This is a genomic window from Leucobacter chromiireducens subsp. chromiireducens (genome assembly GCF_016758255.1).
In the GTDB taxonomy this organism is placed as follows: domain Bacteria; phylum Actinomycetota; class Actinomycetes; order Actinomycetales; family Microbacteriaceae; genus Leucobacter; species Leucobacter chromiireducens.
Genome location: NZ_QYAD01000001.1, coordinates 455,283 through 512,255, shown reverse-complemented (window position 1 = coordinate 512,255; position 56,973 = coordinate 455,283). Strand labels below are relative to the sequence as shown.

Genomic DNA, 56,973 nt, shown 5'->3' with positions numbered 1-56,973 from the left:
AAGCCGTACTGCAACACCCACAATGGTCGCTCAACCCGCGACGCAGGGTTGGCGAATCAGTTCGTGAGCCGCTGACTGTCGCGCCAGAACGAACCAGCCGCTCTCAACAGCAGGCGAGAGTTGAAGCCATTCTCGAGCGAGTCGGGCTCAGCGCCGATATGGCGGACCGCTATCCGCATGAGCTCTCCGGCGGACAGCGGCAACGCGTGTCCGTCGCGCGCGCGCTCATTACCGAACCACGGTTCATCGTCTTCGACGAGGCAGTGAGCGCCCTCGATGTGTCAGTCCAATTGCAGATCCTCGCGCTCATCCGCGAGCTGCAGGAACAACACCAGTTCGGGGCACTCTTCATTTCGCACGATCTGAGTGCTGTGCGCCGCGTCGCACACCGAATCGCTGTGCTCTATCGCGGAGAAATCGTCGAGACCGGCGAAACCGAGCATTTCTTCACTTCACCTCAACATCCGTATTCACAACGACTCTTGGAGACACTATGACCACCGAGAACACCACACACACCGCGTCGTCAGTAGCGCGAGCCTCGATCGTTGCCGCGGGCCAAGGTCCCGTCGCGGACCCGGCGCCGCGTCTGGCCGGGGAACATCCGGATGCTGGTCCGTCAAACCTCGATTTCCCTGGCATCACCCCCGTCACGAGCGTGGGGCGGGCGACGCTCGAGTTTGACTTCCCTGGTGTGCGCATCGGCTCCGCTCACTACGAAGAAGGCCCGACTGGTGCAACAGTGATTCACGTGCCGAAAGGTGCGCGCACGGCAGTCGACGCGCGCGGCGGGGCAGTTGGCCTCTCCGGCGGCTACGACTTCAACCATGCAATCTGCCTCGCAGGAGGGTCGATTCACGGGCTCGAGGCCGGATCTGGTGTGAACAACGCGCTGCTGCGGGAACACGGCAACAACACCGGATTCCTCGAACTGCAGCTTGTGTCCTCCGCGATCATCTACGACTTCTCCGCCCGTTCGAACTCTGTCTATCCCGACGCAGCGCTCGGGGTCGCAGCACTCGCTGCGGCTGAAGAGGGCCGCTTCCAGCAGGGTCGCGCGGGCGCAGGCATGACGGCATCGGCGGGCAAAGTCGATTACGCGCGCACAGAGTTGACCGGCCAGGGCGCCGCGTTCCGCCAGATCGGTGAGGTGAAGATTCTTGCGGTCGTCGTGCCCAACCCTGTCGGCGTCATTGTCGACCGTGACGGCTCCGTGATCCGCGGAAACTACGACTCGGCTACAGGCACTCGAAGCCATTCTTTCTACGACTACGAGCGCGCATTCGCCGCTGGAATTGCGCCTGAGACGCAGTCAGGCAACACGACCATCAGCGCGATTGTCACGAATGTGAAGCTCAACGAGACTGAGCTCAACCAGTTCGCCAAACAGGTCCACAGTTCCATGCACCGCGGAATCCAGCCGTTCCACACGGACATGGACGGTGACACGCTATTCGCTCTCACCACTGATGAGATCGAGCTTCCCGTGAGCAAGGCGAGTGAAGCTGGCCGGCTCTCGGTCACGAGCACTGCGCTCGGCGCCCTCGCCTCCGAGGTGATGTGGGACGCGCTCCTCGAGGCAGCACACTAGCCGCGAATCTCCTCCAGTCGCGGACTCAGTAGCTCCGCGGCATGCCGCCCGGGGGCGGGAATCATCGCCCCCCGGGTTTCTTTCCCGACCCCTTCCGTCGAAAGCTACAGCCATGCATTCCTTCCCCAGTTACCCAGCGCCAACGCCAGCCGACGCCGTCGCTTTCGTACGCGACCACCCCTTCGCCATTCTGGCGACCTCACTTCCGGGCGCCGCCCCCATCGCAACGCATACCCCGGTCGTCTTTCCACCAGGCGTCGTAGCCGGCGACTCGCTCGTCGGCGTTCGTCTCTGGGGCCACATTGGTCGAGCGAATCCACACTGGCAGTACTTCGCAGAGCACCCTGAGATGCTCCTCATCTTCAGCACCTCACACGCCTATGTGTCGCCCTCAAGCTACGAATTCACGCCCGCAGTGCCGACTCTCGACTACGCGACCGTGCACCTGACCGGCCGAGTCACGCTGTTCTCCGAACCAGAAGCGCTCGCAGTTGTCGAACGCACCGTCGAGGTATTCGAAGCACGTCGGTCTCAGCCCTGGCCGATGGAGCCCTCTCAGCATGTGTTCCGCAAGATCATCGGCGGCGTCGTCGCATTCGCGATCGATATCGAGACCGAGAACTCGATGTTCAAACTCAGCCAAGACATGGAACCCGATGTGCACGAGCGTGTCCGCCAAGACCTCTCCGCGGGACAGCATCAGCACCCCGATGTTGCCGACTTGATGGGGCAGGTTGGCACGTGCCCACACTCCCGCAAGCGCTCTGAGGACTAGCCGAAGTCACCGACCCACCATCAACACTGCCGCCCTGCGGCCCCACGAAAGTAGTCCCATGGATATCCTCACCCACGTCAGTTCAGTGCGCGGCGCTCAAGCGCGGGGCCTCGAGATAGGTTCGACGTTCGCTGCCCAGATCAGGGACGCGGCAGATCGCTACCACGCGTTCTTCACGCTCCGTGGACTTCCAGAAGCCACCGTGCGTGAGATCGCCCAAAACTCACTCGCTGCCCTGCAGGACTGGTGTCCGCGGCTCGCGACCGAGCTCGTCGCCACCGCCGCAGGCGCGGGTGTCGAAACCTGGCGGCTCGCCGCGCTCAACGCCCGGACCGAGGTACTCGCAGCCATCGGTCCGGACTCAGAGGGCGAGTGCTCAACGATGGTGTACGCGCCTGAGGGTTCCGAGCCCGAAACCATGCAGACTTGGGACTGGCATGCGGACCTCTGCCCGACTGGGCTCGTCATCGAGTTCGTGCCAGGCGACGACGACGCTTCCACCCACCATCTCGTCACCCGAGTGCGGCTCTTCACCGAACTCGGTGTTCTCGGCAAGATCGGAGTCAACGACGCGGGGCTTGGCGTGCACTTCAACATCCTGCATCATGCGAGCGATCGTCCAACGGGTGGCGTGCCGGTGCACGCGGTCGCCCGACGCATTCTCGAGGAAGCCCGCAGTCTAGAGGAGGCCGAGACTATCGCCCGCTCCGCCCGCGTGAGCGCTTCTACCGTCATCACTGTGGCGGTGAACTCGGCGTCGGGCCAGCGCGCGGCGAGCCTCGAACTTTCACCTGCGGGCGTGGCAACAGTGTTGCCCGACCACGATGGCTGGCTCCTCCATACCAACCACTACCTGGACCCCGTGCTCGTGGGTGGTGAGGCAACCCGTGACCCGTCCACCACCTATGCGCGCTATGACCACCTCCGTAGCCGCGTCCCGATGCTCGCGCACCTTCCAGTGCGTGAACGCGCCGCGCAGTTTGCGGGTCCAGAAGGCGCCCTCGCCCCCGTGTGTTTCACCCCGAATCCGGCAGATCCGCCCCACGAGCAGTGGACCACACTGCTCACGATCTCGCTCGAGCTCGCTGCTGGCCGACTGAGCTATGCGGCAGGCAATCCGGCATACCTCGCAGAGCATGGAGCAGAGTTGTTCTAGTCAGACCGCTCACAAACATAAATGGGGCGGGGTCTCACACCTCGGTGTGAGACCCCGCCCCATTCACAGTTCGTCCGAGTTACGCCTCGGGCGACTCGGTCACGCCGCGGAGGCGCGACACCTCGTACAGCGCGACGCTCGCCGCGATACCGGCGTTCAGCGACTCGGTGACCGCGTGGATCGGGATCGAGACAATTGCATCGCACGTCTCGGTCACGAGGCGGGAGAGCCCCTTGCCCTCGGAGCCGATGACGATCACCATCGGGCGATCTGCAAGCTCAAGCCCGGGCAGCATCACGTCGCCGTCGCCGTCGAGACCGACAACGAAGACGCCCTGCTTCTTGAACTCCTTGAGCGTCTGCGTCAGGTTCGAAGCCATCGCGACCGGGATCCGGGCTGCGGCCCCGGCAGAGGTCTTCCACGCGGCCGAGTTCAGTCCGGCCGAGCGACGCTGGGGCACGATGACGCCCTGGCCACCGAACGCACCAACGGAACGAATGATCGCGCCGAGGTTGCGCGGGTCAGTAACGCCGTCAAGCGCCACGATGAGGGGGGTCTCGTCGCGGTCGATGATCTCGTCGAGCATCTCCATCGGGTGCGCGTACGACATGGGCGGCACCTTCAGTACGACGCCCTGATGCACGGTGTCGCGCTCCGTCATGCGGTCCATCTCGGGGCGCATCACCTCGAGCACGGGAACGTTCCGGTTGGTCGCGAGACGCAGGATCTCGCGCATGCGATCGTCCATCTCAACGCGCGCCGCAATGTACAGCGTCGACGCGGGGATCTTCGCGCGCAGCGCCTCGAGCACCGCATTGCGGCCGGTGACGAGCTCGGACTCGTCCTTCTTGCGAGGGCCGCCGGAGCCACGACCGCGGTCGGTCGACTGCCCCGTGCGGGCAGCGTGGCGCTCCTTCGCTGCGGCGTAGCGCTCGCGCGCCTTCTTCTCCTTGTACGCCGTGTGGTACTCGCGGTCTTCCGCCTTCGGCGTGGGGCCGCGCCCCTCAAGGGCCTGGCGGCCCTGGCCCCCGGAGCCAACGGCCTTGCCGAGCCCCTTCTTCCGGACGGCGCCGGTGCGGCTCTTCTTGTTACTCATGTCAGGCTCCAGCGGGTTCCAGTTGGGGTGTCTTCAAGTGCGATCCCCGCGTTCTGCAGGGTGTCGCGGATGGCGTCGCTCGCGGCGAAATCGCGTGCGGCGCGAGCGTCTGCGCGCTGCGCGATGAACGCGGCCACGAGGGTGTCGAGCGCGCCCATAGTGCGATTCGGTCTAAGGCTGCCTTGAGCGTCCTTTGAGAAAGAGCTCCATGGTTCGCTATCGGGATTGATCCCCAACACGTCCAGCATCCTTAACACTGTTGCGTACTGTTGGGCCGCGAGCAAGAGATCATCTGCATCGATTGCGTTCTTGCCGTCGCGAATCGTTGAGTGAAGAACTGCGAGCGCTTTCGGAACGGCGAAATCATCATACATCGCGGCTTCGAAACTCTCTGGCCACATCACATCGATTGGATCCTGGCCAGGGAGACTGAAAGCTCGCGTAATTGAGTTGGATTGCTGTAGAGCAATCGACTTGATGTAACTTTTCGCTCGTGCCAGGTAGCTCTCGATACGGCCAAATGATGTCGCTGCCTCACTCAATGCACGGTCCGAGAAGTCGAGCGTGGATCGATAGTGCGCTGACCCAAGGTAGTAGCGGAGCACTATGGGCCGCTCCTGCGCAAGCAAATTCACCGCAAACAGCGAGTTGCCGAGCGACTTCGACATCTTCTGCCCGCCCGTGTTCACGAGCCCGTTGTGCACCCAGAAGCGCGCAAAGGCATGGCCCGCGGCGGTCGACTGCGCGAGCTCGTTTTCGTGATGCGGGAAGCGGAGGTCGAGGCCGCCACCGTGGATGTCGAATTCCTCGCCGAGGTAGCGCTGTGCCATGGCCGAGCACTCGATGTGCCAGCCGGGACGACCGCGACCCCAGGGGGACGGCCAGGACGCTGACTCGGGTTCCGATTCCTTCGTGGCCTTCCACAGGGCGAAGTCTCGGGGATCCCGCTTGCCCATCGGCTCAGAATCGGCGGCATCTTCCATCTGGTCCCGGCGTTGCCGCGTGAGCGCGCCGTAGTCGGGCCAGCTCGCGGTGTCGAAGTACACGCTCGCCGAGCCGTCGGCCGCCGGGTACGCGTGGCCGCGCTCAATCAAGCGCTCGATCAGGGCAACCATCTCGGCGATGTTCGCCGTGGCCCGAGGCTCGTAGGTGGGCGCCTGCACGCCCAGCGCATCGTACGCCGCGGTGAACTCGCGCTCGATCCGGTACGCAAGCGCGAACCACGCCTCGCTCCCGCCGGCCTCCTGGCCGATCCGAGCGTTGTCGAGCACCTTGTCGTCAATGTCGGTGACGTTGCGAATCAGCGTGACGTCGTGTCCGGTCGCGGCGAACCAGCGGCGCATCTGGTCGTACACGAGAGCGCTGCGCAGATGCCCGATGTGGGGCGAGGACTGCACCGTCGGACCACAGACGTAGAGGCCAACCCGTCCCGGTTCACGGGGTTCGAAGTCGACGACCGCCTGGGCACGGGAGTCATAGATGCGTTGCTTCACCCCTTAATCCTAACGTCCGCGGCCCGCTCCCCTGACTGAGAGGAGCGGGCCGCGGAAGAGAGACTCAGTCGAGCGAGCCGCTGAGGAAGAACTGCATCTGCTTCGCGACGCTCACCGCGTGATCGCCGAAGCGCTCGTGGTAGCGGCTTGCAAGCGTCGCGTCCACCACACCGGTCGGGTTGTTCGCGAGCTTGTCACTCAGCACCTTCTCGAACACCTTCGCGTGCAGCTCGTCGAGATCGTCGTCGAGATCGCGCACCTCGTCAATGACGCGTGGGTCCTGTGTGCGGAGCAACTCAACAAGCTTCGACGCCATTTCGACATCGAGTGCGGCCATGCGCACAAACGTCTTCGTGAGCCCCTTGGGCACGGCGCTCTCCGGGTAGCGGTAGCGCGCCAGCTGGGCGATGTGCTGCGCCAGGTCAGCCATCCGCTCAAGCGACGCACTCATGCGCAGCGCGCCGACGACGAGACGCAGATCGGAGGCGACGGGCTGCTGCCGTGCCAGAATGTCGATGGCGAGCTGGTCCAGCTCCGCCGCGAGCTCTTCGATCTCTTCGACGCTGTCGATTACCTGCTCAGCGACTGCGACGTCCGAGTTGCCAAACGCGCTCGTCGCGTTCTCGATCGCGTCTTCAACGAGCTCTGCGATCTTGACAAGTCGCTCCTGAACCTCGCGCAGCTCCTGCTGAAACACCTCACGCATGCGGTTTCCTCTCTAGATTTCGCGCCTCCGGGCACCCTCCCCAGTGTGAGCGGCCACAGTGAACCGGGCCGCACGGGGAGGTGAACAACAGTTGAACTCTGCCTGTTCGGTGAACCCTCACCCCTACGATGAGAGTCATGGACCCGGCTTTGCTCGTGCTCGCCTCCACCGCACTTGGTGTGCTGGTCGGCGCTGGTACCACGGTAGCAATCGTGGGGGCCCGCCGAGCAGGAGTAAAGCGAGCCGCGGCTATGCGGCCCGAACTCCCCGAGGTGGCGACCTCCATTCTCGACGAGATTGACACGTTTGCGGTGATTCTCGACTCATCGCTCGCCCCCGTGTACGCGAATCCCACAGCACGCGAGGAACGCCATATTGGCGATGCGGAGCTCGCCGATCCCGATTTCTTGAGCCGGGTGCGCCAGGTGATGTCGAGCGGGATCCCGGACACGCACGAGCCAGATCCGAGCAACCCGGCCGACACCGTTCGTATTCACATTGTTCGCTTCCAACGCCGCTTCGTCTTGATCCTCGCGGAGGACCAAGGAGAAGAACAGCGCGTGAACGCGATGCGCCGCGACTTTATTGCGAACGTGAGCCACGAGCTGAAGACCCCGATCGCGGCAATCGGCCTGCTCGCCGAGGCAACACAGCAGGCGGCCGATGCCCCCGAGCTGGTGCGCGACTTCTCGAAGAGCCTGGTCAAGGAGTCGCGCCGTCTCGGTGAGCTGTCGCGCGACATCATCCAGCTCTCCGAGGCGCAGTCTGCGCTGCGCCCCGAGGATCGCGAGCCGGTCTCACTGCGGGACCTCGTGCGGGGTGAGGTTGACTCGCACCGTTCATTCGCGGGGCAGCACGGCGTTGAGCTCGTGGTCACCGACGAGTCATCCGCCGCAGATGCGTCGATCATGGGGCGGCCCACTTCGCTCGCATCCGCGGTGGCGAACCTGCTGTCGAACGCCATCCGCCACTCCCCCGAGGGTGGCCGCGTGGGCATCGGGATGCGCTCAGACAAGAACAGCTTCACGGTGACCGTCACTGATCAGGGCGAGGGAATCGCCCCTGAACACCTGCCGCGAATCTTCGAGCGCTTCTACCGCGTCGATGGCGCCCGCACGCGCGGAGATGGTGGCACGGGGCTCGGCCTGAGCATCGCCCGACACACCATGCGCGCGCACGGCGGCGACGTCGACGTCTGGTCGCAGCCGGGCGTTGGATCAAGCTTTACACTGACCTTCCCCGTACACGACTCCGCGGCCCCCGAGAAGGGCGCGAAGCGCATGAAGAAGGCGAAGCGAGCGGCACGCGCCGCAGCGCACAGCGTCAGCGCATCCCCAGCAGTCTCAGCCCCCCAGAAGTCAGCTCCCCAGAAGGGAACCCGCTAGTGGCCCAGCACATCCTGCTCGTCGAGGACGAGGAATCGATCTCCCGCCCGCTCGCCTTCCTGCTCGAGCGTGAAGGCTACCGTGTGACGGTCGTCGACGACGGCGCCGCCGCGCTCACCGAGTTCGGCTCTGCGCAGCCCGATCTCGTGCTGCTCGACCTGATGCTGCCAAGCCTGCCGGGCACCGAGGTCTGCCGCGCGATCCGCCTCTCCTCGCAGGTGCCGATCATCATGCTGACCGCAAAGGACAGCGAGATCGACATTGTCGTGGGGCTCGAGCTCGGCGCCGACGACTACATCACCAAGCCGTACTCGACTCGCGAGTTGCTGGCGCGCGTGCGTGCGGCGCTTCGCCGCTCGGGCGCCGTTGAGGAAGAGCGAGAGACCTTCGACGCGTTCGTACTCGACGAGCACGGAATCCGCCTCGACTCCGAGCGCCACTCCGTCACCGTGCGCGGTGAGGAGATTGCCATGCCGCTGCGCGAGTTCGAACTGCTCGAAATGCTCATGCGCCACTCCGGCCGCGTGCTCACTCGCGGGCAGCTCATCGATCGCGTGTGGGGCAGCAACTACTACGGCGACACGAAGACCCTCGACGTCCACGTGAAGCGCATTCGCGCGCGCATCGAAGAGGAAGCCTCAAAGCCAAAGCTCATCTCCACCGTGCGCGGCGTCGGCTACCGCTTCGGGTAGTCCGCGGCGACGTGCACTCGCGCTCACACCTCACCTCGCTCGCCGGCGTTTCACGGGAAACGTCGTCTGTCTGAGGGGCGCGCTACGCTGAGGCCGTGACTGAGGATCCCGCGCATTCGGCCCCACCCAGCCTGTGGGTGCTCGGCGAGGCGACGGAGCAGCGTGTACTCGCGATCCCCCTCTCGCGTACTGCCGAGCCCGCGGGAACCCCCGCGCAGCTGAGCATGGCTGATCTGCCCGGTTTCGTCGCCGAGCAGGAAGCAGCGGGAACTACCCGGTGGGTGTGGAGCGACACGGCGCACTGGTACCCCAAGCTTCTCGCGGCCGGGGTGCGGGTTGCCCGGTGCCACGATCTTCGGCTCTGCCACACGATCCTTGCGCGTTCCGTGCGCGTCCAGGATCCGGCCCCGTTGCGCAGCGCCGCCGCCTGGGATGTGCCCTTCACTCCCCCGGAGGCCCCGCCCGCCGAGGCTCCGATGCCCACGCTCTTCGAGCTTGCGGCAGCGCCGCGTTCCGCCGAGTCCGTGCCATACGACGCAGCGGAATCGCACGCCGAGTTCCTCCGCCAACACGTGGCGATCGCGCGGGATGGTGCACTGGGCATGCTGCTCGCGGCAGAGTCTGCAGGGGCACTCATCGCGGCCGAGATGAGTTCGGCCGGTCTCCCCTGGGACATTGCGGAGCACGAGCGCATTCTCGAGGCTGAGCTCGGCCCGCGCCCACCGCTGCATGTGAAGCCCGCCCGCATGCTCGAGCTCGCGACGGAGGTGCGAGCCGCGCTCGATGACCCGACCGCGAGCCTCGATTCCCCGCCCAAGCTCGTACAGTCGCTCCGCCGTGCCGGCATCGATGTCGCGTCCACCTCTCAGTGGGAGCTCGCTGAACACGAACACCCCGCGATTCCGCCACTCCTGCGGTACAAGAAACTCTCGCGTCTCCTCTCGGCGAACGGGTGGGCGTGGCTCGACGAGTGGGTCCGTGATGGCCGCTACCGGCCGGTATACGTTCCTGGCGGCGTGCCCACCGGGCGCTGGGCCTCAAGCGGAGGCGGGGCGCTGCAGATCCCCCGTCAGCTTCGGCCTGCGCTGCGCGCCGATCCCAATTGGCGGCTCATCACCGCGGACGTCTCGCAACTCGAGCCTCGCGTTCTCGCAGCAACAGCGGGGGATCACGCGCTTGCTGCCGCGGCCCGGGGCACTGACCTCTACGCGGGTGTGGTGAGTTCAGGCGCGGTGGCGACCCGCGAAGAGGCAAAGTTCGCCATGCTCGGCGCGATGTACGGTGCCACGACCGGCGAGTCCGGTCGGCTCGCCCCGCGTCTTCGCCGCAGCTACCCCGCGGCGATGGCGCTTGTCGGCAACGCCGCGGCGACGGGAGAACGCGGCGGACAGGTCAGTACGCTGCTCGGACGCACGTCCCCGCGGCCGGATCCAGAGTGGTTCGATACCCAGTCTCGCGCCAGCCTGCCCGGCGCAACCTCCGCGGACGAGGCCCGAGCACGCCGATCCGCTCGCGAGTTTGGCCGCTTCACCCGCAACTTTGTTGTGCAGGGAACCGCCGCTGAATGGGCCCTCGCGTGGCTCGCGAGCCTCCGCGGCCGGCTCGCTGAGCTTCCCCAGGTGTCGGAGGCCCCGGCCGCGGGCTCGTCCGGCCCGCTCTTCGCACGACGCGCGCACCTCGTGTTTTTCCTGCATGACGAGGTGATCGTGCACGCCCCGGAAGAGCAGGCGGAACAGGCGGCTGAGGCAGTCCGTGCCGCAGCAGAGGATGCCGCGCGGCTCCTCTTCCCCGGTGCGCCCATCGACTTTCCGCTCGACCTCGCCATCGTGACGCGCGCCAGCGCGAAGTAGCGTCCGGCTCACGCAACAACGCCCCCGAGGATCATTCCTCAGGGGCGTTGTGCACTGCAGCCGTGAACTACTTGCTTGCAGCCTCGGCCTGTGCCTCATCCGCAGCGTTCTCGTCCTGCGCGAAATCCGCCGGGAGTACGTAGTTGCGGTACTCCGCGAGCGTGCCGTCAAGCACGGGGATCTTATGCTCAACCTCGGCCGAGCCGGCCTGCTGGAAGTATGCATCGATCGTCTGGCCGGGGGTAAGCCCGGGGATCGTCACGAGCACGGGAGCCTCGTCACCCTCGGGGTTGCCGAAGAGCGTGTTGCCGGTCGGTACCGTGAACTCGGCGCGCGCCTGCTGCGATCCCTCGTTCATGAAGGTCACCGCGAGGTCCTGCTCCGCACCGGTGAGGTTGACCGCACCGAATACGACGTTGAAGTTCTCGCCGCTCTCGTCAGCGATCAGCATGATGTTGCGCACATCGACGCCCTCGACGTTGACGTCAACGCCATCGCTCGGGGCGTAGGGCTTGAGCGTTCCCTGCGGTGCGATCAGGCTGCATCCGGTGGCGCCGAGGGCGAGGGCCGCCGCGATCGCGATGGACGAGGCAATCCGAATCTTCAAGGTGGTCCTCCGAGCCGTGGGTCTATCTGTGAGTGTGCTCCACGTAGACGGCGCACACAGTCATCTCTCATCATACCCACCCCCACGCAGAGCGTGCAGCTTAGGTAAGCCTAACTCCGCCGAGAAGGGGTGTGGTATCCTAGTGGTTGGACTGTAAAGGAGCCACTCGATGCAATTTGAGGTCGGAGAGACCGTCGTCTACCCCCACCACGGCGCAGCCAAGATCATCGAGGTGAAGAAGCGCAAGCTGGGTGGCGAGGAAAAGCTTTTCCTGAAGCTGCAGGTAAACCAGGGCGATCTCACCATCGAGGTTCCCGCTGAGAACTGCGATCTCGTCGGTGTTCGCGACGTGATTGACAAGGAAGGCCTCGAGCGCGTGTTCGAGGTGCTTCGCGCCCCGTTCACCGAGGAGCCCACGAACTGGTCTCGCCGGTACAAGGCCAACCTTGAGAAGCTCGCCTCCGGCGACGTGATCAAGGTATCCGAGGTCGTCCGCGACCTGTGGCGCCGCGACCAGGAAGTTCGCTCGCTCTCGGCTGGTGAGAAGCGCATGCTCGCGAAGGCGCGGCAGATCCTCGTCTCGGAGCTCGCACTCGCTGAGAAGACCGATGAGGAGAAGGCTGGCGCCGTCCTCGATGAGGTGCTCGCTTCCTAAGCCTCGGCACGCCGTACCAAAACGCCCCGCACGTGATGCGGGGCGTTTTGTTTTCCCCGCGGGTACGCTGGGGCTATGAGCGCCCACCACTCTGAATCTGCGACACATCCGCTTCCCGCACTTGGCGTCATCTTGGTCGGTGCTGGGTCAGGCCGCCGCCTGGGCGCGGAGGTACCGAAGGCCTTCGTCGAGCTTCGTGGACGCACGCTGATCGAGTTCGGCATCAGCGTGGTGACGTCCCTCCCCCACGCGGGTCATCTGGTGCTCGTCATCCCTGAGGCGCGTGCGGCTCAAGCGCTGGAACTCGTGGATGCGATCCTGCCCCGGGATTCCGACTGGACCGTGTCCGTTGTGGCGGGTGGCCGTGAGCGTCACGAGTCAGTGCGCTTCGGCCTTGAGGCGCTCCCCGCAAGCGTCGAGACCGTGTTGGTGCACGATGCTGCACGCCCCTTCGCAAGCGCCGAGTTGTTCGAGCGCGTTGCAGCCGAGGTGGTGCGCACGGGTGATTCGGTGGTGCCCGCGCTCCCCGTGACCGACACCCTCAAGCGAGTCGACGCTGACGGGGTGGTGCACGAGACCGTTGACCGCACCCCGCTGGTTGCCGTGCAGACGCCTCAGGGGTTCCCTCGAGAGCTTTTGGCTGCGGCGCACTCCGCACGTTCGGAGGGCCCCGGTGACATGCTCCCCACGGATGATGCTGAGGTCGTGCAGCGGTCGGGCGGCCGGGTGCGCACGGTGCCGGGAGAGCTTCGTGCCCACAAGCTGACCACCCCCGAAGACATGCCCATTCTCGAGCACTTCCTTGCCGCGAACGCTGTGGGCCTGGAGGAGGACGCGTGATGCGGGTGGGCTCTGGCTTTGACGTCCATGCCTACGACGAGTCGGCACCGCTGCGCCTCGCTGGCCTGGACTGGCCGGGCGAGCCAGGTCTCAGTGGCCACAGTGACGGCGATGCGGTGTGCCACGCGGTCGTGGACGCTCTGCTGTCCGCTGCGGGGCTTGGAGACATCGGAGAGTTGGTGGGTGTCGACGAGCCCGGCACGGAGGGCGCCGCAAGTACGGGCTTCGTGCGCTTGGCTCTTGAGCGGCTCGCGGCCGCAGGGTTTGCCCCGGTGAACGTGAGCGTACAGATCGTGGGCAACCGTCCGCGCTTCTCCGCTCGCCGCGAGGAGGCTCAGCTGGTGATGAGTGAGCTCGTCGGCGCACCAGTGTCTCTCGCTGCGACGACGACCGATCATTTGGGTTTCACCGGTCGCGGCGAGGGACTCGCCGCGATTGCAACCGCGCTCATCGAACGGCACTGAACTCTTCTCTGAGCTGCGCTGCAACCTCTCCATCAGAACGGGTGATCGTCGGGATCGTCGTCAACGACGGGCCGTGGAGGAACAAGCGGTCGTGCTGTGCGGACCGACGGTGTCGGTGCTGCAGCCTTCGGTGCGAATGAGCTCGGCGCTGATACCGGTGCTGTGGGCGGCGGCGATGACCTCGTCGCTGATGGCCCCGGTGGTGGTGTTCCGGTGTTCTCGTGTTTCAGGAACCTCACCCGGCTTGGTGGTTCATCGTCGTACACGCGTCCGGTTGGGGATCGCCAGCGCATCGTCCCGTCCGGCAACAACCGGTGGTCCCAGTCAGAGTTGTGCTTCATGGTGTGGTGGCCTCGGCAGAGATGTGCAAGGTTGTCTGTGGATGTCGTGCCGCCATCTGCTGCGGGGATCGTGTGGTCGATATCGCATCGGTTCACCGGGACCCGGCAACCGGGGAACCTGCAGTGCAGGTCGCGGGCCCCGAGGAAACGGCGCATCTGTGCACTGGGGCGATACCGATCCACACTCAGTACATCCCCACTCTCACCCGACACGGTGACTTTCTCCCAGAAGTCCGCGTGACCTGCGTAGCCACGAATCTGTTCAGGGTCGATGGGTCCGGACCCGATGAGTTCGGCATCCGTGAACTCCGGCGGCGCCGAAGCAGTGGGGGTAGTGCCGGTCGGACCCGCAGGGCGTGCGCCCGGGACAGGGCCCGCATTGGCGCTTGCCGGGGCTGCTGTGGTGGTCACCACGACCTGGATGTGCGCCCGCACCGCCTCCTCCGGAGACCCCGCAACCAGCCGCATCGGATCCCCAGCAAGGAGCAAGTCCCGGAACACATCCGTGCGAGTCTGAGCGCGACTGCGCTTGGGGATCCCGGCCCGGATCTCTCGCACCCCGGGACGCCCACCTTTCATGCCCGGACGGAGTTCCCGGAGCATGCGCCGTCGTTCTGCGACACTCTGTGCTCTCACACCCCGTGGCTTGCGCGTGGGGTGCGCGGGTGACTCTTCACCCGCGCCCGTGCCCGTGCTCGTGCGCGTGCGCGTGCCGATGCCTGCACCCGCGGAAAGACCATCGCGACCAGTGAGGGTGCGGGCGAGTTGGTGCTCGGTGACCTCCGCGGACTTCGCGAGCCGCGTCAAGCGATCATGAATGGCATACGCCACAGGAGTCGGCATGAACGCCACAAGCTCCGCCATGCCGTTCTCGTGATCACGCACCCACACCCGCCGCTCACACTCCGGGGAGGGTGCAGGAGCGCCGGTGTTTGGTTCGGTGTCGCTGGGATCGGTGCTTGTTGGAGCTGTGTCGTTCGGGTCGGTGCTCACCGGGTCAGAGGCACTCGGGTCGGTGCTGGACGGATCCGGGGAGGACTGGTCAGCACCTGCCGGGCCACCGCCCGTGGAGTCAACGCCCGGGAACGGGGCCGGCTTCGGCAACGTTCTCGCGAGCTCACGCGCAAGCTTCCGCGCGATCGGCCGCAAACGCTGCGGAGTCTGGGACTCAGCACGCCGCAACACCTCCGCCTCGTACCTACCCCGCACACGCACCGACTCCGAGTCCTGCCCAAGCCCCAGCGCGTCCGCGGATTCCACAAGTGCCCGCACATGCTCGGGAGAAACCTGCCCGGTGAGCATACGCGGCAGAGTCGCAGGGAAACGCATCGTGAGCGCACTCGCAAGGTTCAGATCGCGCTCCACGATGTGTTCGCTCTGGTGGAGGGCGGTAGCGATTTCGGCACGCAGGGAACGGTACGGGATGTCGCCACTGCCGGAAGGGGCACGGTGCACCGCGGTCTCCATCGCGAAGGAAAGAACGTTCAGGCGTGCGGCGGTGAGAATGCTCTGGAAGCGGTCAAACTGTTCCAGCATGCCGACCACGTCATCCACCACCCGAACGGAGAACACGGGTGGGATGACACCCGGGGCGGCGGACGCGAACGCTTTGGTGATGAGCTCGGTGGGGTCGAACTCCGGGGCGGCGGCGGGGTTTGGAGCGGACGGGCTGGGGGTCTTCTGGAAACGCACCCGGGAAGCCCGGCGCGGCGCGAGCGGCGAGCCAGCAGGGGGAGAGCCTCGGGTGGTGGTCATGTGCTCATTCAAGCAGGGACCACTGACATTCAGAGCCCAGAAAACCGCGGAAACACGCGGCAAAACAGGACACCGTGAGGAAGCCCTGATCCCACTCTGGAAAGTCCCCTCACCCTCAAGTAGAGAGTGAATCCAGCCGAGCAGCGGCCCACCAAGGGGGCCGCAGTGGTTAGGCCGCGTAGCCGCCGACGAGGCGCACAGCGCCGCCGTCGACACCCTTTGCGCCCTGCTCAAAACCGGTGAAATCGCGAGCAGTGCTCGACACCGTGCCGGCCACCCAAGTCTCCAGCCCCTCGGCCGTGAGCGCGGCAGCAACCTGCGGCGCCTGATCCGCGGCGACAACCGCGAACATGCCCACACCCAAGTTCCAGGCGCCCTCGAGCGACTCGAGCGAGTGCCCGCCCAGCTCAGCAAGGTGGCGGAAGACGGGCAGCGGGGACCACGTGCCGCGATCCACCTCGACCCAGGTGCCCTGGGGCAGCACGCGCGCGAGGTTGGCAGCAATGCCGCCGCCCGTGACATGGCTCAGCATGTGGATCGCACCATCGAGCGCGGGATCCTCGAGCACGCGCAGCAGCGGGCCCGTGTATAGCGCGGTCGGCGTAAGGAGCGCCTCCCCGTAGCTCGCGCCCAGGTCGTCGCTGTGGTCGTGGTACCCGATCCCACGCTCAGCAAGGATGTGACGCACGAGCGAGAAGCCGTTCGAGTGCAGGCCCGATGCCGCCATCGCGAGCACGACGTCGCCATCCTGCACTCGCGAGGGCTGCAGCATCTTGTCGGCCTCGACCACGCCCGTTGCGGCACCGGCCACGTCGTAGTCGTCGGGTCCGAGCAGCCCGGGGTGCTCAGCGGTCTCGCCGCCGACGAGCGCCGTTCCCGTCGCCGAGCAGGCCTCAGCAATGCCACGCACGATGTCCGCAATGCGCTCGGGCACCAGCTTGCCGCACGCGATGTAGTCGGTCATGAACAGGGGCTTTGCACCCACCACAACGATGTCGTCGACGACCATTGCCACGAGGTCCTGGCCGATGGTGTCGTGCTTGTCCATCGCCTGCGCGATCGCGACCTTGGTGCCAACGCCATCCGTGGACGAGGCGAGCAGCGGCCGCTTGTAGCCGGTCAACGCGGTCGCGTCGAACATTCCGGCGAAGCCGCCAACGCCACCGAGCACCTCGGGGCCGTGCGTGCGGGTCACCGCAGACTTCATCAGTTCGACGGCAAGGTCACCCGCCGCGGTATCCACTCCGGACTGGGCATAGATCGACGCGTTTTCGCTCACAGCACGAGAGTCTACCGTGCCTGCAGGGCCGCCCAGGTTGTGGGAGACTAGTCGGGCGTCCATCCGGCGCACCACCCAGTTTTCAGGGAGCACCACAACGCATGTGCGGCATCGTCGGTATTGTCTCGTCCGAACCCGTTAACCAGCAGATTTACGACAGCCTGACCCTGCTGCAGCACCGCGGCCAGGACTCGACTGGAATCGCCACGCTTGAGGGCGACTTCTTCCACATGGTGAAGGCGAAGGGGCAGGTGCGCGAGGCGTACCGCACCCGCGACATGCGCCAGCTCGCCGGCACGGTCGGCCTCGGCCACGTGCGCTACGCCACTCGCGGCAACGCTGCCCGCGAGGAGGAGGCGCAGCCGTTCTACGTGGGCGCCCCCTACGGCATCATCCTCGTGCACAACGGCAACCTCACCAACACTCGTGAGCTCACGGCCGAGCTATACAACGTGGATCGCCGCCACCTCAACACGCACTCCGACACCGAGCTGCTGCTCAACGTGCTCGCCAACGAACTGCAGTCTGGCATTGCGGGGCTCTCGCTCGACGAAGACCAGATTTTTGACGCAGTCTCCCGCGTGCACGAGCGCGTGGAGGGCTCGTACGCAACGATCGCTCTGATCGCCGGCTACGGCCTGCTTGCGTTCCGCGATCCGTTCGGGATCCGCCCGCTCGTGCTCGGCAAGCGCACTGGCGCGACGGGCCGTGACGAGTGGGTCGTCGCCTCTGAGTCGCTCGTGCTCGAGTCCGGCGGCTACGAAATTGTGCGCGATGTCGCCCCCGGCGAGGCGATCCTGATCACCCCCGATGGGGCAATGACCTCGCGGCAGTGCGCGCGCAACCCGCGCCTCGTGCCCTGCGCGTTCGAGTACATCTACCTCGCACGCCCCGACTCGGTGCTGAGCGGCATCTCCGTGTACGACGCGCGCCTGCGCCTCGGCGAGACGCTCGCCGAGCAGGTGGCCCGCGAGATCCCCACGGGCGATATCGACGTCGTCATGCCGATTCCCGACTCCGGCCGCCCGAGCGCGATGCAGATGGCGCAGCAGCTCAACATCCCCTACCGCGAGGGCTTCTTCAAGAACCACTACGTCGGCCGCACCTTCATCATGCCGGGGCAGGCGGTGCGCAAGCGCAGCGTCCGCCAGAAGCTCAACGCCATGAGCGTCGAGTTCGCGGGCAAGAACGTCCTGCTCGTTGACGATTCCATCGTGCGCGGCACGACCTCGAAGGAGATCGTGGAGATGGCGCGGGCCGCCGGTGCGCGCAGCGTGACCTTCGCCTCCGCCGCACCCCCTGTGCTCTTCCCGCACGTCTACGGCATCAACATGCCCACCCGCACCGAGCTCATCGCGCACGATCGCACGAACGCGCAGATCAACGCTGCGATGGGCAGCGACGCGCTCGTGTACCAAACGGTCGAGGGCATGAACCGAGCGATCCTCGCCGGCCAGTCCGCGGTCACGGAGCTCGAGCAGAGCTGCTTCACCGGTGAGTACGTCACCGGCAACATCGACGCCGAGTACCTCGCCTGGGTGGAAGCCACGCAGGAGAGCTAGCCACCGAAGAGAGCTCGTCACTCACGAAAAACGCCGCGGGCGCTGATCCCCATCAGATTGGGATCAGCGCCCGCGGCGTATGTGGCGCGTCGTCGACGCGCTGGCCGAGTCTAGCTGCCGGGTTTCGGTTCCTCGCCGGGGGTCGTGTCGCCCGTGGGCTTCGCGTCGGCGGCAGGAACGTCTGCGGCAGGAACGTCGGCGGCAGGAGCATCGGAATCCGTGGCCGGCTTTCCGCCCTCTTCCGCGCCATCGTTGCGCACTTCCTTCTTCAGGATGCGCATCGACTGGCCGAGGCTCTTCGCGAGCCCCGGCAGCTTCGGCGCACCGAAGAGGAGCAGGATGATGAAGAGGATGATGATGAGCGTGGGGCCGCCCATGTTGCCGATCATAGAATCCCTATTCCTTTTCGCTGCGGTCGGTTAGGAGGCGTCGGTGCTGCGCGGCGTCTTCGCCGCGTCGTCACTCGCCTCGCCCGTGCCAGCGTCGTCGTTGCGTACTTCCTTCTTCAGGATGCGCATCGACTGGCCGAGGCTCTTCGCGAGCCCGGGAAGCTTCGGCGCACCAAACAACAGCAGGATGACGAAGAGGATGACCAGCATGTGCCAGCCACTGAGGTTGCCCAGCATGTGAATGCTCCGATCGTTCGTAGTGACGCGATTATCGCACGTCGGACTGAATAGCGACCCCGCTGCCGCGAGATCGTCGCGCAATGACGCCCAGCACGAGCGAGAGCAGTGCTCCGATGCCGAGTCCGATCGCCGCCCCGATGACAGCCATGAAGCCCACCGCCTGCCCCAGCGTGTAGTCGGCCTTCTCCGCGACGGGGAAGACGAGCACGAGCAACATGGCGATGATCGCGCCGAGCGCCGCGGTACCCACGAGCACCCGCCCGTACCGCACGGAGCGCTGCAGAGTGACCTCGCGCGACGCCTCAGTCACCACGGGCTCGACGGCCTCGGGCTCGACCTCGGCATCGACGACCTCGGGCTCGGTCGCCTCGGGCGTGAGCGGCTCGGGCGAAACGGGCTGCGCGGGATCCTGCTGCGGCTGCGGGGCCGCGGCCTCGGGAGTACTCATGTGTCTATTCTCTCAGGCTTGGACTGGGGATCGAATCAACCGGCTCGGCGTACGAGCGGCAGCAGCCCCGTGAGATTCGCTCGGGTGCCCGAAACGGAGACCCGAGCGGCAGCGAGCGCGTCGTCCCAGAGCAGCTCACCGGTCGCGAGTGCCAACCAGGTGTCTGGGTCAGTCTCGATCACATTGGGCGGCGTGCCCCGTGTGTGGCGCGGGCCTTCAACGCACTGCACCGCACCAAAGGGCGGCACGCGCACCTCAACGGAGTTCCCTGGAGCGCGCTCCGCAAGCTCCTCAAGCAAGTACCGCACCGCGGTGGCTTGCACGGTTCGTGGCGTGTCAGGGCCGCTCACCGCGGCGAGAGCCGCCCGGCCGTCCACGTCCGAGATCCTGCGCTTTGCCATGCGAATCAGCCTAGCGCGCTCGCACCCGTCCGGCGGCGGCGAGCACGCGCGGGGACGCTAGGCTTATCGGCGTGAAGATCCTCGTCTTGGGGCCGGGTGCCCGTGAACACGCCATCGTTCTTGCGCTCCTCGCGGAGAACACCGACCACGAGGTCGTCTGCGCCCCCGGCAACGCCGGGATCGCTGCGAGCGGCGTGGAGACCCCCGAGCTCGCGTACACCGACCCGGCAGCTGTTGCCGCGTTCGTTGCCGAGCGCGGCTTCGACCTCGTGGTAATCGGGCCCGAGGCGCCGCTCGTCGCGGGCGTCGCGAATCCGCTGCGCGCTGCGGGCGTGCCCGTGTTCGGGCCGGATCAGGATGCCGCGCAGCTTGAGGGCTCGAAGGCATTCGCGAAGCGCGTGATGGATGCCGCAGAGGTTCCCACCGGACGCGCCGCTCGCGTCGGCTCGGTGGCCGAGGCCGGGAACGTACTCGACGAGTTCGGCGCCCCTTATGTGGTGAAGGCCGACGGCCTCGCCGCAGGCAAGGGCGTGCTGGTCACCGAGGATCGCGACGCGGCCCTCGCGCACGTCGAGACCTGGGCTCCCCACGGCGATGTGCTCGTCGAGGAGTTCCTCGACGGCCAGGAGGTGTCGCTCTTCTTCTTCGCTGACGGGCACGACGTGCTGCCCCTCAGCCCGGCGCAGGACTACAAGCGCATCTTCGACGGCGACGCTGGCCCGAACACGGGCGGCATGGGCGCGTACTCGCCGCTGCCGTGGGTGGCCGACGACTTCGTCGCCGAGATCACCCGAACGGTTGCCCTGCCCACCGTTCGCCAGCTTGAAGCTGAGGGCACGCCCTTTGTTGGGCTGCTCTACTGCGGGCTGATCGTCACGGAGAAGGGTGTTCGCGTCATCGAGTTCAACGCGCGCTTCGGTGATCCGGAGACTCAGGTGGTGCTCGCGCGCCTCGAGTCGCCGCTCAGCCAGTACCTGCTCGCCGCGGCGACGGGGAAGCTGGCCGAGCAGCCCGAGCCGCAGTTCTCAGATGAGCCCGCGGTCATCGTAGTGGTGGCGAGCGAGGGATACCCGGGCGACGTGGTGACGGGCCGCCCCATCGGCGGTCTCGATGCTGCCGCAGCGGTGCCCGGTGTGCACCTCGTGCACGCCGCAACGGCCCGCGATGCCGACGGCGGCTGGGTGGCGACCGGCGGTCGCGTGCTCGGCGTCGTTGCGCGCGGTGAGACCTTTGGCGCGGCGCGCGAGCGCGCGTACGAGGCCGTCGGCCTTATTGAGCTCGAGGGCGGGCAGCACCGCACCGATATCGCCGCACGCGTGGCCTAAACGGCACCGCGGACGATCCAAACGGGGTCGCGGGATCAGCGAAGCTGGCCCTGCGGCCCCGTTTCTGCATCAGTCAGCCCAATGTTGGCGGCGCGATGGACACGCCGCGAAATACGCCACGCGGCGAGCGCGGCGGCGACACACATGGCGAGCGCGACGGCCATGAGCACAAGGTACCGTGTTTCCGTGCGGGCGCCCTCGTAGGGTTGGCTGTCTGACCAGTCAAGCATTCCGCGCACAAAGACAAGCACGGTGCCCAGACCTACGGCCGCAGTGATGAGCGCAGCAGCGAACGCCCCCGAGCGTCGAGGGTGGGTCGCAGGACGCGAGAGTTGTCCCGAGTCAGTGCTCGCGCGCCGGCCCATCAGGCAGGTCGCCTCGAATCAGCGCATCGAAGTCGAGTTCAGCGGTCGTGGGCTCTTCCCCGACGTCGGTGGGCTCGCTCTCGTCAGGAGCGCTTTCCTGCCCGGCGTCGGTCTGGGCGGCTGCACTCTGGGCTGCCTCATTCTGGGCGGCCTCATTCTCGGCGGCCTCGATCAGTTCAGCCTCGATCTTCGCGGCGGCCTCCGGGGTGAGCGGCTCGACCCGGATCGTATCGTCCAGATCCTCGAGCTCGGTGTCGTCATCGCTCTCGGTGTCGACGTCGCCCTCGGCCTCGGCCTCTGCCTCTGCCTCTGCCTCTGCGTCAGTCTCATCGCCAGCGGTGCTGCTGTCGTCCTCGGCCGGGCTCTCCGCCTCGGCCAGATTCTCCGCTTCGGTCGCGCCCTCGGCCTCGACGGGCGCCTCGTCTGCGCCATCGGCCGCAGTCTCTTCCAGCGCAGGGTGCTCTGCAGCGGGCTCCTCCTCAGCAGCGATGGGTGCCGCGATGGCCGGAGCGGGTGACTCGACGCGACCCTCGGCAACAGCAGCCTCAAGCGCCGTCGTGAGGTCGCGGAGCAGCACCTGCCAGCCATCCTGCGAAGCCGCGGCCCGGGCAGCGGCCTCGGGCAGTGCATCGAAGCCCGTCTCGGTGACCGTGATGCCGGTCTCTTCACCCTGGGTGCGAAGCGTGACCAGCACCGCCGTCTCGCGCTCGTCGCCAGCCTCGCGCCAGCGGAAACCCAGCGCGTGGCCCTCGACCCACACATCCACCGTTCCGCTCGCATCGCGGCTCACCGAGGTCTCGCCGGTATCCTCCGACCAGCGCTCGGAGATCGCACCACCCACGTTCGGCTCCAGCTGCAGTTCGGGCCACCACTCCGCACGCCGTTCAGGCTCGGAAAGGTACGCCCACGCGGCAGTCCGTGCCGCCCGCAACCGGCTTCTCGCCACAACCGGCCCGAGTGGGATCATGGTCTTCCTCCGCGTTCTTTGATGATGGATCCAAGAGCAGCGCTCCCCATCTACAAATGACCTTAACCGTCGCCCCCGACATCCCCGTGCACCAGGGGCGAATGTCGCGGAAATACGCGGTTCTGCGCCAGCGCGCCGCGCTCGATCCCGACCCCGCGTTTCGAGCGGAACCGCCCCGGCGACGCGAGGTGAAAGAATGGGGGCGTGACGGAACTTTCCTCTCCCCTGCAGCTGCCCGGTTGGACCCACACCTACTCCGGGAAGGTGCGCGACCTCTACGTCCCCACCGACGGCCCGCAGAACGTGCTCCTCGTCGTTGCGAGCAACCGCGTGAGCGCGTTCGACCACGTCCTCGAGCCGCCGATTCCCGGCAAGGGCGAGCTGCTCACCTCACTGTCGAACTGGTGGTTCGAACAGATCGACCGCCCGAACCACCTCATCGCGCCAGCGCCCGGCATTCCCGAGGTCCCCGCAGAGGTTGCCGGCCGGGCCATGCTGACCCGCCGCCTGGAGATGTACCCCGTGGAGTGCGTGGTGCGCGGCGCGCTGACCGGCTCGGGCTATGCCGAGTACGTGCAGACCGGCGCCGTGTGCGGGATCGAACTGCCCGCCGAGATCACCGACGGCGATCTGCTCGACACCCCGATCTACACGCCGGCGTACAAGGCGCCGCTTGGCGAGCACGACGAGAACATCACCTTCGAGCGCAGCGTCGAGCTCGTGGGCGAAGAGGTCGCGACGGAACTGCGCGACGCCTCCCTCGAGATCTTCACCCGCGCCCGCGAGCTCGCGGCAGCGCGCGGCGTGGTGCTCGCCGACACGAAGTTCGAGTTCGGCCGCGACCCCGAGACGGGTGAGCTGGTGCTCGCCGACGAGGTGCTGACGAGCGATTCCTCGCGCTACTGGGACGCGGCGACGTACGAGGATCCCGAGCTGGCTGCGGGCGAGCGCCTCGCGTCGTTCGACAAGCAGATTGTGCGCAACTGGCTCGCCGCCAACTGGGACCGAACGGGCACCCCGCCCGAGCTGCCCGAGGAGATCGTGGCGCAGACCCGCGCCCGCTATCAGGAGCTGTACGACCGCATCACTGCGTAGCCTGCGCTCGGCCTGCTCCCTGGAGCGCCACAGGATCCGGGTCTGGAGCATCGCGCTCGCCGGGTAGACTGGCTGCAGGGAGCGGGGCGAACACACGCGCCGCATCACCCACCGACCGTCGAATCGCGAAACCGGAGTCGCCAGTGCCCACGATTGTTGTTGATGTCATGCCCAAGGCCGAGCTGCTCGATCCGCAGGGCAAGGCCACTACCGGCGCGCTGGATCGCCTGGGCCACGGCAAGTTCGAGAATGTCCGCATCGGAAAGCGCTTCGAGTTCACCGTCGAGGGCGAGGTGACCGCCGAGGTGCTCGCCGAGGTGCGTCAGGTTGCCGACGAGATCCTCTCGAACTCGGTGATCGAGGACGTCGTCGCGATCTCCGTCGACGGTGTGCCCGCCGGAGAGGCCCAGTAATGGCGACCCGGATCGGCGTCGTCACGTTCCCGGGTTCCCTCGACGATCGCGACGCACAGCGCGCCATCCGCATCGCCGGCGCCGAGCCCGTTGCGCTCTGGCACGCGGACCACGATCTGCAGGGTGTCGACGCGATCGTGCTGCCCGGTGGCTTCAGCTACGGCGACTACCTGCGCCCCGGCGCGATCGCCGCAATCGCACCGATCATGACCGAGGTGATCGCCGCTGCGAACCGTGGGATGCCCGTGCTCGGTATCTGCAACGGCTTCCAGGTGCTCGTCGAGGCGAAGCTTCTGCCCGGCGGTCTCATCCGCAACGCGCACCAGCAGTTCATCCGCCGCGACCAGCGCCTCGTCGTCGAGAACGTCGACACCGCGTGGACGCACCTCTTCACCCCCGGCGAAGAGATTGTCATCCCGCTGAAGAACGGTGATGGCGGCTACATCGCCAACGACGAGACGCTGAAGCGGCTCGAGGGCGAGGGCCTCATCGCCTTCCGCTACGCCGAGGTGAACCCGAACGGTTCGCTCAACGACATCGCCGGCCTCAGCAACGAGCGCGGCAACGTCGTGGGCCTCATGCCGCACCCCGAGCACGCGGTTGAGGCGGGGTTCGGCCCCGATATGCCCGACGCGATGCGATCCGGCACCGATGGTCTCCGCTTCTTCGAAGCAGCGATCCAGGCGCTCACCGCTCGCGTCTAAGCGCCGCGCGGCACAACACTGAGAGCCGCCATCCTCACTAGGGGATGGCGGCTCTCAGCGTTTCTGCACGGACGGGGCGCGGCAATTTCGATGGGGATCAGGCCGCGCGCGACGCCCGCGTGAGCGGGGCCTGCGCGGGATCAATCCCGTACGCGAGCAGGCGGAAGCTCGTGCCGTCTTCACGCATGATGTCGTGCTCGCGATCGAGCAGCCGGGAGAAGCCCATCCGGTCGTACATCTCGTAGGCCGCGACCATCTCGGTGCTCGTGTTGAGCACCACCTGGTCCACCGCGCGGATACGGCCGAGCCGCAGCCCGTGGCGCATCATGAGCGAGCCGATGCCGCGGCCGCGCGCCGCGCCGCCGACGCCGAGCAGTCGCAGGTCCATCTCCCCCGCCCGCGCGACATCGCTCAGCACCTCGCCCGCGTGCGGGGTCGTGATCGTGGCGAGCAGGGTGCCCGTTGCGGCGTCTTCCGCGACCCACACGAGGTGCTGCGCGGCACGCGTTGCGACGTCGGCGATCTCCGCGAGGTATACGTCGGGCAGACGATCGTAGTCATCACGGTAGGCGGCGAGCACGAGCCCGCTGACCGCCGGAATCTCCTCCGGGCGAATCTCGCGGACGCGCACGTCCTCGCGCTCCTGCAGCGGGTAGACAAAGCTCAGCGAAGCGCCGTAGTTCGCGCCGTCAAGCTGACGGTCGAGCTCCGGGGTGCGCTCGAATCCAACGCGCGCGTAGAGTCGCGCTGCCGGGTTCCGCTCGCCGGTGTCGAGACGCACCACGCGCGCGCCCCAGCGCAGGGCCTGCTCGATGCCAGCGCGCACCAGCGCCTCACCCACACCAGCCCCACGCACGCTCGGGGAGACGACGACGAGCCGCAGCTCGACCTCGCCGGGCGTCGCGAGCTTCGTGTAGGTGGTGCCGCCACGCAGCACCGACACCGCGCCGATCAGCTCACTGCCACGCACGGCCACCAGGATTCGGCCGTCCGCATCGCGGCCCGCCGAGTCCTGCTCCACGGCCGCCCACTGCGCGTCTCCCGCGAGTTCGGCGCCGTAGGTGCTCTCGGCGTAGGCCGCACGCACGAGCGCCGCCTCCGCGGCGTACTCCCCCTGCGCAATCGGTCGGATCACGAAGGCGGGCGCTGCGGAGGCGGCGGGTGCGGCGTGTTCGGGCGTCAGGTCTGTCTCAGGCACCCGAGTATTTTACTCTCGTTGCCTGATCCGCCCTACCTGGGCGCAGCGGCTACTGCGGGGGCAGCGGGGCGCCCGGAACGCTGAAGTCCGGCTGACCGTTCGGCAGCGCGGGGATCGGGCGACCATCCGCGAAGGTGGGCCAGGGCAGCAGCGGTCCAGCGGCCTGCGGTACCGGGGCTACGGGCACGGTTGGAGCCGCACTCGGTGTTCCGGGCAGCGACTGCGCGGACGGGGCCTCCGAGGCAGGAGTCAGTGGGGCCGGAGCGGGCGGAGCCGCGATGGGCGCTGCGAGCGGTGCGGCGCGGTACGGCTCGATCGGGGTGCCGCGATCCTGAGCTGCCTGTCGCAGTGACGCCCGTGCGGTCTCACGCTCCGGAGCACCGTACGACCAACGCAGCAGCAGCGTGATCGCAAGGCCGAGCGCCGTGAGGATCAGCGTGGCGACGGCGATCTTCCAGTACAGCTCCGGGATGATCACGTTGAACGTTTCGATCGCAATCGGCGCCGTGAACAAGATGCCGGCAAGCACCGCGAGCATGCTCGTGATGAATGCAAAGCGGCCGATCGTCTCGGGCTTCCCCTCGCTCATGCCGAGCAACAGCTGGCAGCAGCCCAGCACGAGTCTCGTCACGCCGATCACGAGGATGCTCTTCCACAGCAGCGACCAGCCCAGCAGGAACGGATCGTACGGCGTCATCCACGTCACGATGAGCAGCAGCGCGAGGATGTAGGAGTTCGCGATCAGCGCGACCGGCGCGTACCACTCCGAGCGCAGCTCGCGACGAGTGTCGAGCGCAGTGAGCCCCACGAACACCGCGAACACGAGGAACGTGGCGAACACGCGCTCGAACTTGCCCTGGAAGTCGCCGATGAAGAGGAGCGAGATCGAGGCGAGCGTGAGCGCTGCAAGCAGCACGATGCTGATCTTCAGGAACGTGGACAGCTTGCGCGGCTCGGCGCCGCCCTTCGTCGTCGCGGCGGGGGCTGCCGACTCGGCGCCAGTGACGCGATCGGGTGCTGCGTTCGGGGTACTCATGCACCCAGTTTCGCGGTTCACGCTGAAAAACGCCAGAAACACCCGCGCTTCGTGCCTGCGGATCGGCTCGGCTCCGGTGTCCCCGGAAACGCCGTAGACTGGCCGGGTGAGCGCTCGTCGCTCCGATCGTAGCCGTACCGCCCCCGAGCCCACGGAGCACATCAGCGTGACTGAACCCACCGCCCCGATCCATGTCCCGGATACCGTCGCAGACGCGATCGCGACCCCCGACAAGGACCAGCCGTACGAAGCCCTCGGCCTGAAGGCCGACGAGTACGCACAGATTCGCGAGATCCTCGGTCGCCGCCCCACCTCGGGCGAGCTGGCCATGTACTCGGTCATGTGGTCCGAGCACTGCTCGTACAAGTCGTCGAAGATCTACCTGCGCCAGTTCGGCAAGAAGGTCAACGACAAGATGAAGGAGCGCCTGCTCGTCGGCATGGGCGAGAACGCCGGTGTCATCGACATCGGCGAGGGCTGGGCCGTCACGTTCAAGGTGGAGAGCCACAACCACCCCTCCTACATTGAGCCGTTCCAGGGCGCCGCAACCGGCGTGGGCGGCATCATCCGCGACATCATCTCGATGGGCGCGCGCCCCGTCGCCGTGATGGACCAGCTTCGCTTCGGCGATATCGACGAGCCCGACACCGCACGCGTGGTGCACGGCGTCGTCTCCGGCATCAGCTCGTACGCGAACTGCCTCGGCCTGCCGAACCTCGGCGGCGAGACCGTGTTCGACAAGGTCTACCAGCAGAACCCGCTCGTCAACGCGCTCGGCGTTGGCGTGCTCCGCCACGAGGACCTGCACCTTGCGAACGCCTCAGGCCTCGGCAACAAGGTCGTGCTCTTCGGCGCCCGCACGGGCGGCGACGGCATCGGTGGCGCATCGATCCTCGCGTCCGACTCATTCGACGAGGGTGGCCCCACGAAGCGCCCCGCCGTGCAGGTGGGCGACCCCTTCGCCGAGAAGGTGCTCATCGAGTGCTGCCTCGAGCTATTCAAGGGCGAGCTCGTTGAGGGAATCCAGGACCTCGGCGCCGCAGGCATCTCCTGCGCCACGTCGGAGCTCGCGGCAAACGGCGATGGCGGCATGTTCATCGAGCTCGACAGCGTGCTGCTCCGCGATCCCTCGCTCACGGCTGAGGAGATCCTCATGTCCGAGAGCCAGGAGCGCATGATGGCGATCGTGGCGCCCGAGAAGCTCGATGCGTTCCTCGCGGTTACCGCGAAGGGGGACGTTGAGACGAGCGTGCTTGGCGAGGTCACCGACACCGGCCGCCTCGTCATCAACTGGCGCGGCGAAGAGATCGTCAACGTGGATCCCTCGACCGTTGCCGTCGACGGCCCCGTGTACGAGCGCCCCGTTGCGTACCCGACCTGGATCGATGCCCTGCAGGCCAACTCGGTGAACGCCGCCGGCCTCACGCGCGACGGCTCGGCCGAGGTGCTGCGCCAGCAGATGATCGATGTTGCCGCGTCGCCCAACCAGGCCGACGTCTCCTGGGTGACGAACCAGTACGACAAGTACGTGCTCGGCAACACCGCGCTTTCTTTCCCCGACGGCGCAGGCATGATCCGCGTGGACGAGGAGAGCGGCCTCGGCGTCGCGATCTCGACCGACGCGAACGGCCGCTACTGCCAGCTCGACCCGTTCGTCGGCGCGCAGCTCGCGCTCGCAGAGGCGTACCGCAACGTCGCCACCTCCGGCGCCGTGCCCACCGCGGTGACCGACTGCCTCAACTTCGGCAGCCCCGAGAACCCCGAGGTCATGTGGCAGTTCTCGCAGGCCGTCGAGGGCCTGTCGGATGCGTGCCTCGCACTTGAGGTGCCCGTCACGGGCGGAAACGTCTCGCTCTACAACCAGACCGGCGACACCCCGATCCACCCCACCCCCGTCGTGGGCGTGCTTGGCATCATCGACGACGTCGCTCGTCGCGTGCCGAGCGGCTGGCAGGATCAGGGCGAGCACCTGTACCTGCTCGGCGTCACGCGCGATGAGCTCGACGGCTCGGCCTGGGCCGGCACCGTGCACGACCACCTCGGCGGACGCCCCCCGGTGGCCGACCTTGATGCAGAGCGCCGTCTCGCGGGCCTGTTGCACGCTGCGTCGCAGAACGGCATCCTCTCGGGTGCGGTCGACCTCTCCGAGGGTGGCCTCGCACAGGCACTCACCGACGGTGCGCTCCGCTTCGGCGTTGGCGCGCGCGTGTGGATCGAGGAGATCATCTCCCGCGACGGCGTCGACGCCACGGCCGCGCTCTTCTCGGAGACGCAGGGCCGCGTGCTCGTCGCGGTTCCGCACGAGGAGGACGTGAAGTTCCGCGGGCTCTGCGACGGCCGCAACTACCCCGTGCTGCGCATCGGCGTGACCGATGGCACGGGCGAGAGCGCCGCCATTGAGGTGCAGGATCGCTTCACGCTGCCGCTCTCCGAGCTGGGCGCCGCGACGCGTGCCACCCTGCCGGAGCGCTTCGGCCCAGTCGTCGGCTAACACGCCACCGACAGAAACGCGTGTGGCCCGGGAGTTTCCCGGGCCACACGCGTTTTTACGTCGTGGTGGCGGAGTGAACGCCTGGCTCGGCGTTCGGCTCAGCCCTGCCCCGCCAGTTCCGTGAGCACCGCATCGGAGAACACCGGCCACGCTGCAGCCGACCACTCGCCAAAGTTTCGGTCGGTCAGCGCAACACAGGCGACCTGCGCGACCGGGTCCACCCACAGAAACGTGCCCGCCTGACCGAAGTGGCCAAACGTTCGCGGGCTGTTCTGGGTTCCAGTCCAGTGCGGGCTCTTGCCGTCGCGAATCTCAAACCCCAGGCCCCAATCGTTCGGGTCCTGGCGCCCGAAGCCAGGGAGCACCCCGTCAAGGCCGGGGAACACGACCTGCGTGGCCATCGCGAGCGTGTCCGGGTGCAGCAGCTGCGGGTTCTGCAGCTCGGCGGCGAAGCGGCTGAGATCGGCGACCGTGGAGACTCCACCGGCGGCAGGCGGCCCCTCGAGCCGCGTGCTGGTCATCCCGAGCGGTTCGAGCACGCCCTCACGGAGGTACTCTTCGAAGGGCATCTCGGCCCGCTCAGCGAACACCTCGGCGAGCACGTTGATTCCGCGATTCGAGTACACCCGTCGTCGGCCGGGGCGCGCGCGGAGAATGTCCTCCGAGAAGTCGTAGCCAGAGGCATGTGCCAGCAGGTGCCGCACGGTCGATCCCTCGGGGCCGGCGGGGTCATCGAGCTCAAGCACCCCCTCCTCGATGCCCAGCAGCACCGCCGTGGCGCTCAGGAGCTTCGTGACGGAGGCGAGCTTGAACTCACGATCCTGATCTCCGTGCTGACCGAGGATCCGACCGTCCTGCGCAATGACCGCCGCTGCGGCGTTCTTCACGGGCCAGGTGTCAATCGTGCTGAGACTCTGCATAGGCTCCACGCTACCGGCTCTCGGCCGTGCGAGTGTCGAGCTCCGGGCGGTAGTACACCGCGACGCGACGCCCGCCGTGCTCAAGCACTTCGACGGGCGTCTCGAACACGCGCTCGAGCACCTCGGGGGTGATGATTTCCTCCGGGGTTCCCGAGGCCACCACGCGACCGTCTGCGAGTGCCACGATGCGATCAGCGTAGGCGGCGGCAAAGTTCACATCGTGGATGACGAGGATCACGGTTTTCCCTAGCGCGTCTGCCGCGGCACGCACCTGGCCCATCATTCCCACCGCGTGCCGCATGTCGAGCCCGGTCAGCGGTTCGTCGAGCAGCACATAGTCGGTGTCCTGGGCCAGCACCATCGCAACAAACGCGCGCTGGCGTTGCCCCCCGGACAACTCGTCGATGAAGCGATCCTCCATGCCCGCGAGGTCGAGGAAGGCGATCGCGGCGTGGATGGCGCGGTGGTCCGTCTCGGTCAGGCGTCCCGCCGAGTGGGGGAAGCGGCCGAAAGTGACGAGCTGCCGCACCGTGAGGCGCGCCATGAAGTGGTTCTCCTGCTTCAAGATCGACACGACCTGCGCGAGCTCGCGCGACTTCGCGGTGCGCACATCGAGTCCGCCGACGGTCACCTGCCCACTGTCGGCCTCGAGCAGGCGCCCAATGATCGTCAGCATCGTGGACTTCCCGGCACCATTGGGCCCGATCAGTGCGGTGACGCCGCCCCGCTCGATCGTGAGGTCGATGGGGCCGAGCACGCGACGCCCCGCGTACTCCTTCCCCACATTGGTGAGCTGAATCAACGCAGCCCCTTTCTGAGCAGCACGATAAGGAAGAGCAACCCACCGATGAACTCAATAATGACGGTCACAAGGCCACCGGCCGCGAACACGTGCTTCAAGATAAATGTCGCGCCGACAAGCGTCACGAGGCCGATGCCGATCGCGAGGGGCAGCACCTCCGCGTGCGAGTCATTGCGCGCAAACTGGTAGGCGAGCGTTGCAACGAGGAAGCCGTAGAAGGTCATGGGCCCCACCATGGTCACCGAGACGGACACGAGCACGGCGACAAGGACGAGGATCGTGACGATCTCACGGCGATAGTTCACGCCGAGTCCCACCGCGGCATCGCGCCCGAGGGCGACGACGTCATAGGTGCGCCGCTTCGACCAGACAAAACCGAGGATCAGGATCGCGATGGTCGCCGCGACCGGGAGATACTCGACATTCCCCTTGCCGATGCTGCCGAACAGACGCGCGCTCAGCACATCGAACTCGCTCGGCGTGAGCATCCGCTGCATGAACGTCGATACCGAGCCGAATCCGATCCCAAGCACCACGCCCACGAGCAGCAGCAGGTGCAGATTTGCGCGCTTGCCCGAAAACAGCCAGCCATACAGCGCCGTTGCAAAGAGGACCATTAGGCCGCTCTGCGCGAGGATCTTCGGGATTCCTTCCATCCCGGTTGCGGCGGTGCCGAAGACGAACACCAGCGCCGTCTGCGTCAGCACGTACAGCGCATCGAAGCCGAGAATCGAGGGGGTGAGAATCCGGTTCGAGGTCGCGGTGTGGAAGAGCACGGTGGCAACGGATTGGCACACGGCAACCAGCGCAATGGTGCCGAGCGAAGCGAGTCGCGACTGCACGATGATCCAGAACCCCGGGCTGCTCGCCGGGACAGGGATGCCGTAGCTCAGCACGGCGACGGCCAACGCCGCAGCGACCGTGTACACGACGACGATTGGGAGCGCACGCAGCCAGCGCGGGGTTGCGGCGTCCGGTGCCTCCGGGAGCGCCCCGGCTGCGCTGAGCTTGACGATGCTAGCCACGGGCACGTCCTCTCAGCAGGATGGTGATGAAGACGACCGAGCCGATGATGCCCAACACCATCGAGACCGGCACCTCGAAGGGCATGCGAATCACTCGGCCGATGATGTCGCAAATGATGACGAGTGAGACGCCACCCAGGCACACCCACGGGAGGTTACTCCGCACGTTGTCGCCACGAATCGTCGCGACAATATTCGGCACGACGAGCCCCAGGAACGGCAGGAAACCGACAACCACCACGGTCACGCCCGCGGAGATCGCGACGAGCGCGGTGCCAGCAATCACGATCGCGTCGTAGCTCATCCCGACGTTCGTTGCGACGTCACGGCCGAGGCCCGCGACGGTGATGCGATCGGCAAGGAGAAAGACCAGAAGGGTGACAACTGCCACGACCCACAGCACCTCGTAGCGGCCGCGCACGACGCCAGTGAAGCTCCCCATGAACCAGGTGCCCACCATCTGCAGCAGGTTGAACTGGACCGCGAGGAAGGTCGTCAGCGCGCCGACAACGGCGCCCAGCATGATGCCGATGAGCGGCACGACGAGGGTCGTGCGAATCACAATCCGGCGCAGGATCAGCATGAAGGCCATCGCCCCGATGAACGCGAACGCGCTGGCAATCACCATGCGTCCGAGCAGGCCGACGCTCGGGGCGAGGATCGCGGTGAGCAAGAGGCCGAGCGATGCCCACTCCGTCGTGCCCGAGGTGGTCGCGTCGACGAATCGGTTTTGTGTGAGCATTTGCATGACGAGCCCGCTCGCGGCCATCGCAGCACCCGCCAGCATCAGGGCGAGCGTGCGAGGCACGCGGGTGATCCACACCATTTCCGCACCCATCTCGCCGTCGGAGAGATCGTACACACCGACGAAGACCGAGAGCACCAAGAGCCCGATGACCCCGATCACCGCAAGGATCAGCGGCCACGGCGAGGACCTCGGAGGCGGGGTGGGATCGGGCTCCGCGCGGGAAGCAGCAACGCGAGAACGCCCGCTCAACTGAGCGGGCGTTCCGTGGCCGCGGGAATCCGCGGCGCGATCGTCAGTGGTCATGCTGCTGCGAAGGCATCCTTGATGTTCTCAAAGAGGTCGGTGTAGGCCTGGATGTCCTCAGTGAGGTAGAAGTTCGCATCGAGGTAGATGAGGTTGCCGTCCTTCACTGCGGGGACGTTCTTCAGCGCCTCCGACTCAGCGATCAGCTCGGCAGCGGGCAGCGAGCCCTCCTCACGATCCTCCGGGGCGAATGCCGCATCGCGATCGAGCGCGATGATCCACTGCGGGTTCGACGCCGCGATTGCCTCCACGGAGATGTCATCACCCTGGTGGTCGCTCGTGGCACCCTCCACCTCGAGCGCGGGCTTCAGGTCAAGCGCGCCGAACACCGGACCGACCGAACGGCCGACGCCGGGAGCGAGGTAGCCGATCTTGCCGCCCGAGGTGTTCACAGCCATCACCGTATCAGTGCCGTTGTATGCGCCCTTCGCATCAGCGATCGCGCTGTCGAGCTTGTCGTTCAGCTCCTTGGCCTCGTTCTTCTTGTCGAAGATCTGGCCGAGGATGTCGCTCTCGCGCTTCAGCTCGCTCATCAGGTCCTCGCCCTCGCGCGGGGCAATGTCGATGACCGCAGCGTTCGGGTTCTGCTTCTTGATCTCGTCGTACGAGTCGCCAAAGCGGTAGCCGGCGATGATGAGGTCGGGGTCCGCCGCGATGATGGTCTCGAGGTTGGGCTCGCGGTGCGATCCCACGTCGGCGACAGACTCATCAAGGTACTTCGGCCACACCGTTCCCATGATCCCCTTGGGCGCCGCGGCAAGCTCGATGTCCCACGCATCAAGCGTGGAGAAGACGTGGTTGTCGAGCGCGACGACGGTCTTCGGGTTGACCGGCACCTCAACTTCGCCGTGGTTGTCGGTGATGGTCACCGTGCCCGAGGCCTTCGGAGCATCGGATTCCGCGGCGGGCGCGCCCGTCGAGCAGGCGGAGAAGAGCAGCGCGGCGCCGACTGCGAGGGCGGCAGCCGCGGGGGTGCGGGTGGAACGAAGTGACACGTCGAATCCTTCAGTTGAACGGACATGGAAACGCGCTCCTGCGAGAGCATCGCAGCAGCGCGTTCGCTGCTCTCCGGCCGGAACGACGCGGTGAGCAACTTCACTACTCAGCCTATGCTTACATTCATCAGATGTTCAAGTTGGATACGAAAAAGCCCCGGAAACCGCGGCGATTGCACGATTTCCGGGGCGCTGAGCGAACGCGCACCGCTGGAGCCTACGCGTGATGCAAGTTCGGGAAGTGTTCGTCCGGGAACGTGGTCTCGGTATCGCCGAGCTGCCGCGCAAGTACCGTCGCCTTTGCAGCATCCTCAAGATTCAGGGCGCGGCGATAGGTCATCTCGATGGTGTCGCCTACCGCGGTGCACCCGTGGTGACGCATCACCACACAGTCGTGCTCGGCCAGCTCCGCCGCGGCCGTATCGGCGAGCTCGTCCGAGCCGTTCGGGTAGAACGGCGTCACGCCGATCGACTTCACGTAGAAGGCGTGATCGAGCGTCAGCAGGCGGATATCGATCCCCAGCGTCGCAAGCAGCACCGCGTGCTGCGGGTGCAGGTGGATCACCGCATTCACGTCAGCCCGCGCCTCATACGAGCGCTGGTGCAGCTTCCACTCACTCGACGGTTTGGGGTTGCCAGACACGACGGTGCCGTCCAGGTGCATCACGGTGAAGTCACCGGGGCGCAGGCGGTCAAGCCAGGTGCCGGAGCCGGTGATGATGAAGTGCTCGCTGTCGAGGCGCGCGGACAGGTTTCCGCCGCTCGCGAGCACGAGGCCGCGGCCCACCGCGTCCGCACCGATCTTCGAGAGCTCGAGCGCAGCGGCGGCGCCCTCCTGGGTATTCAACATGAACTACGACCTTCCAGTGAGCGCTCGCGGGGAGTGCGGCGGCGCGACTCACGCGACAGCCGCATGCTCCATGCGGCCTCAATATTGTTACTCCGTCATCGCACGTTGTCAAACAACCTCGAGAGCTACGGAGTAGGCGCGTTCCTCACCCGGCCCTGCGGATCGTGAACGCGTAGCGTCCCTCAAGGAAGTACGTGCGCGAGTAGAGCAACGCCCGCGCCGAGCGATCGAAATGCACCTGATCGAGCAGCACGTAGAGCGCAGGCTTGCCCACAGGCGCGTCCCAGCCGATGCGGTCGGACTGCACCGCGTGCACCTCTGCAACGCCGTAGTGTGGATGCATGTCTCGCACCTCGCGAAGGTACGCGAACAGCGAGCCCTGCACCGACTCGGGATCCTCCCCCTCGGGGAAGACGCCGATCGGCATGAGATCGTACGAGTACGCCACGACCTCACCGTCGGCGAGGATGGTTCGGCGAAGCTCAAGCGCGTGCGCATCGCCCGAAAGCTCCAGCTTTTCAGCTTCATCGGGGAGCAGAGGTCGAATCACCCTGCCACGGTAGATCATGCCCGGTTCACGCCCGGTGCTTCGGATCGACTCGGTGATGGAATCCAGCCGCTCGAGCCCCGCGGTGACCGCGGGGCGCTCGGCCACAAACGAGCCGACGCCGTGCTGGGTGCGCACGAGCGCCACCGTTTCGAGCTCGCGCAGCGCGGCCCTCACGGTCGGTCGCGAGACCCCAAAACGCTCTGCGAGCTGGGCTTCTGTCGGCAGGCGTTCACCCTCGCTGAACTCCTCCGAGCGAATCGCCGCACGCAGTCCATCCGCGACGAGCGCCACCCTCGATCCTGGCTTTGCCATGCACGCCTCCATTGCCCGTGGGCGGTCGCGCCCGGATTCCAGTGTCCCCAAGTCTAGGTCATGCGTCAAAGCTCATTTATGTGACCTCACTTGACAAGTTGTCAGTCAACCGAATACGTTTCTCGCGATAGTCCGCGCTCTGCGCACTGACAACGCCGTCGAAAGGATCGCCATCACCATGGTTCGCGCAATCGAGTGGATTGATGCCGCAGCTGACTCACACATTCGCCTGATCGATCAGACGCGGCTTCCCGCCGAAGAGGTGTTCCTCGAGGTCACCAATGTCGATCTCTTGATCGACGCGATCCAGCGTCTGGCAGTGCGCGGCGCTCCTGCGCTTGGCGCCGCGGGCGGCTACGGCGTCGCGCTCGCGCTCCACGAGGCTGCGCGCGAGAACTGGAGCGAGGAGCAGCTCAGCGCCGCAATCACCGCGATCGCAGACGCACGTCCGACCGCGGTGAACCTCGCATGGGGCGCGAATCGGGTCGCTGAGTTCCGCGCGGAAGGCTTTGATCGCTGCCTCACCGAGGCACGGGCCATTGCAGCCGAGGATGAGGCCGCGAACCGCGAGCTTTCTCGCCTGGGCGCCGATTGGTTGCTTGCTCGCGTGGGCGATCGCCCGCTCCGAGCGGTGACGCACTGCAACACGGGCGCGCTCGCAACGACGGCGTGGGGCACGGCCTACGGGATTCTGCACGAGCTCCACGAGCGCGGCAAGCTTGAGCTCGTCTACGTCGATGAAACTCGTCCGCTGCTGCAGGGCACCCGCCTCACGAGCTGGGAGCTGCAGCAAGACGGCATCCCCCACCTCGTTGAGGTCGACGGTGCCGCGTCGAGCACGATCCTGCGCGGCCTGGTGGACTTCGCCGTGATCGGCGCGGATCGCATCACCGCGAATGGCGATACCGCAAACAAGGTTGGATCGGTCGCGCTGGCACTCGCGTGCGCGCGCAAGGGCATCCCGTTCGTGGTCGCCGCACCGTACTCGACCGTCGACGAGGCCACGGCCACCGGTGACGAGATCGAGATCGAGGAGCGGGGCGACGAAGAGGTGCTTGCTTTTGGCGGCGCACAGGTCGCAACGCCGGGCGTGCGCGCGTTCAACCCCGCCTTCGATGTGACCCCTCACGACATCATCTCCGCAATCGTCACCGAGCGCGGCGTCGTCGAGCCCGCCGCCACCGCGCAGCCGCTCTTCGGCGGCTAATCTTCCCGCGCACCCACCCGCAGCACCCTCACGAAAGGAACGCAACGATGCGTAAGATCACCACCGCAGCGCTCAGCGCCGCGGCCATCCTCACCCTCGGCCTCGCCGGCTGCACGCAGGGAGCCCCCGCAAGCTCGGGGAGTTCCTCCGACTCGGGGAAGGTCGCTGAGGCCACCGGCACGGCACCCGCGCCCTTCGACGCCGACGGCGTCAAGATCGCGATTGTCCAGCAGTCAGGACAGGGCGACTACTTCCAGCAGTACCTCAACGGAACCCGCCAGCAGGCAGACGCCCTCGGCGTCGATCTCTCCGTGTTCGATGCGCAGGGCGACAACGCGACGCAGGCGACCCAGCTCGACCAGGCGATCGCCTCGGGTGTCGATGGCATCATCATTCGCCACGGACTGCCCGACACCCTCTGCGAGGGCGTGAACCAGGCGCTCGACAAGGGCATCGTCGTCGCGATCTACGACGTCGAGATCCAGCAGTGCGCGCCGGAGGCGGTGCAGACCCAGCAGTCTGACGCGCTCATGGCCTCGCTCGTGCTCGATCAGATGGCGTCCGATATCGGGAAGAACGCTGAAGTCGGCTACGTCAACTACGACGGCATCGCACCGCTCGACCGCCGTGACGTGGTCTGGCAGGAGTACCTCACGAAGCAGGGCTGGGACCAGAAGTTCAAGACCGGCAACTTCACGAACTCCACTGCCACCGACTCTGCACCGATGATCACCGCCGCTGTGCAGGCGAACTCCGGCGTCAAGGCGATCTACTCCCCCTATGACGAGTTCGCGAAGGGCACGCTGACGGGCCTCGACCAGGTTCCCGGTACCGAGGACATCCTCGTGTACGGCGCCGACATCTCCACTGCAGACATCGAGCTGATGACGGCTGAGGGCAGCCGCTGGGTCGCCACCGGCGCAACCGATCCGAACGCGATCGGCGCGGCAGTGATGCGCACGCTGGCGCTCAAGATGGCCGGCGAGCTCACCGAGGACACCGTGGACTTCCCGCCCATCCTCGTGACGCAGGAGATGCTGCGCAAGAACGACATCAAGAACATGGACGATCTGCGCGCGGCCGAACCCTCGCTCAACATCTCCGAGGTGTCGAGCGCCGACTGGATCCCGGTCGTCTCCTTCTAATTCCCCGTGTGGGTGCCGGGCAGACCGCCCGGCACCCACACCTCCTCAAGGAGTTGTTGTTCCCATGCATTCGACGGAATCCGCACCGGCAGCTGCCCTGCGCCTCGTCGGGTTGACGAAAAACTTCGGCGCGAACCGCGTACTGAAGGGCGTTGACCTCGAGCTTGTTCCCGGCACCGTCACCGCGCTGCTCGGCGCGAATGGCGCCGGCAAGTCGACGCTCATCAAGATCCTCGCCGGTGTGCACCAGCAGACCGCGGGCGAGCTGCTGCTCGGCACCGAACCGGTTGACTTCGACACCCCCATGTCAGCTGCGCGCGCCGGCGTTCGCACCGTTCATCAGCGCATCGATGACGCGATCGTGCCCGGCCTGAGCGTCGCCGAAAACCTCCTCTTCGAGGAGATCGCACTCAAAGAGGTGCGCTCGATCGCATCTCTCCGCTCGCTCCTTCCGCGCGCGCGAGAGATCGCAGCCACCCTCGATCTTGAGTGGGACGACGCCTTCCTCCGCCAGGATGTGCACGAGCTTGGGATCGCGGATTGCCAGATGCTCCTGCTTGCGCGTGCACTGTCTACGACACCGCAGGTCCTCATCCTCGACGAGCCGACCTCGACCCTGTCCCAAAACGAGGCCGAACGTCTCTTCGCGCTCGTGACGAAGTTGCGCGACCGTGGCGTCGCAATTCTCTACGTGTCCCATCGTTTGAGCGAGATCAACGCGCTGGCCGACCGGCTTGCGGTCCTGCGCGATGGCCGCATCGTCAATGCGCAGCAGCTCCCCTTCGATCTGCAGGCCGCGGTCCGCTCAATGCTCGGCGAGGGCGTGCTCGCCGACGCTGCAGAGCTCGAAGAACTTCACGGTGGCGAGACCGTGCTGTCCGTTCGCGGGCACCGAGTCTTCCCCGAAAGCGCCCCCATCGACATCGACATCGCCGCAGGCGAGGTGACCGGCATCATCGGGCTCATCGGCGCGGGAAAGACTGAGCTAGCGGAAACAGTGTTCGGTGCACGCAAGCTCACGAGTGGCGAGATGTCGCTCGGCGATCGGCCCTTCGCCCCGAAGTCACCCAAGGCAGCGATCTCACACGGCGTGTACCTCGTGCCCGAAGACCGCGCGGCGCAGGGCATGCTGCCCGGCTGGTCGGTCATGCGCACCCTCTCGCTCCCCTTCCTCAGCGACTTCGTCCGCGGCGGAATCCTCGCCCCGGGCAAGGAACGCACCTCTGGCGCAGCGGCGATCGATCGCTTCTCCGTGGTCACCACGGGGCCCGAGCAGTCCGTCGATGCGCTCTCCGGCGGCAATCAGCAGAAGGTCATGGTTGCGCGCTGGATGCAGCGCGCGCCGCGGCTCCTCCTTCTCGATGAACCCTTCCGCGGCGTGGATATCGGCGCGAGGCGGGTCATCTCACAGCGCGCTCGCGAGCAGGCCGCAGACGGCTCAGCTGTCGTAATGATCTGCAGCGACGTCGACGAGGTCCGAGAGATGGCCGACCGCATTGTCGTGATGGTCGAGGGCCGCATCACGCTCGACGCACGCGCCGCAGACATCAGCAATGAACAGATCATCCAGAGCATGACGGAGGTGGCCTGAGATGGCCGACACATCAGCAATTCCCGCCCCGGTGCGGATCTCGGGCGCCGACCGCGCGCGCGACATCATCGTGAAGTACGGCTTCATCGCCGTGACCGTCATCGCGTTCGTGTTCTTTGCGATCACTGAACCCGCGTTCGCAACAACCAACTCGATGTTCTCGATGCTGAAGTTCGCGTCGGTGACGGCGATCCTCGGCCTCGGCGTCATGTTCAGCATGATTGTTGGCGGCCTCGATCTGTCGATCGGCTCGGTCGCCGGCCTCAGCGTGCAGCTCGCCGCCATGACAATGGTGTTCTACAACCTCACCGCGGGCATGGCCATCACGTTCGTGCTCGTCGCCGGTGTGCTCGTCGGGTTGTTGAACGCATTCCTTATCGTGGTCTGCAAGATTCCCGATCTGCTCGCCACGCTGGGCATGATGTTCGTGATCCAGGGCGCAAAGATGATCCCGGTATCCGGCCAGTCGGTGTCCTCTGGCATGACGCTCCCCAATGGCACTGCCGCCCCCGGCAAGTTCGATCCTGCGTTCCTGCTGATCGACCGTGGCACCGTCGGCCCGGTTCCCATCCCGGTGATCGTCATGCTCGTGCTCGTCACCGCGTGCTGGTTCATCCTCACGAAGACGTCCTGGGGTCGTATCCTCTACGCAATCGGCGCGAACCCGGAGGCCGCTCGCCTCTCAGGTATTCGCGTGGGCTTCCACCGCGGCGCCGCGTACGTCGTCTCCTCGGTGTTCGCTTCCGTCGCGGGCATCATCCTTGTTGCACGGATCGGTCAGGGCGACGTGAACGCGGGCGCCTCGAGCCTGCTTGAAGCCGTTGCTGTCGCGCTGGTGGGCACCTCCGTACTCGGCCTGAACAAGCCCAACGCGTGGGGCACCCTCCTCGGCGCGGTGCTCGTGGTCATCGTGCTCACCGGCATGACGATGATGGGCTTCGAGTACTACTACCAGGACACCGCCAAGGGCCTCGTCGTGATCATCGCGCTCCTCTTCTCCTTCACCCTGTCACGGAAGAAGGCCCGGTACACGCCGGCCACGTGACCGTGCGGCCGCCCGCCACAGCGCGGGCGGCCGCATTCCCGGTTCAGCTCTTCCCCACGAAAGGCACTCCTTATGTCTCACGAGTACACCTTCCTCGACGCCAACAACATCGCCGAGTACCTGCGGTCGCGTCCCGAGACTCACGATCGCATCGACGCGGATCGCATCGCTTCGATCCGCGAGATCGGCGACGGCAACCTCAACCTCGTCTTCCATATCCTCGATGAGGATGACCGCGGCATCATCCTGAAGCAGGCACTCCCCTACGTCCGTATGACGGGCGCAGGGTGGCCGATGACGCCGGAGCGGGCTGCGCGCGAGGCGGACTCCCTGCAGACGCACCACGCGCTCACGCCCGAGCTCGTGGTCGACGTGATCTTGTACGACCCTGAGCGGTTCATTCTCGCGCTCGAGGATCTCTCGGATCACGCCGTCTGGCGAGACGCACTCAACCGCTCGGAGCGGCACGAGGATGTGGCACGGCGCCTCGGCGAGTACGTGGCCGCGCTCGCGGTAGGCACCTCGATCCTGGGACAGGACCGGCAGCTCGTCGCCCAGCGGATCGCCGAGACGCAGAACCCGGAGCTGTGCACCATCACCGAGGACCTCGTCTTCACCGAGCCGGTATTCGACACGGGCCGCAACGAGGTACTCCCGGAGAACGCCGCGGACGCCGCCGCCCTTGCTGCAGATCCGGCATTCGCCGCGGCGATGGCCGAGGCGAAGTGGCGCTTCATGACCCAGGCTGAGGCGCTGATCCATGGCGACCTGCACACTGGTTCCGTGATGGTGCGCGGTGCAGAGGGCGCCGCCGCCGACTCAGTCAAGGTGTTCGACTCTGAATTCGCCTTCTACGGACCCATCGCGTTTGATCTGGGGGCGCTGTTCGCAAACTACAGCTTCGCTGCCGCGCGGGCAACCGCGCTCGGCGAACACGAGCGCGCTACGTGGGCCCTGGGTCTTGTCGAAGAGACCTGGAACGCGTTCGCGGCGGAATTCTCCGCCCGCGCCAAGACCTGGCACGAAGTACAGCTGTTCGACGCAGCATTTGCCGCGCGACGGCTCGATCGCATCCGCCGCGAGGCCATGCTCTTCGCCTCCGCAAAGATGGCGCGCCGCATCGTTGGGGCCGCCAAGGTGCGCGATATCGAGTCGCTTGAGCCGGCACTGCGCGCTCCCGCCGCGCGCTCGGTACTCGCGGCTGCACGTGCTGTCGCAGCTGGCTGGAACGACGCCGCCGAGATCACCGTATTCACCGACCTCGTGGGTGCCGAGATCCTCTCTCGGTAGTCGAATACGCAACAGGCCCGAACGAATTCGTTCGGGCCTGTTGCGTATCTCCGGTTCGTGCTGCGAATCAGCCGAGCTGGGTGATCCGGGCGACGATGTGCTCGTGGAGTTCGGTGACAGAACTCGTGGCGTCCAGCACGAGGAAGCGGTCGGGTTCGGCCGCCGCGAGCGCGAGAAACCCTTCGCGCACCGCCACGTGGAACGCCTCGGCCTCTGACTCGAGACGATCGCTCGCTCCGCCCCGCGCCTGCCGCCGTGCTGCGGCCGCCTCGGTCGGCAGGTCGAGCAGCACCGTGAGCTGTGGCCAGAGCCCGTCAACGGCCCACTCGCTGAGCTGGCGGACTTCGCCGCCGTCGAGCACGCGGCCAGCCCCCTGGTAGGCAAGCGAGGAGTCAATGTATCGATCCTGCACGACCACCGCACCGCGCTCGAGTGCGGGGCGCACCACTGTTGCGACGTGCTGGGCACGGTCTGCAGCGTAGAGGAGCGCCTCGGCGCGCGGATCGACGGCGCCGATCTCGTCGCCCCCGTGCAGCAGGAGCCTACGAATCTCCGCGCCCAGCGGCGTGCCGCCGGGCTCGCGCGTGCGCACGACCTCTCGGCCGCGCGCCACGAACCAGGCCTCCAGCAGTTCCGCCTGAGTGGTCTTTCCCGCCCCGTCACCCCCTTCGAGGGTGACGAACAGTCCGCTCGACTCGGTCACTCGCCCGCTGCCGCTGCGGCTTCGGCCGCCTTCTTCGCGGCATTCGCCTTGCGCGTCTCGGCAGCCTTCTTCGCTGCCGCGGATCGCGCCGGGTCTACCGTCTTCTCGCCACTCTTCGCGGCTGCCTTCTTTGCAGGAGCCTTCTTTGCCGCGGGCTTCTTGGCTGCGGCCTTCTTGGCGGGCGCCTTCTTCTTCGCGGGCCCCTTGGCACGCTTAATCGCAAGCAGCTCGATCGCGCGCTCGAACGTGATGTCCTCGACGCTGTCGCCGCGCGGGATCGTCGCGTTGGTCTCGCCATCGGTCACGTAGGGACCGAAGCGACCGTCGCGCACGCGCACGGGCTTGCCGCTCACGGGATCCGCGTCGAACTCCTTGAGTGCGCTCGACGCCTTGCGAGCACCGTACTTCGGCTGCGCAAAGAGTTCCTGTGCGCCGGCCAGGTCAATCGAGAAGATCGCGTCTTCGCTCGGCAGCGAACGGGTGTCCGTCCCCTTCTTCAGGTAGGCACCGTAGCGGCCGTTCTGAGCGGTGATCTCAGCACCCGACTCGGGGTCGGCCCCCACCACACGGGGCAGGTCAAGGAGCGCGGTAGCCGTCTCAAGGTCGACCGTGGCGGGGTCCATGCTCTTGAACAGCGATGCCGTGCGCGGCTTCTGTCCCTTCGGCAGCTCCTCACCCTCGTCAGGCAGCTCGGTCACGTACGGACCGAAGCGACCGTTCTTCGCGATGATGCGCTTCCCCGTGGTGGGGTGCAGACCCACCACTCGGTCCTCGGCGGGCTCTGCCTCAGCCAGCTCATGCGCCTTCTCAGGAGTGAGCTCGTCGGGAGCGAGTCCATCAGGAATGTTGACCGTGCGGGCCTTGAGCGCACCGTCCTCACCGACCTCACTCTTCTCGTCGAAGACCTCGAGGTAGGGCCCGTACTTGCCGTTACGCAGCGAAATCTCGTCGTCGATGCGGATCGTATTGATCGCGCGCGCGTCGATCTCGCCGAGGTTATCGACCACACCGCGCAGACCGGGGTGTGAGTCCGTGCCGAAGTAGAACTCGCCGAGCCACTTGCTGCGGTCGGTCTCGCCGGCAGCAATGCGGTCGAGGTCGTTTTCCATCTCGGCGGTGAAGTCGTAGTTCACGAGCGCGCTGAAGTGCTCCTCCAACAGTCGCACAACGGAGAAGGCGATCCAGCTCGGAACGAGCGCCTGGCCCTTCTTCGTGACGTAGCCGCGATCCATGATCGTGCTGATGATCGCCGCGTACGTCGACGGACGGCCGATGCCGAGCTCCTCGAGCCGCTTCGTGAGGCTCGCCTCGGTGTAGCGGGGCGGCGGGCTCGTCTCGTGGCCCTTTGCTTCGGGGTCAGTCACGGCAAGCTGCTGGCCGGAGCTCAGCTGCGGGAGCGAAACGTTCTGCTCGGTGTCGCCGCGCTTCTCGTCGCGACCCTCCTCGTAGGCCAGCAGGAAGCCGGGGAAGGTGATGACGGTACCGCTCGCGGTGAACTCAACGGTGGTGGGCGCCGAACGGTCGGCCTCCGTCACCTGAGCTTCGAGGGTCACGGTATCGGTGGAGCCCTTGGCGTCGGCCATCTGGCTCGCGACCGTGCGCTTCCAGATCAACTCGTAGAGCGCGTGCTCGCCCTGGGTGAGCTTTCCCTTGAGGTCGCTGGGCCGCTGGAACGCGTCGCCGGCGGGGCGGATGGCCTCGTGCGCTTCCTGCGCCCCCTTCGCCTTGCCCGTGTACACGCGGGGCTTCTCGGGGAGCGTCTGCGCGCCGTAGAGCTCGGCAGCCTGCGTGCGTGCGGCCTGGATCGCCTGCTTCGAAAGCGTCGGCGAGTCGGTACGCATATAAGTGATGTAGCCGTTCTCATACAACGACTGCGCGAACGACATGGTCTGGCGCGAGCTGTACCGCAGTTTGCGCGAGGCCTCCTGCTGCAGCGTCGACGTGGTGAACGGTGCTGCGGGACGTCGGGTGTGCGGCTTCGTCTCTACAGAGCGCACACTCGCGGGGGTGTCCGCAGTGATGAGCGCGGCGAGCGCCTCTGCGCGGGCCTGCGCCAGGGGTACTGCCCCGGCCTTGGTGGCCTTCTCCGTGAGTTTGCCGTCGTCGCCAAAGTCGCCGCCGGTAGCAAGACGCTGACCGTCGAGGCGTACGAGGCGTGCGGCGAACGCGGTGCTGTCCGGGGCCTCAGCTGCCGGGTGGAACGTCGCGGTGAGGTCCCAGTACTCGGCCGCGCGGAACGCCTGGCGCTCACGCTCGCGGTCGACCACCAGACGGGTGGCCGCGGACTGGACACGGCCAGCAGAGAGCTTCGGTGCGACCTTGCGCCACAGCACGGGGGAAATGTCGTACCCGTATAGGCGGTCGAGGATGCGACGGGTCTCCTGTGCATCGACCAGCGCAGTGTCGAGGTCGCGGGTGTTCTGCTTAGCCTGCTCGATCGCTTCCTGCGTGATCTCGTGGAAGACCATCCTGCGCACAGGAACCTTGGGCTTGAGGACTTCCAGGAGGTGCCAGGCAATTGCCTCTCCCTCCCGGTCCTCATCGGTTGCGAGCCAGACTTCGTCGGCTCCCTTCAGAGCTCGCTTGAGCTCGGAGACCGTCTTTTTCTTGTTGTCGTTCACGACGTAGTACGGCGCGAAATCGTTCTCAACGTCAACGGCGAACTTCCCGAACGGGCCCTTCTTGAGCTCGGCGGGGAGCTCGGACGGTTCGGCGAGGTCGCGGACATGCCCGACGGACGCGATGACCTCATAGTCGTCGCCCAGATAGCCACCAATCGTCTTCGCCTTGGTCGGCGACTCGACGATCACAAGTTTCTTCGTACCCGCCACGGGGTCTCCTTCATTGCTTCGAGTTCAGGACGGACGGAACCGCCACTTCCACTCAGGGTTCTGCTTCGAAACGATACACAGGATTACCCGTGAACCCGGCATCGATCGAAGCAGTGTGTCTCCTCTCTATTATGGGGCCACACTTTTTGCAGCGTTCTCGGCCTCCGTTTTGCCTCGATCATTGCGGCGCTCCCAGGAGCTCAAACGGATTGATGTCCGGGTAGGCGTTGCGCTGTGTGGATGCAATCGTGAAGTGGCTGTGCGGGCCCGAGGTGCAGCCGCTCATTCCCGCCCGGGCGACGGGCTGACCCGCTCGAACTGGCGTGCCCGCCGCGATGCCGAGTGCGGCGGCGGACCCGGGCGCGATGTGGTTATGGGAGCTGAATCGCGGTTGGCCACCATCATCGTGCCGGATGATGACCGCGTGGTTTGGCCCTCTCCACCACTCTGGCCGAGCCTGGCACGCCGCGGGCACAGGCCCTTCGTCTGCTCCGGCCCACACGACAATGCCACTGCGTGGGGCCAGGAGCGCACCGCCGGCGGGCACGTCGAGATCGATCGCGAATCCGTCATGCAGCCCCTGTGTGATGCCCCGCCCGACTGCTGGCCAAACCCAGCCGCCGGTTTCGCCAACGGTGTCCGGGCCTGGGGGCGCCGCACGGGCCCTGCCGGTGACCGCGCCGAGGCGAGCACTCAACTCAATCTCGACCCGCGCCTCCCCGTGTGCCGGATCGACCTCGCAGCGAGAGGCGCGTGCCCCCTGCGCGTCCGCGACCACGTCCGCCAGTTCGCACGGTGCCGCATCCACCCACCCGCTCGCCGCATCGGCTGCGGCGAGCGCTGCGGCATCGGCGATTGCAGAGGCGCGCTGCTGCGCCTCCAGGTGGCTCGCAGCCGCAAGTACCGGGAGTCCGAGGCAGAGCGCTGCAACCGCGCAGGCGAACGCGGCGGGGGCGCTCATCGCTCGTCCCCGAGCCTCGCAGCGCACGACTCCGCGCGCACACTCACCGCGCGGAGGAGCCCACCTGCCGGGGCTGAGCTCAGTGCGACGCAGTGCAGCACGCCGCGCTCTTCCCGCGCGACATCCACCCCGCGCGCGAGCAATTTCTCGATACCGCCCGCCGCGGCAGTGTCGCCCCGTGCCTCGGCACGGGCGAGTTCGCCGGCTTGCGCGACGAGAGTGATGCGGTGGGCGGAGATCACGGTGCCGCCGATGACGAGCCCGAGCACCGCAATCACCACAGGCAGCACGATCGCAAACTCGGCGGTGGCTGCTCCGCGGTCCTCGCGGAGCAGCCTGCCACACAAACTATTCGCTGGAGCCGAGCGCATTCTCGACGAGCTCCACCAGCATGCCGCGAATCTCCGCGGATTGCATGATCGCGACAAGCAACCCTGCGAACGCGACCGCCGCGAGAATGACGATCGCGTATTCCGCGGTCACGGCCCCGTGTTCCTCCCGCATGAAGCGGCGCAAGCGACCTGCGGCACGTTCGCCGGCTTGCGGGTGAGCACCCGTGTCTGTTGCAGACTGCACCACGGGTTTGGGGCCAGCGGGGCGTGCAGCGGTGTCCGGCGAACTGCCTCCGCGTTCGTTTTGGCTCGGCAGATACGCGAGGGGGCGCCGCGCTTCGCGATCTCCCTGCGCGGGGTGCGCCCTGAATGCGCTCGCACGCGCTGCAGCGTCCGAGCGCGCGTGCCGCTGACGCGGTGAGTCGACACGTGCTCCGGCACCTCGGCCGAGAGCTGGTCGCGCGGGCGCACCTGCGGCGCGGGCGGGGATGAGTTGGAATCGGGTATCCATGAGGGTCCTTTCTCACGCACGGCCCGGCGCGTGCCGGTGTCTCAATCCTCCGCGCCGCGGTCCCCGAGGGGCAGCCTGTGCGGAGTTCTGTGGACGAAAGCCGGACGCTTCTCAGCCGCTCTCGAACTGTGGGCGGGGGTCCGCCGGCCTTCTGTTCAGAGTCCCCGCAGCATGGCCAGGATGACCGGGGCGACTCCCACAGCGATGAACGCTGGGAGCACGCAGATGCCGAGCGGCAGCAGGATCTGCACGCCGAACCGCTCAGCCTCTCGCTCGAGCTCTGCGGCAGCACGCACCCGCGCCGCCCGTGCCTCGGCAAGCAGGAGCGGGCGCAGCGCAGCACCGGTTCCGACCGCTGTCTCAACGACGGTGTCGAGCAGCTCGCCCCGGCAGAGCCGCCACAGCGGAACCCACTCCGCTCCCGCACCGTCGACGGCATCGGCGGTGCGGAGCCGAGCCAACGCCGGCGCCGCACCGCCGCCGAGCGCCACCCACATGAGCTCGCACTCGAGCCCTGTCACGGTGTCGCTGCGTTCAACACGACGCTGGAGCGCCCGGGTCCACGCGACGCCAACGCCGAGCAGTGCCGCGCCTCCGAGGAGCAGGAAGAGGCCCGGCCCGGTCATCAGGATCGGGATCGGATTGAACCCCAGGACCGCGCCGAGCCCAAAGGCCAGCGCAGGGAGCACGAGCACGAGGCGCACCGTCGCGCGCGGGCCGGCGTGGAGTACCGCTCGCCGCTCTGCCAGCCGTTCGAGCTCGCGGCAGGCCGCTGAGATTCGTTCGAGCACGGGGGCGAGCGGCGCACCGCTCTGTTCGCCCAGCAGCCAAGCCGCTGCCAGCACTCGCCACGGGGCCTGCGGTTGAGCTGCAAGCGCCGCAGCGACATCGCGACCGCCATCAATCTCACGCGCCACCGCCGCCGCGGCACGCGAGACTCGGGAGGAACTCGCACCCGCCTGCTCCGCAGGCTCTCGAGCGTCGCGGGCTGTGACACTCGCCCGGTGCGGGGCTTCAGTTGCGAGCGTGTGCCAGATTTCCCCAGCGGCGACGCCCCCGCGCAGGAGTGCTGCTGCGCGAGAGCTGAGCGCGGCGATTTCACCCGCACCCGCACCCGCACCCGGATCACGCCGCACGGCGCCCCCGCTCACGCCGCCCCTCAAGCTCAACAATTTCCAGGGTGCCGCCTCTGCCGAGTGACAAGCCGGCCAACGCGGCGACCCGCGGCACACCCCGATCCCGAACGAGATGGACCACCAGGTCGATCGCGGCGACGGCCTGCCGTGCCAACGCGTCGGCGGACAGGCCAGCGAGCGCGCCGAGGGCCTCCAGCCGCGCGGGTACCTCGTGGATCTTGCTCGCGTGCAACGTGCCCGCGCCCCCGTCATGGCCGGTGTTCAGCGCCGCAAGCAGTGTGGCGAGTTCAGCCCCGCGGCACTCACCGAGCACGATCCGGTCCGGGCGCATCCGCAGCGCCTCACGGAGTAGCTCATCGAGGCTGATGCGGCCCACGCCCTCCGCGCTGTCTGGGCGCGACTCCAGTGCCACGACGTGGGGGTGGCGCAGGCGCAGTTCGGCCAGATCCTCAATCGTGATGATGCGCTCTCGCGGATGCGCTAGGTCGAGGAGAGCCGCGAGAACGGTGGTCTTCCCGCTCCCCGTTGCCCCGGTGAGGAGTATGTTCTGCCGTTCGCGCACTGCACGACGCAGCACCGCGTCCGTCGCGACGCCGCAGAGGCCCGCACCGACAAGCTCCGGGTAGCTCAGCGGGCCGATGGTGGGCACACGGATCGATACCGCCGCGCCGGCCACGGCAACGGGTGGAATCACTGCGTGCACGCGGATTCCGTCGCCCATGCGCACATCCGCGGACGGGCGCAGCTCATCGAGGTGCCGGCCGCCCGCAGCGATGAGGGCGGTCGCGAGTTGGTGCACGGCCGCGGGGCGGGCTTGCCAGCCTGGTACAGCGCGTGGCCCCGAGCCCTCATCGAGCCAGAGCCTCGCGACTCCGCCAGCAACCTGCACCAGGAGATCGCGAAGCGCTGGGCGGTCGAGGAGCGGCAGCAGCCCGCCCAGCGCGCGACGCGCCGACAGCGGAAGTCGCTCGGTCCGCGGACCACGCGGCGCGTCTGGCGCGAGCAGCGGCGTCGCCACCGCGTTTGGCGGACGCTCGGGCGAGGGCGAAGCACGCGGCGCACTCGGGCCGAAAATCCAAGCGGGAGCGGGGGAACGAGTCATCTCAGAAGTCAAGCCTCAGCCGGCACGAGTGCCCGGAACGCGATCCAAATGTGGACAAATCCGCTGATCCGGCTCCCTCCTTCCGGATGTGGGCGGGTCTCGATCCGGGGTATAACCTGAGGGAGCATTCAGCGTCCCCTGCGTGCGTGCACCGCACGGGACGGCTTCACTTTCGACACGGATAAGGGCGTCCATGACTGATCAGCACGGCACTATCGAGAGCCACCCCCTGCAGAATGCCGATGGCACCGAAACGTTCCCGCCGAGCCCCGAGTTCGCGGCCCAGGCCAACCTCTCCGACTCCTCGGTCTACTGGCGCGCAGCGCAGGACCCTGAGGCGTACTGGGCCGAACAGGCCGAACAACTCCGCTGGACCAAGCCGTTCACGGAGATCCTCGACTGGACCAACCCGCCCTTCGCGAAGTGGTTTGCGGACGGCGAGCTGAACGTCGCGGAGAACTGCCTCGACCGCCACGTTGCGGCGGGCCTCGGCGACCGGATCGCGATTCACTTCGAGGGCGAGCCCGGCGACACCCGGAGCCTCAGCTACGCCGAACTCACCCACGAGGTCAAGCGCGCAGCGAACATGCTCACGAGCCTCGGCGTTGAGGCGGGCGATCGCGTTGCGATTTACATGCCCATGATCCCCGAGACCATCATCGCGATGCTCGCGGTCGTGCGTCTCGGCGCGGCGCACTCCGTGGTGTTCGGCGGCTTCAGCGCCGACAGCCTGCGTGCCCGCATCGACGACGCCGAGGCCGAGCTCGTCATTACCGCTGACGGCGGATATCGCAAGGGCCGTGTCTCCGCGCTCAAGCCCACCGTCGACGATGCACTCGCGCTCCACGGCGGCGGCAGCACCGCAAAGAAGGTGCTCGTGGTGCAGCGCACGAAGAACGACGTGGTGATGGAGCCCGGCCGCGACCTGTGGTGGCACGAGGAGATCACCGCGTTCGACGGCGAGCACACCGCGGAGGGCTTCCCCGCGGAGAACCCGCTGTTCATCCTGTACACGTCGGGCACAACGGGGAAGCCCAAGGGCATCCTCCACACCTCGGGCGGCTACCTCACGCAGGCAAGCACCACGCACCGCAACGTGTTCGATCTGAAGCCGGAAACCGACGTGTACTGGTGCACGGCCGACATCGGCTGGATCACCGGGCACAGCTACGTGGTCTACGGCCCCCTCGCGAACGGCGCGACGCAGGTCATCTACGAGGGCACCCCCGAGACGCCCGACTGGGGTCGCTGGTGGTCGATCATCCAGAAGTACGGCGTGACGATCTTCTACACGGCACCGACCGCGATCCGCGCCTGCATGAAGGTGGGCCGCCAGGTTCCCGAGCAGTATGACCTTTCGAGCATTCGCCTGCTCGGCTCGGTCGGCGAACCGATCAACCCCGAGGCATGGCGTTGGTACCACGAGGTCATTGGCGCAGGGAAAGCTCCCATCGTCGATACCTGGTGGCAGACGGAGACGGGCGCGCTGATGATCTCACCGCTGCCCGGCATCACGAGCCTGAAGCCCGGCAGCGCGCAGACACCGCTCCCCGGAATCTCGGCCGCCGTACTCAACGAGGCGGGCGAGCCCGTCAAGAACGGACAGGGTGGGCTGCTCGTCATCCGCCGCCCCTGGCCGTCAATGGTGCGCGGCATCTGGGGCGATCCCCAGCGGTTCGTCGACACGTACTGGTCGAAGTTCGACAACCAGTACTTTGCCGGCGACGGCGCCCGGCTCGACGAGGACGGCGACATCTGGCTGCTCGGCCGAGTCGACGATGTGATGAACGTCTCGGGGCACCGCCTCTCCACCGCGGAGATCGAGTCTGCACTCGTCGAGCATCACGCCGTCGCCGAGTCGGCGGTCGTGGGCGCGGACGATGAGACCACCGGCCAGGCCGTCGTGGCGTTCGTCATCCTCAAGTCGCAGCAGACCCTGCTCGCCGCGGAGGACGCAGAGGTCGAACTCAAGAAGCATGTCGCCGCGCAGATCGGCGCGATCGCGCGGCCCCGCCAGGTGTTCATCGTGAACGAGCTGCCGAAGACGCGCTCGGGCAAGATCATGCGCCGCCTGCTCAAAGACGCCGCCGAGGGCCGTGAGGTGGGCGACACCACAACGCTCGCCGACACGGCAGTGATGCAGACCATCTCCGCCCGCGTCCGCGAGGAGCGCGCCGCGAAGTAGTACTCAAGCGTGGGAAAACAGAAATCTCGGAGCCATTCCTAGGATTGGCTCCGAGATTTCTGTTTTCTCCGTGCGCGGGAGAGTGCGAGCAGGCTAGTCCTCGATCTTGAAGACGAACTCGATCTCAACGGGGGCGTCGAGCGGCAGTACGGCAACGCCGACGGCTGAGCGAACGTGGATGCCCAGGTCACCGAAGACGCGGCCTAGGAACACGGAGGCGCCGTTGGCGACGCTCGGCTGGCCCGTAAACGCGGGATCCGACGCGACGAATGCCGTCACCTTGACGACCTGCGAGATGCGATCAAGCGAGCCCACGACACCGCGCACCGCTGCGAGTGCGTTCAGCGCGCAGAGCTGCGCGAGCTCCTCCGCACGCTCGGGCGATACGAGGCCCTCGCCCACTCCGACCTTGCCGGTCTCGGGCAGCTTGCCATCAACGAAGGGCAGCTGACCGGCGGTGTACACGTAGTTGCCGTCGCGCAGCGCGGGCACGTACGCGGCGACCGCGGCGGCCACCTCGGGGATCTCGAAGCCGAGCTCGCTCAGGCGGTCTTCAATTACTGACGACATGGATTAGGCCTTCTTCCTCTTCAGATACGCGACGTTCCCGCCGGCCGGTCCCTCAATGATCTGGACGAGTTCCCAGCCCTGCCCACCCCAGTTGTTGAGGATCTGGGCCTCGTTGTGCAGGAGCAGGGGCGTCACGAAGTACTCCCACTGCGTCGTTTCGGTCACTTCACTCACGTTCGGATCTCCCTCAGAAAGCGGCCGGATCGGGTCCGGATCGGTCGTGCGCGCGCAGCTCAAGATCACCACGGCGTTCGCGGATTTTCAGCTACGTCGCATACGCTTACATCTTATGACCCGACAGACACCCCAGTCCTCGCGCGTGCGCTCAATGAAGCCGCGCAGTGCGGGCGGAGCCCTCGGAGGCATTCTCGGCGCAGTCGCGATGAGCGCGATCGCGGGAGTGCTCGTCACCGCAGCAGTTACGCCCGTCGTCGCCTTGAGTGGCACCGCGGCGAACTCCGCGATCGAGATTTTCGATCGTCTCCCCGCACACTTGGATCCGGGCCGCCTCGCGGAGCCGTCCACGATCCTGGCAAAGGATGCGGCCGGCAATGACCACAAGCTCGCTGAGTTCTACGATCAGGATCGCGAGACGGTCGCGTGGGATCAGGTCTCACAGTTCGTGAAGGATGCCGCGGTCGCCGAGGAGGATCCGCGTTTCTACACGCACGGCGGCGTCGACGTGCTCGCCACGGGCCGCGCCGTGCTGCAGAACGCAGCGGGCCAGAACCTCTCGGGCGCATCGACCATCACGATGCAGTATGTCCGCAACGTGCTCATTCAGGACGCGCTCGCGATCCCTGATGAAGAAGAGCAGGATGCCGCCTACGAAGAGGCGATGAAGCAGGACATGGATCGCAAGCTCAAGGAGATGAAGCTTGCAATCAGCATCGAGAAGAAGTTCCCGAAGGACGAGATTCTGCTTGGGTACCTCAACATTGCGCTGTTCGGTCGCACCATCTACGGCATCGAGTCGGCAGCGCACTACTACTACGGCACCTCGGCAAAGGATGTCACCCTCGCACAGGCTGCAAGCCTCGTCGCGATCGTGAACAACCCCGGCCACCTGCAGATCGACGTGCCTGAGAACATCCCCGCAAACAAGGAGCGGCGCGACAAGATTCTCGGCAGCATGCTGAAGCACGGCAAGATCACGCAGGAACAGTACGACGAGGCTGTGGCCACAGAGGTCGAGCCGAAGATCACGCCGCGCGTTGCCGGCTGTGTCGTCGCTGAGCAGAACTACGGCCTCGGTCACTTCTGCGACTACGTGCAGCGGTACATCAAGCAGGATCCGAACTTTGGTGATTCGCCCGAAGAGCGCGAGTTCAACTTCAGCCGCGGCGGGTACCAGATCTACACGACGATCGATCTCGACATGCAGCGCGCCGGCGTCGACGCAACGCACGCGACCGTGCCCGCGCAGATGGAGGGCATCAACGTCGGTTCGGCGTCGAGCAGCGTTGAGGTGAACACGGGCCGCGTGCTCTCGATGGTGCAGAACCGTCCGTTCAGCAACGACCCGAACGTGCTGGATAACAACAAGGACTACACGGCGATCAACTACAACACCGACTATGAGTACGGTGGCTCGAGCGGGTTCCAGGTCGGCTCGACCTTCAAGCCCGTGACGCTCGCGCAGTGGATCCAGACCGGGCACTCGGTGCGCGACATCGTGAACGTGAACGCGCGCACAGTGGACGAGTCGTCGATCCAGGCCTCGTGCATGCCCGACGGCGTGTATGGCTTCGGCTCGTTCACCTTCCAGAACGACAACAACTTCACGCGCGGCAACCAGCCCGTGCTCACCGCGATTGCGCAGTCGGTGAACGGCGGCCTCGTGTCGATGCAGCAGAAGATGGACCTCTGCGGCACCTTCGAGACCGCGAAGAAGCTCGGCATGCACCGCGCAGCGCCGCAGACCAACAAGGATCTGCCGACCTACGGCACCACCGAGCTCAGCATGGTGCCGTCAAATGTCTACGGCGGTATCGACGAGATGGCGCCCATCACGATGGCCGCGGCCTACGGCGCGTTCGCCGGCAACGGCACCGTCTGCACGCCCGTACCGATCGACTCGATCGTCGGGCCCGACGGCGAGCAGGTGCCGTTCACGAAGAGCAAGTGCACCGAGGCGCTGTCCCCGGAGGTCGCCGCCGGTGTCGCGTACGCGCTGCAGTACACGGTGGAGAACGGGCTCGCGAAGCACGCCCGTTCTGAGTACGGGGTTCCGCACCTCGCGAAGACCGGTACGACTGACGACATCGTCGACAACTGGACGGTGGGCGGTAGCAGCAAGGTCACCACAGCGACCTGGGTAGGTAACGCCGGTCCGATTCAGCTCGCCGACGGCACTTGGACGCGCGTGTCCACGCAGCCGTTTGGCGACCTGATGCTCGCGGACCAGTACATCTTCCCGCAGATCATGAACGCGGCGGACGCCCGCTACGGCGGCGATCCCTTCCCCGAGCCCTCGGCCACTGCGATCCAGCAGACGATGGTGCAGGTGCCCGATGTGAAGGGCAAGTCCTTCGACGAGGCCGTCGGCATGCTGACCCAGCTCGGCTTCAACGTGGTCGACGGCGGCGAGGTCGATTCCTCGGTGGGCAAGGGCCTCGCGGCATCCTCAAGCCCCGCGGCAGGCGAGCAGGTGGGCCTCGGCTCCGGCGTGACCGTCTATCGCAGCAACGGTGAGGCAGCGAAGGTGCCGGGCGACCTCGGCGGCAAGAGCGGCGACGACGCGAAGTCTGCGCTCTCGAGCGCCGGCTTCGGCAACGTCGACTTCACCTGTGAGGACGGCGGCAAGCCCGACCCGAAGAAGGACAAGGTCGTCTCGGTGAGCCCGGACGGTGGCTCGGATGCCAAGACGAGCGGCAAGGTCACGCTGACCCTGTCCTGCAAGGCAAAGAACTAGCCCGGATGGCACGCACCGTCCGTCCTGCTGCGGTCGCTCTCGGAGCGGCCGCAGCAGGGGTGACCCTGTGGGCGACCGTGATCGAGCGTCAGCTCTTCACCGTGCGGCGGCACACGCTGCCGATCCTGCCGGAGGGCGCGGCCCCGATCCGGATCCTGCAGCTCTCCGATCTGCACCTCGCGCCGTGGCAGAGCCGCAAGATCGACTGGGTGCGCTCGCTCGCCGAGCTGCGCCCCGACCTCGTCGTGCTGACCGGTGATCTCATGGGGCATCTGGAGGCGCGGCACGCGCTGATCCACGCGCTGCGCCCGCTTGCTGAGCAGGCGCCCACCGTCTTTGTGCACGGCTCGAACGACTACTACGGGCCGCGCTTCAAGAACCCGGTGAAGTACCTGCTCGAGCCGAGCCGTTTGAGCACCCGGGTGCCCGATATCGACAACGTGGCGCTCACCGCCGGGCTCGAGGGCCTGGGTGCAATCAATCTCAACAACACCGCGGCGCGGCTCGAGGTGCAGGGCACCACGCTCGATCTGCTGGGCCTCAACGATCCGCACATTCGCTACGACGATGTCGCGGCGATGCGCGCGGAGCTCGAGGCGCTTCCCGCGGCGCAGGCGCAGCCTGTGCGTCTCGGTGTGGTGCACGCACCCTACCAGGAGGCCCTGGGCGAGCTTCTGCGCGACGAAACCGCACTTATCCTGGCCGGGCACACCCACGGCGGGCAAGTGCGTGTGCCGGGCGTTGGGGCGATGACGTCCAACTGCGATCTGCCGACCACGCAGGCTCGCGGCCTGAGCGTGTGGCACGATGCGCACCGCGCTGCCTTCCTCAACGTCAGCGCGGGCCTGGGCAACTCGATCTACGCCCCCGTGCGCTTCGCCTGCCGCCCGGAGGCATCGCTCCTCACCCTTGAGGCCGCAGTGTAGGCTCGCGACAGCGCGGTACGCGAGAAGGGGTGGGACTCACTGAGTCCCACCCCTTCTCGCGTCTGTGCCGCTTCTGTACCGTTAGGCTGCGAGCATCTTCGCCGCGACGAGTTCGGCGATCTGCACAGCGTTCAGGGCTGCGCCCTTGCGGAGGTTGTCGTTCGAGATGAAGAGCGCGAGACCGCGCCCCTCCGGTGCCGACTGGTCCTTGCGGATCCGTCCCACAAAGGAGGGGTCCTGGCCAGCTGCCTCAAGCGGGGTCGGCACATCGCTCAGAGCGACGCCCGGAGCTGCGGCGAGCACCTCACGCGCGCGATCCGCGCTGATGGGGTTCGCGAACTCGGCGTTGATGGACAGCGAGTGTCCGGTGAACACCGGCACGCGCACGCAGGTACCGGCGACGCGGAGCTCGGGCAGGCCGAGGATCTTGCGGCTCTCGTTGCGGAGCTTCTTCTCCTCGTCGGTCTCGCCCTCGCCGTCCTCGACGATCGAGCCGGCAAGCGGCAGCACGTCGAAGGCGATCGTCTTCGTGTACACCTCGGGGGCGGGGAAGGTGACAGCCGAGCCATCGTGCACGAGATCTTCAAGCTTGCCGGACTCGACCGCAGCTGCGGCCTGCCCTGCGAGCTCCTTCGCGCCGACAAGGCCCGAGCCGGAGACCGCCTGGAAGGTGGTCACTACGAGACGCTCCAGGCCGGCC

53 protein-coding genes and 1 pseudogene (2 of these 54 running past the window's edge) are annotated in these 56,973 nt (G+C 66.8%); 23 read left to right on the top strand and 31 right to left on the bottom strand.

All coding sequences use genetic code 11. From position 1 onward, the window contains the following. The 4 genes from D3226_RS02385 to D3226_RS02370 form a co-directional block, all read left to right on the top strand. Window positions 1–497 carry the 3' portion of an ABC transporter ATP-binding protein gene (locus D3226_RS02385; RefSeq protein ID WP_202380814.1) on the top strand. Its footprint begins 280 nt before the window's first position, so 497 of the gene's 777 nt are visible here — the last part of the coding sequence; the start codon falls outside the window, past its left edge; it ends in the stop codon at window positions 495–497. Then, entirely contained in the window at window positions 494–1,591 is a 1,098-nt protein-coding gene (locus tag D3226_RS02380; RefSeq protein ID WP_202380813.1) for a P1 family peptidase, read from the top strand. Before D3226_RS02385 ends, D3226_RS02380 begins: the two co-directional genes overlap by 4 nt. Window positions 1,592–1,703: 112 nt before the next feature. Further along, a complete protein-coding gene (locus D3226_RS02375; RefSeq protein ID WP_202380812.1) occupies window positions 1,704–2,366 on the top strand; it encodes an FMN-binding negative transcriptional regulator in 663 nt (220 codons plus the stop codon). A 58-nt stretch (window positions 2,367–2,424) separates the two neighbouring features. Next, window positions 2,425–3,522: a C45 family autoproteolytic acyltransferase/hydrolase gene (locus tag D3226_RS02370; protein WP_202380811.1), complete on the top strand. Its 1,098-nt coding sequence runs from the start codon at window positions 2,425–2,427 to the stop codon at window positions 3,520–3,522. A 79-nt stretch (window positions 3,523–3,601) separates the two neighbouring features. Here the strand turns inward: D3226_RS02370 and rlmB are convergent, their stop codons facing one another. The 3 genes from rlmB to phoU form a co-directional block, all read right to left on the bottom strand. Next, a complete protein-coding gene (gene rlmB, locus D3226_RS02365) occupies window positions 3,602–4,618 on the bottom strand; it encodes a 23S rRNA (guanosine(2251)-2'-O)-methyltransferase RlmB (RefSeq protein ID WP_202380810.1) in 1,017 nt (338 codons plus the stop codon). Beyond that, a complete protein-coding gene (cysS, locus tag D3226_RS02360; protein ID WP_202380809.1) occupies window positions 4,615–6,111 on the bottom strand; it encodes a cysteine--tRNA ligase in 1,497 nt (498 codons plus the stop codon). Before cysS ends, rlmB begins: the two co-directional genes overlap by 4 nt. 64 nt (window positions 6,112–6,175) lie before the next feature. After that, the gene (gene phoU, locus D3226_RS02355; RefSeq protein ID WP_202380808.1) at window positions 6,176–6,817 is read right to left on the bottom strand and encodes a phosphate signaling complex protein PhoU; all 642 of its coding nucleotides are present in this window, start codon (window positions 6,815–6,817) and stop codon (window positions 6,176–6,178) included. A 137-nt stretch (window positions 6,818–6,954) separates the two neighbouring features. Between phoU and D3226_RS02350 the strand changes: the two genes are divergently transcribed. The 3 genes from D3226_RS02350 to D3226_RS02340 all read left to right on the top strand — a co-directional run bounded on the left by D3226_RS02350 (window position 6,955) and on the right by D3226_RS02340 (window position 10,744). Further along, window positions 6,955–8,202, top strand: a complete 1,248-nt coding sequence (locus D3226_RS02350; RefSeq protein WP_202380807.1) for a sensor histidine kinase — start codon at window positions 6,955–6,957, stop codon at window positions 8,200–8,202. After that, the gene (locus D3226_RS02345) at window positions 8,202–8,894 is read left to right on the top strand and encodes a winged helix-turn-helix domain-containing protein (protein WP_202380806.1); all 693 of its coding nucleotides are present in this window, start codon (window positions 8,202–8,204) and stop codon (window positions 8,892–8,894) included. The genes D3226_RS02350 and D3226_RS02345 overlap by 1 nt, the downstream gene beginning before the upstream one ends. A gap of 95 nt (window positions 8,895–8,989) precedes the next feature. After that, a complete protein-coding gene (locus D3226_RS02340; protein ID WP_337248873.1) occupies window positions 8,990–10,744 on the top strand; it encodes a bifunctional 3'-5' exonuclease/DNA polymerase in 1,755 nt (584 codons plus the stop codon). A gap of 67 nt (window positions 10,745–10,811) precedes the next feature. Here the strand turns inward: D3226_RS02340 and D3226_RS02335 are convergent, their stop codons facing one another. Next, window positions 10,812–11,351 carry a DNA modification methylase gene (locus tag D3226_RS02335; protein ID WP_202380805.1) on the bottom strand — a complete coding sequence of 180 codons (540 nt, stop codon included), beginning with the start codon at window positions 11,349–11,351 and terminating at the stop codon, window positions 10,812–10,814. 169 nt (window positions 11,352–11,520) lie between these two features. Here D3226_RS02335 and D3226_RS02330 point away from each other — a divergent pair, with 169 nt between their 5' ends. Together D3226_RS02330 and ispD are read left to right on the top strand one after the other, a co-directional pair. Continuing rightward, entirely contained in the window at window positions 11,521–12,006 is a 486-nt protein-coding gene (locus D3226_RS02330; protein WP_025134787.1) for a CarD family transcriptional regulator, read from the top strand. Window positions 12,007–12,081: 75 nt separating this feature from the next. Continuing rightward, window positions 12,082–13,310, top strand: a pseudogene (gene ispD / locus D3226_RS14990) (2-C-methyl-D-erythritol 4-phosphate cytidylyltransferase). Window positions 13,311–13,342: 32 nt separating this feature from the next. Here the strand turns inward: ispD and D3226_RS02315 are convergent. Together D3226_RS02315 and purM are read right to left on the bottom strand one after the other, a co-directional pair. Further along, on the bottom strand, window positions 13,343–15,406 hold the full coding sequence (locus D3226_RS02315) for an HNH endonuclease signature motif containing protein (RefSeq protein WP_202380802.1): 2,064 nt from the start codon (window positions 15,404–15,406) through the stop codon (window positions 13,343–13,345). A 169-nt stretch (window positions 15,407–15,575) separates the two neighbouring features. Beyond that, entirely contained in the window at window positions 15,576–16,685 is a 1,110-nt protein-coding gene (purM, locus tag D3226_RS02310; protein ID WP_202380801.1) for a phosphoribosylformylglycinamidine cyclo-ligase, read from the bottom strand. A 101-nt stretch (window positions 16,686–16,786) separates the two neighbouring features. Here purM and purF point away from each other — a divergent pair, with 101 nt between their 5' ends. After that, window positions 16,787–18,247, top strand: a complete 1,461-nt coding sequence (gene purF, locus D3226_RS02305) for an amidophosphoribosyltransferase (protein WP_202380800.1) — start codon at window positions 16,787–16,789, stop codon at window positions 18,245–18,247. Between the two features lie 110 nt (window positions 18,248–18,357). On the opposite strand, the gene tatA (D3226_RS02300) is transcribed toward purF, so the two are convergent. The 4 genes from tatA (D3226_RS02300) to D3226_RS02285 are packed head-to-tail and all read right to left on the bottom strand — an operon-like array spanning window position 18,358 to window position 19,725. Next, window positions 18,358–18,636 (bottom strand): twin-arginine translocase TatA/TatE family subunit, encoded by a 279-nt coding sequence (gene tatA / locus D3226_RS02300; RefSeq protein WP_202380799.1) that lies wholly within the window; start codon window positions 18,634–18,636, stop codon window positions 18,358–18,360. Window positions 18,637–18,666: 30 nt separating this feature from the next. Continuing rightward, window positions 18,667–18,873, bottom strand: a complete 207-nt coding sequence (gene tatA / locus D3226_RS02295) for a twin-arginine translocase TatA/TatE family subunit (RefSeq protein WP_202380798.1) — start codon at window positions 18,871–18,873, stop codon at window positions 18,667–18,669. A 31-nt stretch (window positions 18,874–18,904) separates the two neighbouring features. After that, the gene (locus D3226_RS02290; protein WP_202380797.1) at window positions 18,905–19,324 is read right to left on the bottom strand and encodes a hypothetical protein; all 420 of its coding nucleotides are present in this window, start codon (window positions 19,322–19,324) and stop codon (window positions 18,905–18,907) included. 35 nt (window positions 19,325–19,359) lie between these two features. Then, window positions 19,360–19,725 (bottom strand): sterol carrier family protein, encoded by a 366-nt coding sequence (locus D3226_RS02285; protein ID WP_202380796.1) that lies wholly within the window; start codon window positions 19,723–19,725, stop codon window positions 19,360–19,362. A gap of 71 nt (window positions 19,726–19,796) precedes the next feature. Between D3226_RS02285 and purD the strand changes: the two genes are divergently transcribed. Beyond that, window positions 19,797–21,050, top strand: a complete 1,254-nt coding sequence (gene purD, locus D3226_RS02280; RefSeq protein WP_202380795.1) for a phosphoribosylamine--glycine ligase — start codon at window positions 19,797–19,799, stop codon at window positions 21,048–21,050. Window positions 21,051–21,085: 35 nt separating this feature from the next. Here purD and D3226_RS02275 read toward each other — a convergent pair whose 3' ends face one another. Together D3226_RS02275 and D3226_RS02270 are read right to left on the bottom strand one after the other, a co-directional pair. Further along, window positions 21,086–21,280: a hypothetical protein gene (locus D3226_RS02275; RefSeq protein WP_202380794.1), complete on the bottom strand. Its 195-nt coding sequence runs from the start codon at window positions 21,278–21,280 to the stop codon at window positions 21,086–21,088. Between the two features lie 112 nt (window positions 21,281–21,392). Beyond that, window positions 21,393–22,382 (bottom strand): SRPBCC family protein, encoded by a 990-nt coding sequence (locus D3226_RS02270; RefSeq protein WP_202380793.1) that lies wholly within the window; start codon window positions 22,380–22,382, stop codon window positions 21,393–21,395. 204 nt (window positions 22,383–22,586) lie between these two features. Here D3226_RS02270 and D3226_RS02265 point away from each other — a divergent pair, with 204 nt between their 5' ends. The 3 genes from D3226_RS02265 to purQ all read left to right on the top strand — a co-directional run bounded on the left by D3226_RS02265 (window position 22,587) and on the right by purQ (window position 24,594). Beyond that, on the top strand, window positions 22,587–23,477 hold the full coding sequence (locus D3226_RS02265; RefSeq protein ID WP_202380792.1) for a phosphoribosylaminoimidazolesuccinocarboxamide synthase: 891 nt from the start codon (window positions 22,587–22,589) through the stop codon (window positions 23,475–23,477). 143 nt (window positions 23,478–23,620) lie between these two features. Continuing rightward, the gene (gene purS, locus D3226_RS02260; RefSeq protein WP_202380791.1) at window positions 23,621–23,890 is read left to right on the top strand and encodes a phosphoribosylformylglycinamidine synthase subunit PurS; all 270 of its coding nucleotides are present in this window, start codon (window positions 23,621–23,623) and stop codon (window positions 23,888–23,890) included. Beyond that, window positions 23,890–24,594 (top strand): phosphoribosylformylglycinamidine synthase subunit PurQ, encoded by a 705-nt coding sequence (purQ, locus tag D3226_RS02255; RefSeq protein ID WP_202380790.1) that lies wholly within the window; start codon window positions 23,890–23,892, stop codon window positions 24,592–24,594. The genes purS and purQ overlap by 1 nt, the downstream gene beginning before the upstream one ends. Window positions 24,595–24,691: 97 nt before the next feature. Here purQ and D3226_RS02250 read toward each other — a convergent pair whose 3' ends face one another. Together D3226_RS02250 and D3226_RS02245 are read right to left on the bottom strand one after the other, a co-directional pair. Beyond that, a complete protein-coding gene (locus D3226_RS02250; RefSeq protein ID WP_202380789.1) occupies window positions 24,692–25,792 on the bottom strand; it encodes a GNAT family N-acetyltransferase in 1,101 nt (366 codons plus the stop codon). Window positions 25,793–25,841: 49 nt separating this feature from the next. Then, complete coding sequence (locus D3226_RS02245; RefSeq protein ID WP_202380788.1) at window positions 25,842–26,828, bottom strand: hypothetical protein; 987 nt, start codon at window positions 26,826–26,828, stop codon at window positions 25,842–25,844. Window positions 26,829–26,994: 166 nt separating this feature from the next. Here D3226_RS02245 and purL point away from each other — a divergent pair, with 166 nt between their 5' ends. After that, on the top strand, window positions 26,995–29,319 hold the full coding sequence (gene purL / locus D3226_RS02240; protein WP_202380787.1) for a phosphoribosylformylglycinamidine synthase subunit PurL: 2,325 nt from the start codon (window positions 26,995–26,997) through the stop codon (window positions 29,317–29,319). A gap of 98 nt (window positions 29,320–29,417) precedes the next feature. Here purL and D3226_RS02235 read toward each other — a convergent pair whose 3' ends face one another. From D3226_RS02235 to D3226_RS02205, 7 genes are all read right to left on the bottom strand, one after another. Then, window positions 29,418–30,239, bottom strand: coding sequence for a serine hydrolase domain-containing protein (locus tag D3226_RS02235; RefSeq protein ID WP_202380786.1), 822 nt, complete (start codon window positions 30,237–30,239; stop codon window positions 29,418–29,420). Between the two features lie 10 nt (window positions 30,240–30,249). Then, window positions 30,250–31,041, bottom strand: a complete 792-nt coding sequence (locus tag D3226_RS02230) for an iron ABC transporter ATP-binding protein (RefSeq protein ID WP_202380785.1) — start codon at window positions 31,039–31,041, stop codon at window positions 30,250–30,252. Next, window positions 31,038–32,066: an iron chelate uptake ABC transporter family permease subunit gene (locus tag D3226_RS02225; protein ID WP_337248872.1), complete on the bottom strand. Its 1,029-nt coding sequence runs from the start codon at window positions 32,064–32,066 to the stop codon at window positions 31,038–31,040. Before D3226_RS02225 ends, D3226_RS02230 begins: the two co-directional genes overlap by 4 nt. After that, the gene (locus D3226_RS02220; RefSeq protein WP_202380783.1) at window positions 32,059–33,117 is read right to left on the bottom strand and encodes an ABC transporter permease; all 1,059 of its coding nucleotides are present in this window, start codon (window positions 33,115–33,117) and stop codon (window positions 32,059–32,061) included. Before D3226_RS02220 ends, D3226_RS02225 begins: the two co-directional genes overlap by 8 nt. Then, window positions 33,114–34,112, bottom strand: a complete 999-nt coding sequence (locus tag D3226_RS02215; protein ID WP_202380782.1) for an ABC transporter substrate-binding protein — start codon at window positions 34,110–34,112, stop codon at window positions 33,114–33,116. The genes D3226_RS02220 and D3226_RS02215 overlap by 4 nt, the downstream gene beginning before the upstream one ends. 217 nt (window positions 34,113–34,329) lie before the next feature. Then, complete coding sequence (locus D3226_RS02210; protein ID WP_202380781.1) at window positions 34,330–34,962, bottom strand: class II aldolase/adducin family protein; 633 nt, start codon at window positions 34,960–34,962, stop codon at window positions 34,330–34,332. Between the two features lie 145 nt (window positions 34,963–35,107). After that, the gene (locus D3226_RS02205) at window positions 35,108–35,824 is read right to left on the bottom strand and encodes a GntR family transcriptional regulator (protein WP_202380780.1); all 717 of its coding nucleotides are present in this window, start codon (window positions 35,822–35,824) and stop codon (window positions 35,108–35,110) included. Window positions 35,825–36,002: 178 nt separating this feature from the next. Between D3226_RS02205 and mtnA the strand changes: the two genes are divergently transcribed. The 5 genes from mtnA (at window position 36,003) to mtnK (ending at window position 42,102) form a co-directional block, all read left to right on the top strand. After that, window positions 36,003–37,031, top strand: coding sequence for an S-methyl-5-thioribose-1-phosphate isomerase (gene mtnA, locus D3226_RS02200; protein WP_202380779.1), 1,029 nt, complete (start codon window positions 36,003–36,005; stop codon window positions 37,029–37,031). Between the two features lie 47 nt (window positions 37,032–37,078). Then, window positions 37,079–38,176, top strand: coding sequence for a substrate-binding domain-containing protein (locus tag D3226_RS02195; RefSeq protein WP_202380778.1), 1,098 nt, complete (start codon window positions 37,079–37,081; stop codon window positions 38,174–38,176). Between the two features lie 64 nt (window positions 38,177–38,240). Continuing rightward, window positions 38,241–39,767 (top strand): sugar ABC transporter ATP-binding protein, encoded by a 1,527-nt coding sequence (locus D3226_RS02190; protein ID WP_202380777.1) that lies wholly within the window; start codon window positions 38,241–38,243, stop codon window positions 39,765–39,767. 1 nt (window position 39,768) lies between these two features. Beyond that, window positions 39,769–40,812, top strand: coding sequence for an ABC transporter permease (locus D3226_RS02185; RefSeq protein WP_202380776.1), 1,044 nt, complete (start codon window positions 39,769–39,771; stop codon window positions 40,810–40,812). Window positions 40,813–40,884: 72 nt separating this feature from the next. Further along, on the top strand, window positions 40,885–42,102 hold the full coding sequence (mtnK, locus tag D3226_RS02180) for an S-methyl-5-thioribose kinase (protein WP_202380775.1): 1,218 nt from the start codon (window positions 40,885–40,887) through the stop codon (window positions 42,100–42,102). A gap of 67 nt (window positions 42,103–42,169) precedes the next feature. On the opposite strand, the gene tmk is transcribed toward mtnK, so the two are convergent. The 7 genes from tmk to D3226_RS02145 all read right to left on the bottom strand — a co-directional run bounded on the left by tmk (window position 42,170) and on the right by D3226_RS02145 (window position 49,678). Then, entirely contained in the window at window positions 42,170–42,805 is a 636-nt protein-coding gene (gene tmk, locus D3226_RS02175; RefSeq protein ID WP_202380774.1) for a dTMP kinase, read from the bottom strand. Beyond that, a complete protein-coding gene (gene topA / locus D3226_RS02170; protein WP_202380773.1) occupies window positions 42,802–45,636 on the bottom strand; it encodes a type I DNA topoisomerase in 2,835 nt (944 codons plus the stop codon). The genes tmk and topA overlap by 4 nt, the downstream gene beginning before the upstream one ends. Before the next feature lie 178 nt (window positions 45,637–45,814). Beyond that, the gene (locus tag D3226_RS02165; RefSeq protein WP_202380772.1) at window positions 45,815–46,597 is read right to left on the bottom strand and encodes a M23 family metallopeptidase; all 783 of its coding nucleotides are present in this window, start codon (window positions 46,595–46,597) and stop codon (window positions 45,815–45,817) included. Continuing rightward, a complete protein-coding gene (locus D3226_RS02160; RefSeq protein WP_202380771.1) occupies window positions 46,594–46,968 on the bottom strand; it encodes a TadE/TadG family type IV pilus assembly protein in 375 nt (124 codons plus the stop codon). The genes D3226_RS02165 and D3226_RS02160 overlap by 4 nt, the downstream gene beginning before the upstream one ends. Beyond that, window positions 46,946–47,080: a DUF4244 domain-containing protein gene (locus tag D3226_RS02155; protein WP_337248871.1), complete on the bottom strand. Its 135-nt coding sequence runs from the start codon at window positions 47,078–47,080 to the stop codon at window positions 46,946–46,948. The genes D3226_RS02160 and D3226_RS02155 overlap by 23 nt, the downstream gene beginning before the upstream one ends. Window positions 47,081–47,595: 515 nt before the next feature. Then, window positions 47,596–48,591: a type II secretion system F family protein gene (locus D3226_RS02150; RefSeq protein ID WP_202380769.1), complete on the bottom strand. Its 996-nt coding sequence runs from the start codon at window positions 48,589–48,591 to the stop codon at window positions 47,596–47,598. Next, window positions 48,566–49,678 (bottom strand): TadA family conjugal transfer-associated ATPase, encoded by a 1,113-nt coding sequence (locus D3226_RS02145; protein WP_202380768.1) that lies wholly within the window; start codon window positions 49,676–49,678, stop codon window positions 48,566–48,568. Before D3226_RS02145 ends, D3226_RS02150 begins: the two co-directional genes overlap by 26 nt. A 193-nt stretch (window positions 49,679–49,871) precedes the next feature. Here D3226_RS02145 and acs point away from each other — a divergent pair, with 193 nt between their 5' ends. Next, window positions 49,872–51,863: an acetate--CoA ligase gene (gene acs / locus D3226_RS02140; protein ID WP_202380767.1), complete on the top strand. Its 1,992-nt coding sequence runs from the start codon at window positions 49,872–49,874 to the stop codon at window positions 51,861–51,863. A 93-nt stretch (window positions 51,864–51,956) separates the two neighbouring features. On the opposite strand, the gene D3226_RS02135 is transcribed toward acs, so the two are convergent. Further along, entirely contained in the window at window positions 51,957–52,433 is a 477-nt protein-coding gene (locus D3226_RS02135) for a RidA family protein (protein ID WP_202380766.1), read from the bottom strand. A gap of 3 nt (window positions 52,434–52,436) precedes the next feature. After that, a complete protein-coding gene (locus D3226_RS02130) occupies window positions 52,437–52,607 on the bottom strand; it encodes a Sp36 family protein (protein ID WP_202380765.1) in 171 nt (56 codons plus the stop codon). A gap of 115 nt (window positions 52,608–52,722) precedes the next feature. Between D3226_RS02130 and D3226_RS02125 the strand changes: the two genes are divergently transcribed. Continuing rightward, window positions 52,723–55,347, top strand: a complete 2,625-nt coding sequence (locus D3226_RS02125; protein WP_237462188.1) for a transglycosylase domain-containing protein — start codon at window positions 52,723–52,725, stop codon at window positions 55,345–55,347. Window positions 55,348–55,352: 5 nt separating this feature from the next. Further along, the gene (locus D3226_RS02120; RefSeq protein ID WP_202380764.1) at window positions 55,353–56,273 is read left to right on the top strand and encodes a metallophosphoesterase; all 921 of its coding nucleotides are present in this window, start codon (window positions 55,353–55,355) and stop codon (window positions 56,271–56,273) included. Between the two features lie 81 nt (window positions 56,274–56,354). On the opposite strand, the gene D3226_RS02115 is transcribed toward D3226_RS02120, so the two are convergent. Then, on the bottom strand, window positions 56,355–56,973 hold the 3' portion of the coding sequence (locus D3226_RS02115) for an aspartate-semialdehyde dehydrogenase (protein ID WP_202380763.1). 443 nt of this gene lie beyond the right edge of the window; only the last 619 of its 1,062 coding nucleotides appear in the window; the start codon falls outside the window, past its right edge; the stop codon is at window positions 56,355–56,357.

What these genes read in the sequence shown, in the direction of transcription:
- D3226_RS02380 (WP_202380813.1), top strand. Translation starts at nt 494, where the DNA reads ATGACCACCGAGAACACCACACACACCGCGTCGTCAGTAGCGCGAGCC.
- D3226_RS02375 (WP_202380812.1), top strand. Translation starts at nt 1,704, where the DNA reads ATGCATTCCTTCCCCAGTTACCCAGCGCCAACGCCAGCCGACGCCGTC.
- D3226_RS02370 (WP_202380811.1), top strand. Translation starts at nt 2,425, where the DNA reads ATGGATATCCTCACCCACGTCAGTTCAGTGCGCGGCGCTCAAGCGCGG.
- rlmB (WP_202380810.1), bottom strand. Translation starts at nt 4,618, where the DNA reads ATGAGTAACAAGAAGAGCCGCACCGGCGCCGTCCGGAAGAAGGGGCTC.
- phoU (WP_202380808.1), bottom strand. Translation starts at nt 6,817, where the DNA reads ATGCGTGAGGTGTTTCAGCAGGAGCTGCGCGAGGTTCAGGAGCGACTT.
- D3226_RS02350 (WP_202380807.1), top strand. Translation starts at nt 6,955, where the DNA reads ATGGACCCGGCTTTGCTCGTGCTCGCCTCCACCGCACTTGGTGTGCTG.
- D3226_RS02330 (WP_025134787.1), top strand. Translation starts at nt 11,521, where the DNA reads ATGCAATTTGAGGTCGGAGAGACCGTCGTCTACCCCCACCACGGCGCA.
- D3226_RS02315 (WP_202380802.1), bottom strand. Translation starts at nt 15,406, where the DNA reads ATGACCACCACCCGAGGCTCTCCCCCTGCTGGCTCGCCGCTCGCGCCG.
- purF (WP_202380800.1), top strand. Translation starts at nt 16,787, where the DNA reads ATGTGCGGCATCGTCGGTATTGTCTCGTCCGAACCCGTTAACCAGCAG.
- tatA (WP_202380799.1), bottom strand. Translation starts at nt 18,636, where the DNA reads ATGATCGGCAACATGGGCGGCCCCACGCTCATCATCATCCTCTTCATC.
- tatA (WP_202380798.1), bottom strand. Translation starts at nt 18,873, where the DNA reads ATGCTGGGCAACCTCAGTGGCTGGCACATGCTGGTCATCCTCTTCGTC.
- D3226_RS02290 (WP_202380797.1), bottom strand. Translation starts at nt 19,324, where the DNA reads ATGAGTACTCCCGAGGCCGCGGCCCCGCAGCCGCAGCAGGATCCCGCG.
- D3226_RS02285 (WP_202380796.1), bottom strand. Translation starts at nt 19,725, where the DNA reads ATGGCAAAGCGCAGGATCTCGGACGTGGACGGCCGGGCGGCTCTCGCC.
- D3226_RS02275 (WP_202380794.1), bottom strand. Translation starts at nt 21,280, where the DNA reads ATGCTTGACTGGTCAGACAGCCAACCCTACGAGGGCGCCCGCACGGAA.
- D3226_RS02270 (WP_202380793.1), bottom strand. Translation starts at nt 22,382, where the DNA reads ATGATCCCACTCGGGCCGGTTGTGGCGAGAAGCCGGTTGCGGGCGGCA.
- purQ (WP_202380790.1), top strand. Translation starts at nt 23,890, where the DNA reads ATGGCGACCCGGATCGGCGTCGTCACGTTCCCGGGTTCCCTCGACGAT.
- D3226_RS02245 (WP_202380788.1), bottom strand. Translation starts at nt 26,828, where the DNA reads ATGAGTACCCCGAACGCAGCACCCGATCGCGTCACTGGCGCCGAGTCG.
- D3226_RS02235 (WP_202380786.1), bottom strand. Translation starts at nt 30,239, where the DNA reads ATGCAGAGTCTCAGCACGATTGACACCTGGCCCGTGAAGAACGCCGCA.
- D3226_RS02220 (WP_202380783.1), bottom strand. Translation starts at nt 33,117, where the DNA reads ATGACCACTGACGATCGCGCCGCGGATTCCCGCGGCCACGGAACGCCC.
- D3226_RS02210 (WP_202380781.1), bottom strand. Translation starts at nt 34,962, where the DNA reads ATGTTGAATACCCAGGAGGGCGCCGCCGCTGCGCTCGAGCTCTCGAAG.
- D3226_RS02205 (WP_202380780.1), bottom strand. Translation starts at nt 35,824, where the DNA reads ATGGCAAAGCCAGGATCGAGGGTGGCGCTCGTCGCGGATGGACTGCGT.
- mtnA (WP_202380779.1), top strand. Translation starts at nt 36,003, where the DNA reads ATGGTTCGCGCAATCGAGTGGATTGATGCCGCAGCTGACTCACACATT.
- D3226_RS02195 (WP_202380778.1), top strand. Translation starts at nt 37,079, where the DNA reads ATGCGTAAGATCACCACCGCAGCGCTCAGCGCCGCGGCCATCCTCACC.
- D3226_RS02190 (WP_202380777.1), top strand. Translation starts at nt 38,241, where the DNA reads ATGCATTCGACGGAATCCGCACCGGCAGCTGCCCTGCGCCTCGTCGGG.
- D3226_RS02185 (WP_202380776.1), top strand. Translation starts at nt 39,769, where the DNA reads ATGGCCGACACATCAGCAATTCCCGCCCCGGTGCGGATCTCGGGCGCC.
- mtnK (WP_202380775.1), top strand. Translation starts at nt 40,885, where the DNA reads ATGTCTCACGAGTACACCTTCCTCGACGCCAACAACATCGCCGAGTAC.
- D3226_RS02165 (WP_202380772.1), bottom strand. Translation starts at nt 46,597, where the DNA reads ATGAGCGCCCCCGCCGCGTTCGCCTGCGCGGTTGCAGCGCTCTGCCTC.
- D3226_RS02160 (WP_202380771.1), bottom strand. Translation starts at nt 46,968, where the DNA reads ATGCGCTCGGCTCCAGCGAATAGTTTGTGTGGCAGGCTGCTCCGCGAG.
- D3226_RS02145 (WP_202380768.1), bottom strand. Translation starts at nt 49,678, where the DNA reads ATGACTCGTTCCCCCGCTCCCGCTTGGATTTTCGGCCCGAGTGCGCCG.
- acs (WP_202380767.1), top strand. Translation starts at nt 49,872, where the DNA reads ATGACTGATCAGCACGGCACTATCGAGAGCCACCCCCTGCAGAATGCC.
- D3226_RS02135 (WP_202380766.1), bottom strand. Translation starts at nt 52,433, where the DNA reads ATGTCGTCAGTAATTGAAGACCGCCTGAGCGAGCTCGGCTTCGAGATC.
- D3226_RS02125 (WP_237462188.1), top strand. Translation starts at nt 52,723, where the DNA reads ATGACCCGACAGACACCCCAGTCCTCGCGCGTGCGCTCAATGAAGCCG.
- D3226_RS02120 (WP_202380764.1), top strand. Translation starts at nt 55,353, where the DNA reads ATGGCACGCACCGTCCGTCCTGCTGCGGTCGCTCTCGGAGCGGCCGCA.